Source organism: Salmonella sp. SG203, assembly GCF_013350575.1.
Lineage (GTDB): Bacteria > Pseudomonadota > Gammaproteobacteria > Enterobacterales > Enterobacteriaceae > Salmonella > Salmonella enterica.
In genome coordinates, this window is record NZ_SNMT01000011.1 from 57,672 (window position 1) to 115,342 (window position 57,671).

General features: G+C 50.6%; 56 protein-coding genes and 1 pseudogene (1 of these 57 only partly in view). 14 read left to right on the forward strand and 43 right to left on the reverse strand.

The genetic code is table 11. The features are described from left to right. On the forward strand, positions 1–121 hold the end of the coding sequence (locus tag HV477_RS16450) for a DUF3800 domain-containing protein (RefSeq protein ID WP_079970343.1). Its footprint begins 650 nt before the window's first position; 121 of the gene's 771 nt are visible here — the last part of the coding sequence; the start codon falls outside the window, past its left edge; its stop codon occupies positions 119–121. A gap of 299 nt (positions 122–420) precedes the next feature. On the opposite strand, the gene HV477_RS16455 is transcribed toward HV477_RS16450, so the two are convergent. The 13 genes and pseudogenes from HV477_RS16455 to ripC form a co-directional block, all read right to left on the reverse strand. Next, complete coding sequence (locus tag HV477_RS16455; protein WP_175065179.1) at positions 421–1,767, reverse strand: STY4528 family pathogenicity island replication protein; 1,347 nt, start codon at positions 1,765–1,767, stop codon at positions 421–423. Between the two features lie 212 nt (positions 1,768–1,979). After that, a complete protein-coding gene (locus tag HV477_RS16460) occupies positions 1,980–2,234 on the reverse strand; it encodes a hypothetical protein (protein ID WP_001750515.1) in 255 nt (84 codons plus the stop codon). Continuing rightward, the gene (locus HV477_RS16465) at positions 2,231–2,797 is read right to left on the reverse strand and encodes a DUF2857 domain-containing protein (protein WP_023222643.1); all 567 of its coding nucleotides are present in this window, start codon (positions 2,795–2,797) and stop codon (positions 2,231–2,233) included. Before HV477_RS16465 ends, HV477_RS16460 begins: the two co-directional genes overlap by 4 nt. A gap of 136 nt (positions 2,798–2,933) precedes the next feature. Next, positions 2,934–3,461 (reverse strand): hypothetical protein, encoded by a 528-nt coding sequence (locus HV477_RS16470; RefSeq protein ID WP_080073618.1) that lies wholly within the window; start codon positions 3,459–3,461, stop codon positions 2,934–2,936. Next, the gene (locus HV477_RS16475) at positions 3,458–3,604 is read right to left on the reverse strand and encodes a hypothetical protein (protein ID WP_023222645.1); all 147 of its coding nucleotides are present in this window, start codon (positions 3,602–3,604) and stop codon (positions 3,458–3,460) included. The genes HV477_RS16470 and HV477_RS16475 overlap by 4 nt, the downstream gene beginning before the upstream one ends. Beyond that, complete coding sequence (locus tag HV477_RS16480; RefSeq protein ID WP_175065182.1) at positions 3,601–5,400, reverse strand: ParB family protein; 1,800 nt, start codon at positions 5,398–5,400, stop codon at positions 3,601–3,603. Before HV477_RS16480 ends, HV477_RS16475 begins: the two co-directional genes overlap by 4 nt. A 165-nt stretch (positions 5,401–5,565) precedes the next feature. Beyond that, positions 5,566–6,978: an SPI-7-type island replicative DNA helicase gene (gene dnaB-PI / locus HV477_RS16485; protein WP_175065180.1), complete on the reverse strand. Its 1,413-nt coding sequence runs from the start codon at positions 6,976–6,978 to the stop codon at positions 5,566–5,568. Continuing rightward, complete coding sequence (locus tag HV477_RS16490; RefSeq protein WP_154802353.1) at positions 6,971–7,174, reverse strand: hypothetical protein; 204 nt, start codon at positions 7,172–7,174, stop codon at positions 6,971–6,973. The genes dnaB-PI and HV477_RS16490 overlap by 8 nt, the downstream gene beginning before the upstream one ends. A 236-nt stretch (positions 7,175–7,410) precedes the next feature. Next, positions 7,411–8,370: pseudogene (locus tag HV477_RS16495) on the reverse strand (ParA family protein); the annotation flags it as partial. 301 nt (positions 8,371–8,671) lie between these two features. Beyond that, positions 8,672–9,052: a VOC family protein gene (locus HV477_RS16500; RefSeq protein WP_000582672.1), complete on the reverse strand. Its 381-nt coding sequence runs from the start codon at positions 9,050–9,052 to the stop codon at positions 8,672–8,674. 64 nt (positions 9,053–9,116) lie between these two features. Beyond that, positions 9,117–10,442, reverse strand: coding sequence for an itaconate CoA-transferase RipA/Ict (gene ripA, locus HV477_RS16505; RefSeq protein WP_000982337.1), 1,326 nt, complete (start codon positions 10,440–10,442; stop codon positions 9,117–9,119). Between the two features lie 24 nt (positions 10,443–10,466). Further along, the gene (gene ripB, locus HV477_RS16510) at positions 10,467–10,994 is read right to left on the reverse strand and encodes a (R)-specific enoyl-CoA hydratase RipB/Ich (RefSeq protein WP_001094307.1); all 528 of its coding nucleotides are present in this window, start codon (positions 10,992–10,994) and stop codon (positions 10,467–10,469) included. Between the two features lie 23 nt (positions 10,995–11,017). Continuing rightward, complete coding sequence (ripC, locus tag HV477_RS16515) at positions 11,018–11,860, reverse strand: itaconate degradation C-C-lyase RipC (protein ID WP_001112897.1); 843 nt, start codon at positions 11,858–11,860, stop codon at positions 11,018–11,020. Positions 11,861–11,951: 91 nt separating this feature from the next. On the opposite strand from ripC, the gene ripR reads away from it, so the two are divergent. Further along, positions 11,952–12,830, forward strand: a complete 879-nt coding sequence (ripR, locus tag HV477_RS16520; RefSeq protein ID WP_079898911.1) for an itaconate degradation transcriptional regulator RipR — start codon at positions 11,952–11,954, stop codon at positions 12,828–12,830. A 47-nt stretch (positions 12,831–12,877) separates the two neighbouring features. Here ripR and HV477_RS16525 read toward each other — a convergent pair whose 3' ends face one another. Next, complete coding sequence (locus HV477_RS16525) at positions 12,878–14,617, reverse strand: arylsulfatase (RefSeq protein WP_079898910.1); 1,740 nt, start codon at positions 14,615–14,617, stop codon at positions 12,878–12,880. A gap of 68 nt (positions 14,618–14,685) precedes the next feature. After that, positions 14,686–15,870, reverse strand: coding sequence for an anaerobic sulfatase maturase (locus HV477_RS16530; RefSeq protein WP_000933441.1), 1,185 nt, complete (start codon positions 15,868–15,870; stop codon positions 14,686–14,688). Positions 15,871–16,380: 510 nt separating this feature from the next. On the opposite strand from HV477_RS16530, the gene HV477_RS16535 reads away from it, so the two are divergent. Next, positions 16,381–17,064, forward strand: coding sequence for a LuxR family transcriptional regulator (locus HV477_RS16535; protein WP_001275357.1), 684 nt, complete (start codon positions 16,381–16,383; stop codon positions 17,062–17,064). 104 nt (positions 17,065–17,168) lie between these two features. On the opposite strand, the gene HV477_RS16540 is transcribed toward HV477_RS16535, so the two are convergent. From HV477_RS16540 to HV477_RS16555, 4 genes are all read right to left on the reverse strand, one after another. Then, on the reverse strand, positions 17,169–17,726 hold the full coding sequence (locus HV477_RS16540) for a DUF3156 family protein (protein ID WP_114063928.1): 558 nt from the start codon (positions 17,724–17,726) through the stop codon (positions 17,169–17,171). Further along, on the reverse strand, positions 17,704–19,203 hold the full coding sequence (locus HV477_RS16545) for an APC family permease (RefSeq protein ID WP_079898907.1): 1,500 nt from the start codon (positions 19,201–19,203) through the stop codon (positions 17,704–17,706). Before HV477_RS16545 ends, HV477_RS16540 begins: the two co-directional genes overlap by 23 nt. A 208-nt stretch (positions 19,204–19,411) precedes the next feature. Beyond that, the gene (locus tag HV477_RS16550) at positions 19,412–19,786 is read right to left on the reverse strand and encodes a cupin domain-containing protein (protein WP_000542979.1); all 375 of its coding nucleotides are present in this window, start codon (positions 19,784–19,786) and stop codon (positions 19,412–19,414) included. Positions 19,787–19,800: 14 nt separating this feature from the next. Next, a complete protein-coding gene (locus HV477_RS16555) occupies positions 19,801–21,102 on the reverse strand; it encodes an FAD-binding oxidoreductase (RefSeq protein ID WP_001092814.1) in 1,302 nt (433 codons plus the stop codon). A gap of 161 nt (positions 21,103–21,263) precedes the next feature. Here HV477_RS16555 and HV477_RS16560 point away from each other — a divergent pair, with 161 nt between their 5' ends. Next, positions 21,264–22,748, forward strand: coding sequence for an NAD-dependent phenylacetaldehyde dehydrogenase (locus tag HV477_RS16560; protein WP_023207099.1), 1,485 nt, complete (start codon positions 21,264–21,266; stop codon positions 22,746–22,748). Positions 22,749–22,883: 135 nt separating this feature from the next. Here HV477_RS16560 and iraD read toward each other — a convergent pair whose 3' ends face one another. From iraD to HV477_RS16585, 5 genes are all read right to left on the reverse strand, one after another. After that, the gene (iraD, locus tag HV477_RS16565) at positions 22,884–23,264 is read right to left on the reverse strand and encodes an anti-adapter protein IraD (protein ID WP_000988938.1); all 381 of its coding nucleotides are present in this window, start codon (positions 23,262–23,264) and stop codon (positions 22,884–22,886) included. After that, positions 23,264–23,749 (reverse strand): Hcp family type VI secretion system effector, encoded by a 486-nt coding sequence (locus HV477_RS16570; protein ID WP_000338753.1) that lies wholly within the window; start codon positions 23,747–23,749, stop codon positions 23,264–23,266. The genes iraD and HV477_RS16570 overlap by 1 nt, the downstream gene beginning before the upstream one ends. Positions 23,750–24,473: 724 nt before the next feature. Beyond that, the gene (locus HV477_RS16575) at positions 24,474–25,397 is read right to left on the reverse strand and encodes a polysaccharide deacetylase (protein ID WP_000540892.1); all 924 of its coding nucleotides are present in this window, start codon (positions 25,395–25,397) and stop codon (positions 24,474–24,476) included. A gap of 38 nt (positions 25,398–25,435) precedes the next feature. Then, positions 25,436–26,314, reverse strand: coding sequence for a carbon-nitrogen hydrolase family protein (locus tag HV477_RS16580; RefSeq protein WP_000089254.1), 879 nt, complete (start codon positions 26,312–26,314; stop codon positions 25,436–25,438). Positions 26,315–26,711: 397 nt separating this feature from the next. Next, positions 26,712–28,016 (reverse strand): MFS transporter, encoded by a 1,305-nt coding sequence (locus HV477_RS16585; protein WP_001582357.1) that lies wholly within the window; start codon positions 28,014–28,016, stop codon positions 26,712–26,714. A 404-nt stretch (positions 28,017–28,420) separates the two neighbouring features. On the opposite strand from HV477_RS16585, the gene uxuA reads away from it, so the two are divergent. The 3 genes from uxuA to uxaC all read left to right on the forward strand — a co-directional run bounded on the left by uxuA (position 28,421) and on the right by uxaC (position 32,612). Continuing rightward, positions 28,421–29,605 carry a mannonate dehydratase gene (gene uxuA, locus HV477_RS16590; RefSeq protein WP_000815487.1) on the forward strand — a complete coding sequence of 395 codons (1,185 nt, stop codon included), beginning with the start codon at positions 28,421–28,423 and terminating at the stop codon, positions 29,603–29,605. Positions 29,606–29,715: 110 nt separating this feature from the next. Beyond that, positions 29,716–31,188 carry a fructuronate reductase gene (locus tag HV477_RS16595; RefSeq protein ID WP_000437136.1) on the forward strand — a complete coding sequence of 491 codons (1,473 nt, stop codon included), beginning with the start codon at positions 29,716–29,718 and terminating at the stop codon, positions 31,186–31,188. An 11-nt stretch (positions 31,189–31,199) separates the two neighbouring features. Then, positions 31,200–32,612 (forward strand): glucuronate isomerase, encoded by a 1,413-nt coding sequence (gene uxaC, locus HV477_RS16600; RefSeq protein WP_000190182.1) that lies wholly within the window; start codon positions 31,200–31,202, stop codon positions 32,610–32,612. A 299-nt stretch (positions 32,613–32,911) separates the two neighbouring features. Here uxaC and HV477_RS16605 read toward each other — a convergent pair whose 3' ends face one another. Continuing rightward, the gene (locus HV477_RS16605; RefSeq protein WP_175065181.1) at positions 32,912–33,967 is read right to left on the reverse strand and encodes a methyl-accepting chemotaxis protein; all 1,056 of its coding nucleotides are present in this window, start codon (positions 33,965–33,967) and stop codon (positions 32,912–32,914) included. Positions 33,968–34,636: 669 nt separating this feature from the next. Next, positions 34,637–36,493 (reverse strand): bifunctional glutathionylspermidine amidase/synthase, encoded by a 1,857-nt coding sequence (gss, locus tag HV477_RS16610; RefSeq protein ID WP_001626692.1) that lies wholly within the window; start codon positions 36,491–36,493, stop codon positions 34,637–34,639. A 226-nt stretch (positions 36,494–36,719) separates the two neighbouring features. Here gss and yghU point away from each other — a divergent pair, with 226 nt between their 5' ends. Continuing rightward, complete coding sequence (gene yghU / locus HV477_RS16615) at positions 36,720–37,586, forward strand: glutathione-dependent disulfide-bond oxidoreductase (RefSeq protein ID WP_000774853.1); 867 nt, start codon at positions 36,720–36,722, stop codon at positions 37,584–37,586. Positions 37,587–37,653: 67 nt separating this feature from the next. Here the strand turns inward: yghU and HV477_RS16620 are convergent, their stop codons facing one another. The 14 genes from HV477_RS16620 to HV477_RS16685 all read right to left on the reverse strand — a co-directional run bounded on the left by HV477_RS16620 (position 37,654) and on the right by HV477_RS16685 (position 49,841). Continuing rightward, positions 37,654–38,364 (reverse strand): molybdate ABC transporter substrate-binding protein, encoded by a 711-nt coding sequence (locus HV477_RS16620; protein WP_001220944.1) that lies wholly within the window; start codon positions 38,362–38,364, stop codon positions 37,654–37,656. Next, positions 38,364–39,416 (reverse strand): ABC transporter substrate-binding protein, encoded by a 1,053-nt coding sequence (locus HV477_RS16625; RefSeq protein ID WP_079898905.1) that lies wholly within the window; start codon positions 39,414–39,416, stop codon positions 38,364–38,366. Before HV477_RS16625 ends, HV477_RS16620 begins: the two co-directional genes overlap by 1 nt. Positions 39,417–39,491: 75 nt before the next feature. Next, entirely contained in the window at positions 39,492–39,740 is a 249-nt protein-coding gene (gene hybG, locus HV477_RS16630; protein ID WP_000334887.1) for a hydrogenase maturation factor HybG, read from the reverse strand. Between the two features lie 27 nt (positions 39,741–39,767). Continuing rightward, positions 39,768–40,109, reverse strand: a complete 342-nt coding sequence (gene hypA / locus HV477_RS16635) for a hydrogenase maturation nickel metallochaperone HypA (protein WP_000544945.1) — start codon at positions 40,107–40,109, stop codon at positions 39,768–39,770. Then, a complete protein-coding gene (gene hybE, locus HV477_RS16640; RefSeq protein ID WP_000004951.1) occupies positions 40,102–40,590 on the reverse strand; it encodes a hydrogenase-2 assembly chaperone in 489 nt (162 codons plus the stop codon). The genes hypA and hybE overlap by 8 nt, the downstream gene beginning before the upstream one ends. Beyond that, complete coding sequence (locus HV477_RS16645; RefSeq protein ID WP_001221960.1) at positions 40,583–41,077, reverse strand: HyaD/HybD family hydrogenase maturation endopeptidase; 495 nt, start codon at positions 41,075–41,077, stop codon at positions 40,583–40,585. Before HV477_RS16645 ends, hybE begins: the two co-directional genes overlap by 8 nt. Further along, positions 41,077–42,780, reverse strand: coding sequence for a hydrogenase 2 large subunit (hybC, locus tag HV477_RS16650; protein WP_000083045.1), 1,704 nt, complete (start codon positions 42,778–42,780; stop codon positions 41,077–41,079). Before hybC ends, HV477_RS16645 begins: the two co-directional genes overlap by 1 nt. Then, on the reverse strand, positions 42,777–43,955 hold the full coding sequence (gene hybB, locus HV477_RS16655) for a Ni/Fe-hydrogenase cytochrome b subunit (protein WP_000017678.1): 1,179 nt from the start codon (positions 43,953–43,955) through the stop codon (positions 42,777–42,779). The genes hybC and hybB overlap by 4 nt, the downstream gene beginning before the upstream one ends. Then, positions 43,945–44,931 (reverse strand): hydrogenase 2 operon protein HybA, encoded by a 987-nt coding sequence (gene hybA / locus HV477_RS16660; RefSeq protein WP_001081721.1) that lies wholly within the window; start codon positions 44,929–44,931, stop codon positions 43,945–43,947. Before hybA ends, hybB begins: the two co-directional genes overlap by 11 nt. 2 nt (positions 44,932–44,933) lie before the next feature. Continuing rightward, positions 44,934–46,052 carry a hydrogenase 2 small subunit gene (gene hybO, locus HV477_RS16665; RefSeq protein ID WP_000145429.1) on the reverse strand — a complete coding sequence of 373 codons (1,119 nt, stop codon included), beginning with the start codon at positions 46,050–46,052 and terminating at the stop codon, positions 44,934–44,936. 189 nt (positions 46,053–46,241) lie between these two features. Beyond that, positions 46,242–46,529, reverse strand: a complete 288-nt coding sequence (locus HV477_RS16670; RefSeq protein WP_001059119.1) for a DUF2623 family protein — start codon at positions 46,527–46,529, stop codon at positions 46,242–46,244. 84 nt (positions 46,530–46,613) lie between these two features. Continuing rightward, positions 46,614–48,257 (reverse strand): methyl-accepting chemotaxis protein, encoded by a 1,644-nt coding sequence (locus HV477_RS16675; protein ID WP_021000782.1) that lies wholly within the window; start codon positions 48,255–48,257, stop codon positions 46,614–46,616. Between the two features lie 306 nt (positions 48,258–48,563). Continuing rightward, a complete protein-coding gene (locus HV477_RS16680) occupies positions 48,564–49,058 on the reverse strand; it encodes a TIGR00645 family protein (RefSeq protein WP_000439335.1) in 495 nt (164 codons plus the stop codon). 279 nt (positions 49,059–49,337) lie between these two features. After that, positions 49,338–49,841: an ESA_00282 family adhesion-associated protein gene (locus tag HV477_RS16685; RefSeq protein WP_001519110.1), complete on the reverse strand. Its 504-nt coding sequence runs from the start codon at positions 49,839–49,841 to the stop codon at positions 49,338–49,340. Between the two features lie 103 nt (positions 49,842–49,944). Here HV477_RS16685 and HV477_RS16690 point away from each other — a divergent pair, with 103 nt between their 5' ends. The 3 genes from HV477_RS16690 to HV477_RS16700 all read left to right on the forward strand — a co-directional run bounded on the left by HV477_RS16690 (position 49,945) and on the right by HV477_RS16700 (position 51,754). Beyond that, on the forward strand, positions 49,945–50,355 hold the full coding sequence (locus HV477_RS16690) for a hypothetical protein (RefSeq protein WP_079899315.1): 411 nt from the start codon (positions 49,945–49,947) through the stop codon (positions 50,353–50,355). Continuing rightward, a complete protein-coding gene (locus HV477_RS16695; protein ID WP_000665657.1) occupies positions 50,342–50,746 on the forward strand; it encodes a hypothetical protein in 405 nt (134 codons plus the stop codon). Before HV477_RS16690 ends, HV477_RS16695 begins: the two co-directional genes overlap by 14 nt. Positions 50,747–50,869: 123 nt before the next feature. Then, positions 50,870–51,754 carry an SDR family oxidoreductase gene (locus HV477_RS16700; protein ID WP_000019032.1) on the forward strand — a complete coding sequence of 295 codons (885 nt, stop codon included), beginning with the start codon at positions 50,870–50,872 and terminating at the stop codon, positions 51,752–51,754. Positions 51,755–51,866: 112 nt separating this feature from the next. On the opposite strand, the gene exbD is transcribed toward HV477_RS16700, so the two are convergent. Continuing rightward, positions 51,867–52,292 carry a TonB system transport protein ExbD gene (exbD, locus tag HV477_RS16705; protein ID WP_001251476.1) on the reverse strand — a complete coding sequence of 142 codons (426 nt, stop codon included), beginning with the start codon at positions 52,290–52,292 and terminating at the stop codon, positions 51,867–51,869. A 6-nt stretch (positions 52,293–52,298) separates the two neighbouring features. Further along, positions 52,299–53,033 carry a tol-pal system-associated acyl-CoA thioesterase gene (exbB, locus tag HV477_RS16710; RefSeq protein ID WP_000527859.1) on the reverse strand — a complete coding sequence of 245 codons (735 nt, stop codon included), beginning with the start codon at positions 53,031–53,033 and terminating at the stop codon, positions 52,299–52,301. A 251-nt stretch (positions 53,034–53,284) separates the two neighbouring features. Here exbB and metC point away from each other — a divergent pair, with 251 nt between their 5' ends. Further along, entirely contained in the window at positions 53,285–54,472 is a 1,188-nt protein-coding gene (gene metC / locus HV477_RS16715) for a cystathionine beta-lyase (protein ID WP_000130265.1), read from the forward strand. A 139-nt stretch (positions 54,473–54,611) separates the two neighbouring features. Next, positions 54,612–55,271, forward strand: a complete 660-nt coding sequence (yghB, locus tag HV477_RS16720) for a DedA family general envelope maintenance protein YghB (RefSeq protein ID WP_000268441.1) — start codon at positions 54,612–54,614, stop codon at positions 55,269–55,271. 63 nt (positions 55,272–55,334) lie between these two features. On the opposite strand, the gene HV477_RS16725 is transcribed toward yghB, so the two are convergent. Beyond that, positions 55,335–56,234, reverse strand: coding sequence for an AraC family transcriptional regulator (locus HV477_RS16725; protein ID WP_024133738.1), 900 nt, complete (start codon positions 56,232–56,234; stop codon positions 55,335–55,337). Between the two features lie 192 nt (positions 56,235–56,426). Between HV477_RS16725 and yqhD the strand changes: the two genes are divergently transcribed. Then, a complete protein-coding gene (gene yqhD / locus HV477_RS16730) occupies positions 56,427–57,590 on the forward strand; it encodes an alcohol dehydrogenase (protein ID WP_079899314.1) in 1,164 nt (387 codons plus the stop codon). Positions 57,591–57,671: the final 81 nt, after the last annotated feature.

The following is a 57,671-nucleotide window of genomic DNA, read 5'->3' on the forward strand; positions in this document are numbered from 1 at the left end:
ATTCCCGAATAAAGATTTCAATATCTGGCACTTTCCGCAAGAGATGCGAGCTATGCCGGGTTCAAAGAGTATTCGACCTGATTACAACGTTCCATTGGTTAAGCGGGAAGAGCTGTCCTAACCTTTACTGCAAAAATCGATTGTTTATGCATAGACCGAACAAATTTAAAGTACAGGTTGTAGTGGCGCGCTAAATTTAGCCATAGGAACAAATTATGAAAATGTCCGCTCCTCGCACAGACGTCATGTCTCTCAATCCTGTCCGCTTCGTACAAACATTAAGCTAATATAAATAAGGTATTGTAGACAAATATCACGCCTGAAGATTTGGTTATTTTTTGTACTTGCTGAGAGTCTCAGCAAGTACATTTTTTAACCAATCATTTTCAATAATGTTTCATCTGAAATATTCTGTTTCATTCAGCGCCGATTAATCTGCAACGCAGCTCGGACCTCAGCCAGTTTCGCCGCCAGCACTTCTTTCGGTGCCGGCACAAACACTTCTGCCGGGGCTCCTCCCTGCTGATCATTCAAGCCCATACTCTGTGCCGGGCTGGGAACGGCCATTGATGGGGGGGATGGCGGCGCAGTAGCGGATTTCATGCCCCCCTCAGACAGACGGAACCGGCCTTCACGCGCCTGACGTAAAAGGGTCAGCAGATAAGCTACCGGGTTATAGATCTTCCTCTCCCGGACACCGCAGACCACCGTTAGAGCAACGCTCTCAGCCAGCTCAGCATTTTTCTGATACAGGTGGTTCAACTGTCCCGCCAGCATCGCCTGCTCGTTTACTGGCAAAAGACTCTGCAGACCATCAGGCCAGACAAACCCATCCGGGATAGCCCCACCAGATGGCGTTGTCGAACCCGCGGAGTCCACGTACGTTTTTTTAATCACTTCCTGTGTAAAAGAACGTACGTTATTGCAGTCCGCTTGACGGACTCTGTCATAAGTGTCTGATTTATTACTGGGTCTGTTATCCGGACCCGGTGTTTCATCCCCACTTTCACTACTGAGTCTTTTATCCGGATTCAGTGATTTTTGCGCATTTTTCGCTTCACCATGATTCAGTCCGTTTGCCGGACTCTGCTGAATACGGGCAACATCACGGGCCGTCGACGGACGGGTCAGCCGCTCCGCTATTTCCATCAGACGCGAATGCCGGTGCCGCATCATCGGGTCATCCAGTATCCCCTCCAGAACCCGCCAGGCGGTTTCACTGACCTCACGATATTTGTGCCGGCAAGCCTTACCCAGCATTTCCAACCAGCCGGGGTCAAATACCTCCGCGTCCTTCGCGCTCAGCGGTTCATCATGCTGGGCATAAATATTCCCCCGGACACGTCCTCCCGTATCGCGTACCCGCTTACACAGACTCAGCCAGCCCGTCAGACGCAGCATTGTCAGCGCCCGACTCACCGTATCCCGGGAGGCCAGTCCTGAACCGGGGGAAGAAAGTAATTTCTGAAGTTCATCATAGGAAGGGAAAATGGCACCATCGTTCTGAAGGGCATACTGCCTTATCATTATCCAGCACATTTTATCCAGAGGGGAAAGCCGCATATCCAGTATCAGCGCCCGGGGATACGCGTCGTGAATGTTACCTGTGAACAGCAGCCCGTTACGCTCCTGACCCGACTGGCTGGCGGTGCCGTAAAGCCGCGACTGCATCTTCGACAGCGTGTAGTCAATAATGTCATCTGCAGGTAAACGGTGACCGACCCCCGCTGGGTCTGCCTGCAACCTGGCCTGAGATTCCGTTTGCATCGTTCTTCTCATTGTTATTTATGTTACGGCTCTAAAACCACCGTCTGCGGGACTCTTTACCGCCCCGCCCCCGCAGACTCTTTCCGCCGGCATCCCGGTTCCCGGCAAACCGTCGGAGAGAGTGACAGGTACTGATATAACAGCAGTGGATGTCCTCTGAAAATGTCACAGCGCTACCAACAGAACATCCACCCTACCAGTTGCCGTACACATCATCTCTTCAACTCGCGGTCATAAGACTGATGGGACATAAATAGCCAGTCATCACCCCGATTTTTACTCAACAGTCGCCAGCGGATACCCACATCGATCTTCAGATAGCCGCTACATCCCACTTCGCTGTAAACCTTTTTCCCCCTACGATATTGCGACAAAAGGTGACGGGCTTTTCTGACTGCAGCCGGCCCCACCCTGCGCGGATCAGTCCGCCAGTAACGAAACGACACATCTTCGTCATTACTCTTCATGTAACCTCCCGTTTTTCAGCGGCACACCAGGCTTTCACCAGCGTCCATATCGTGGTCAGGTTTACACCGTGGGTTTCCGCCATCAGCATCATCACATCCAGTGACTCCGCGCTATCCGGGGTTCCAGCCCCGGATTTCTGCCACTGTGACCAAAGCACCGACTCCAGTTCAGCATCCGCAGCACTGCTGCGGCCCTTGCGCGTACGAATCCCCCCCAGCCGACGTCGCCCCGAGACCTCTGACGAGTCCAGGCCAAAGTACCGTTGCATCATCTCAATGGAGGCTCCCAACGCCAGTGCCCGGTCAATCCGCTCCATCCGCTTCTGCTCCCGCCTCGCCTGGGTCAGCATTAGCCCCAGATTTTCATGATGAATACGCAAATCCAGCAGACTCACCCGGCTTTCAGACAAATACAACAGGTCATCCGCCGACAATTCCCGCAGCATACGCATTTCTTCAGCGGTGAGCCCCAGCGCTTCGCAGCGCCGAAGATTCCCGGATTTCAGCTCCATCACCAGGGTGAGCAGCAACTGATTGGTGGACTGTGACAGTGAATAACTCATTGCTCCTCCTTTACATGCACATATTGCTGGTCACTTACGAGAATTCTCCCGAAAGCAGACCACCATGTTCTTGAGTAACGCCACCGGACAGTCCGGGAACCCGCCTGCAGAATGCGCACTGAGGCTGATAACGGTCCTACCGGATGTCAGATATTTTTTGTTTACCAGGTAAAGTGTCTTGTTCAGACAGGGCGGACCAGAGATCAGCAGTCCAGCTGATGCGCCATTTATCCTCCCTTGTACGGGTCTGAACCGTTTTCAGACGTTCCCTGCAACAGACCTTTTGCCATGTTTCCATGTCCCGCTCCATTTGGCTGTACAGCAGGGCTAACAGACTCCCGGCCACTTCAGGCCGTTCGCCGATACCACAGAATGTCACGCTGCGACGAAACTTCAGTCCCGGCAGACGACCGAAATACCACCGGCAACCGACAGCCTGACACACTACAGCAGTCAGTGCGCTGAACCAGGCCGGGACAATCCGTACATTGCAGAAGCTCCGTGCACAGGTATACTCCCGCTCAGCCGCAGGGACACCTTCATCCACCGTTTGTGCTTTTATCAGGCAATAAGTCCGGCATAGTACAGATGTAACGTCAGCCAGCTCTCCTCTGCGGTCTGCAGACTTCACCATGCGCCTGATGATAAATAAAAGCCCGCTCATCCCTTTTTATCCCGTACTTCACGCCAGTGCTGGCGCGATACAGGCGCCCCCGCCTTCAGCGCATGACGAATCTCAGCCATATGCAAGTCGGTATGCAAAATGGCATCCCACTGCGCCATCGCATCATCAATATCCACACTCATTGCAGTCCAGCCTCTTCTCTACCCGTGGTCGCCTGGCGCTGCTGCTCCCTCAAACGACGAATAACCCGAATAAGTCGCATGATTTTCACAACATGAATATCGTCAAACACAGGTACATCGCCGGAGGACTGTGAGCCAAAGAAATTCAGGCAGAACATAAACATATTGAACTGCTGATTAGGTAACTGGCCTGACAACCCTGCCAGAAAAAGAACAAACTCATTGCCGTGGGGAGAAACAGCGAAACCGGCGGAGTCCGGACTATTATCCTCCTGGATACTGTCTTCGCACCCTATTGCCTCCGCGGTCTCGAAAACCAACCGGTATGCCATATCCTGAAGATGTTCGATATCATCCTGCAGAGCGGATATTGCCCAGATATCGCTGACCGGCTCCAGACCAGTGTTCGCGAATGCGACAGAAGAAGGCGGAATGGCTGACAGCATCGTGGATGTCGGAGGGTTAAGATCGTTATTTTCCCGAAATTCGAATAAATTACTGTCGGTGAACAAATCAATACCAGCCCCGGTAACAGCAGCACTACCAACCACCGAACCGGCGGCCTGTGAGAATGCATTAACAACGCCTCCCGTTGCTGCAGTTGTCGTGGTATCTCCGCACGCATATGAAGATAAAAATGGCGTATTATCCATTTCATCATCCCCCAGCATGACCTTGCCCGACGGTACATCCGGCCCCCCCGACATACCAGAGTGGATTTCATTCCTGACGGAGGGAAGAATTGAGGACAATAAAACAGCCCCGTCCCGCCCTGGGAGTTCAGCACCATCGTCGTTACCTTGCCCACGTATTAGTGTCTGTTCCCGGGAAACAGCTTCCTTATTCCGTATATCCCCGGTCTGCCAGGCTTGATGGTCTGCCAGAATCAGATGTTCAGGCACTGGCTCCGGAGCACCAAACAATGCAAGCTGGTTTTGTGTTTTTGGATCCAGCTCAATTAACCAGCGGTCATAGTTCAGTGAAGGATGGGGCAACGTCTGAATCATATTGCCGATCAATTCATCCCGAAACAGGTCCAGGGAATACAGTTCCGGATCGTCAAACTGCCGACAGACATCTCCAAAAACAGATGCCATCATATCTACACTTTCATTGCTGTATTGTTTCCAGACTTTCTCACATGCAGTACGCAACGACAGCAGTTGAACCACCTGAGGATATCCCAACCCTGATGCCAGTAGTTCAGGCATATATGGATAGAGGTACTCCACCGTGTGCTCCATACGGCTGATCAGGGAATTGTGTATCGGATATCCCTGCTTTCGCAGCAAATCAGACAATTCGCGCAACGTCACCGACCTTCCCAGTGTTTCTTCATGAATAGAGCGGGCTTTACGAATCCCCAGCGCCTTATCAATAAAGGTCAGATCCCCACGGACATCGTTCTCAGCCAGATGCCCCACGAGACATTCCAGCCGTCCCGGCCATGGCTTAAACAGTACATGGAAACGATAAAAACGTTCATCCTGAGTTTCGGCAAACAGTTCCCGCAGAATTTCATAACGGGTATTCCCCCCGTCACTGAAAATATAGGGAGAGCCCGGTAATTCCGGATTTCGGGTGACCTTTGGCACCGTATCCAGTCCACGTGCACGAATGGAATCTTTTATCTCATCGTACTTCGGATTACGCGTGGTACGAGGGTTATCGGGGTTAGGCGCCACTTCATCCAGGGTAAGTATCATTGGCATTTCACTGGTCGGCATTATCGGCGTTGATGATGTCGTCAGCGGCTCACGAGCGCCCTGCAACATGGCGTCCCCAAGATTCAACATGTTCACTTTAGCTTTAGCCACAAAATATCTCCCCACGCTGGTCTGCCAGAACTGCGTATCTGGCGAAACTGATATTGAAGATGAACTCCCTTACTCCACCGATATGTCTACCAGGCAGAACCACCGGAACCAGACTGATGACGCTGTTTCGCTCTTTTTTCAGATTCACGTTGTTGTCGCTCCGTACCCCAGGTAATATTCAGAAAAACGGGTGTACTCTCCTTCATAGCGGGCTTTCACCGTTCCTAAAGGTCCCTGGCGTTGTTTGCCCAGAATGAGTTCAGCCACACCCCGCTCTGGTGTGTTCTCGTGGTAAACTTCATCGCGATACAGAAAGAGAATGACGTCAGCGTCCTGCTCCAGGGAGCCGGAGTCACGGAGATCACCGTTGTTGGGACGTTTGTCAGCCCTCTGCTCAAGTGACCGGTTTAACTGGGAAAGCGCAATCACTGGACATGTCATCTCTTTGGCCAGCGCCTTGAGAGAGCGGGAAATATCCTGGATTTCCTGAGTACGGTTCTCCTTTTTCTCCGGACAGACCATCAGTTGCAGGTAGTCCACAAGAATCAGGGCAGGCTTACCATATTTACGGGCATTGCGCCGGACAGAGGTTCGCAGTGTTGCCGGAGTCTGATAAGTGGAGTCATCTATAAGGAAGCGGTTTTCCCACTGCGACAACGTTCCCGCCGCACTACAGACAAGCTCGAGATCATAACTGGTCAGATTACCGCTGCGCAGACGGGTGAGTGGAACCCTCGCCAGAATGGAAATCAGACGCAACATCAGTTGTTGAGCAGGCATTTCAATACTGTAGAACTGGACTGTTTTCTCCGCCGGCCCCCCCTCCAGCGCAGCCAGCGCATGTGTAATCGCCTGGGCGGTTTTCCCCATAGACGGACGAGCCCCGATAAGTATCAGGTCACCGTCCTGCCAGCCGCAGGTTTTTGCATCCAGCTCCGCAAATCCCGTGGGAACCCCCGTCACGCCGGTTCCTCCGGATACAGACTCCAGCCAGGTCAGCACGTCTGATACCTGTGCGGTGATGCTAAGGAAAGCCTGCGAGATATTCTGCTGCGCCAGTTCAAACAGTTCTTTTTCACTCTGTTCAACCAGCGCGTCAGTCACCTGACGAAGCGTGGAAATACCCTTACCATCTGACGGCTGCAGTAGGGCGGCCTGCTGATAAATTCCGCTTCCCAGCCTCATCAGTTTACGGGCCCGGCTACATTCGCGGACTATTTCAGCGTAGGCCACGATATTGGCGGCACTGGGCGTATTTTTGGACAGTTCAGCCAGATAGGCAAAACCGCCACATCGCTCCAGCATGCCTCTTCGCTCCAGTGACTCCGAAAGTGTAATCAGGTCAATGGGCATCCCGGCACTGACCAGACGTTCTGTTTCACGAAAAATTGCCTGATTGACCGAAAGATAAAAATCAGTCGATTTCAGGAGAGGAGCAATCTCATCCCAGCGGTCGTTGTCCAGCATAAGTCCGCCGAGGACGCTAGTTTCAGCAGCCGGGTGATACGGCACATCACGACGCGTCTCACGCGTCCCTGATTTTTTGATGTCACCCATTAACCACCTCCGCGTTCACTCCCCGGAGGCAGGCGAAGAAGGCATCCAGCAGACACCGGGGTATTCGGGGATAAACAATAAACAGGGGCAAATCAGACAAAAGGGAGCCAACAAAGTCGTTATCACGAACAGAAGCCAGCCTTTGCAGACCACGGCCCAATGAACATGCCTGAGTTAACATGAATTTTTTCATCATATCGTTCCTCACTCAGCATCATCAGTCAGCGGATGATTCAGAAAGGACGGGCATGACGAACATACGCCCAGCCCGGTTTCATGGTTTACCTTCAACCAGTGGCAGGGTTCAAAAAACTCATTCACGTAAGCGTTATTATCGGTATATCCACATCCGACACAGACGACTTCCGAACCCTCAGGCTCCGCATACACAGCATCAGTTCCGACAATAGCGTCAGCAGAATCATTCACACCTGGTCTTCGGTGTAGCACATCATCAAACTGTGTTTTCCACTGCGGGAACAGTTCGCAGGCCAGATGGTGAATCGTCTCTGCCGCTGGCAGAGACTTACGGTCAGTTGTGTACTCCAGCCGGTGAACGGGCTGACCTGTGGCGTGACCACGCTTGTAAACTTCCAGCTTTTCAATCGTGGTATTTAGCATCGATATTTTTATTTCAGAAGAACCGATATATTTCTTTTGCTCAACTATACTAGTCAGTTCATGCAGGGTTTGGCGGTCCAGAACGGTGTTTTCAAAATGGTTAATCAGAATATGAATATCAGGGATTTTGATGCCATACATTCTGAGAGGTAGCAGACGGTTCACCAGTCTGACCGTTCCGCGAAGAAATTCACGAACGTCAGGCAGAATGGGTTTTATCACCCCAACCACACTGTCGGCGGCCAGAACGACAATCTCAGTCATAACTCCGGCAGCCCCTTTTGAATCAATAATGATGACGTCATACAGGCGAAATAACGGATGCTGCAACACATTGCGCAAACGCATGCGGCCATCCGCAATGTGTAGTATCTCGCCCGGGAGCCTTTCATCAGGATCATTGGATACAATTACATCCAGATTAGGAATACAGGTACGGGAAATGATTTTATCAGGACTGTTGAGGTCGACCGTCTGTGTCAGCAGTTCATACAGACCGCAGGGGGCCTCGTAATCCAGATGGTAGATACTGCAGGAAGTCGGCTGGGAATAGTCGCCATCAATCAGAAGGGTTTTCAGACCTGCATCGGCAGTGAAACCGGCAAGGTAGGCACCCTGGGTGCTTTTTCCCTCGCCGCCCTTGGTGGAGATAATAGAAAGGATTTGTGTCGCTACTTTTGACTGCGGAAACTCGTTTGCCAGTGGAGAAAAAGAAGCAGCATCCGCAGTTGTTGCGACGTCTACGGGGTTAACTCTGGGTAGATTGTGCATTCTGTATACCTGAACAGTTTCAGGCAGCGCAGAAATGTGAAAAGTCAGAAAAAAAGAGACCTTGCTTTAAAAAAGTCCGCAATTTTTCGGCGATCTGATTGAAAATCCCCGTGTCCTTGGTTCGATTCCGAGTCCGGGCACCACCTTTCCTTTTTTATGCTTTCTTATGAATACCTCGATGTCTTCAAGTCAATAAGTCTGAACATAGACTCTTTCCAGAAATTATTGCCATATGATCTCCATTAGACCAATATAAACGGATGCGTGATCATAATAAAGGCAGTAATAGTAAGTTTTAACATTAAACATACTGCGAAATTTCAATTAAGTTTCCATCAGGGTCCCTGATGTAGATAGACATTATCTCGCCTGTGGCTCCAGTTCTCTCAACCGGGCCTTCAACAATGGGAATGCCTGCCTGTAAGATCTCAGACACAACATCATTTATCGGTGTCGATGTAATAAAACATAAATCGGCAGATCCCGGCGTTGGTCTACTCGCTTTTGGTTCGAACTCCATTTCTTGCTGATGGAGGTTAATTTTTTGCGCTCCAAATATTAACGCTTTTCTGTTTTGTTTAAATGTTACCGCAGAAAAACCAAGTACCTCTTCGTAGAATCTTATTGTGGTTGATATATCAGATACCGTTAATACAAGGTGATCAATTCTGTCAATTATCATTTGAATAGACTCATGATGTTTATATTTTAGGGATGCTACATTAAAAAATAGCATTAACCTACTTTTAAATCAGATGCATTTTTTTTGCATCTACTCTAAGTTGCTGCCGAAAATTGGGATGTGCCAATTCAATGATGCTGAGCGCACGCTCGGTTGAAGAGAGCCCCTTCAGGTTTACGGAGCCAAATTCAGTGACTATCCAGTGCGTATCCGTTCGTGGGGTTGTTACAGGCCCCTCAAGGCGGGGAACAATACGAGAAATCGTATCATTCGCGGCCGTTGAGCGGGTCGTAATAATGGAACGACCTCCTTTAGATGCATATGCGCCTCTGACAAAATCCAATTGCCCTCCTGAAGCGCTGTACTGGTGTCCAAGCAAATATTCAGAGTTACAGGCACCAGTGAGATCGATTTGTAAGGTAGCGTTAATGGAGACAACATTCTCATTTTGCGCAATGATCCCCGGATCGTTAACATAATCGACAGGCCGACTAAAAAAAGAGGGGTTGTCGTTGAGATAGTCATACATATCCTTTTGTCCCATAGCAAAAGTAAATACAGACATTCCCCGGTCGATATTTTTACGCTGATTGGTAACGACGCCTTGTTGAATCAAACTTACCAACCCCGGATTCAGCGCCTCTGTATGGACTCCCAGATCATTATGTTCCTTGAGCGCATTACAGATGAGCTCCGGTAATGCGCCGACCCCCATCTGGAGACAAGCGCCATCTGGCACAAGAGAAGCGATAATCTGACTGATAGCAATATCTTCGGCTACGGCAGTACGTATTGGTAGTTCAATTAAAGGGACATGGTTTTCAACAATGGCGTCAATTTCTGAAATATGGATTGCAGCACCTTCTCCATGAACGCGCGGCATATATTTGTTAACTTCGACAATAAGCTTTTTAGCTGTCCTCGCAATCCGGGTGGAATAATCGTTTCCAGTTCCAAAATTAAAATAGCCATACTTATCCATAGGGGACACGGTGTGAATAAAGGTATCAATACCAATATCATCAGCTAGTAATCGCGTCGCCTGATGAAAATTTGAAGGTACATAGTTAACTATTTTTCGCCCGGAACTCTCAATCCCCTGACGTATTAAAGCCCGTTCAATACCGGTAATAAACATACTGTAGAGATGAATATAGTCACTTAGCTCATAACGGAAAATAGTGTTCCCGGCAATGCTGGCTGTTTCATAACAGTAAACCCGCAGATCGTTGATTTCTCCCCTTTTCGCTCGCTTTGCCAGCGCATTCAGCAAAGCTGGAGGCTCTGCTGCAAACATTCCCATAGAGAGGTGACTGCCGGAGGTAATTAAAGTAACCGCCTCGTCAGGCGTCACGCATTTTTCGGCATACACTGCATTAACATTCATCATGACTCTAAACCTCAGGGCGATTTCTCAATAAGCGGCGTCTTCTTCAGGCGAACATCCACAGCAATAAACTAACATTGTTCGTTCGAAGCGCATGACCTCTACACCATTCTGGTTAATACCACATGTCCGAACGGTAACGATGCCTTGTCCCGGGCGACTATTTGACAGGCGTTTGCTGAGTACAGTGCTTTCAGCATAAAGTGTATCCCCTGCGAAAACCGGATGGACGGCTTGTACCTTATCCCAGCCAAGATTGGCCACGACCTTGGCGCTGACAGTACGCACGCTCATACCGGTTAAAAGCGCCAGAGTGAACGTTGAATCAACCAGTAACTTTTTCCATTCCGTTTTGCTGGCGTAAGCCGCATCGAAATGGACCGGCTGCACATTGAGAGTGAGCAGGGTAAACCACACATTATCGGCGTCCAGAACCGTCCGACCGGGACGATGTTCAAAAACATCACCGGGATGAAAATCCTCCCAGTAAAGACCCGAAATTTCTCGGTAGCGCCCCTCGCTAATGGTTTTATAAGCGGGTAATAACGTGTTCATAATCAATTCCTCTGTTAATAAAATCAGGAAAAGATCCCTGCCCGGGCGAGTAATCTCCGGGCCTGACGGGCAACGGCTGCATCTATCATCATGCCGCTAACGATCCCGACGCCTTTGGCATTCTCTGTCAGTACTGCACGAGCATGATTAATTTCTGCCGTTGTAGGAGTAAATGCGGCGTTGATTACACTAATCTGAGCGGGGTGAATAGCCGATTTTGCAGAAAAACCAAAACTGAGCGCCTGCAGCGTTTCCTCTTTCAGACCTGAAAAATCGCCTATATCAAAGAAGGGAGCATCTATTGCAAGAAGCCCTTTCATAGCGCAGGCAGCCACTATTCTGGCCCGCGCCAGCGCAAGAGGCTCCCAGGCGGGTGTGGCGCCAATGTCAGCCGCCATATCTGCGGCGCCAAACATCAACCCGCAGAGTCTGGGGGTGGCGTCCGCAATAGACTCTACGGCATTAAGCCCAACAACTGACTCAATAATGCCAATAAGGCGAGTATCAGAACCAGCCATCATGATAAGACTATCCACGATTTGCAGGTGCGCGGCTGACTCTGTTTTTGGAAGAATAATGTAATCAGGAAAAAAACGGCATTCCAGTAACATATGCAGGTCTTCAATGCCAGCATGAGTATTCATTCCATTAATTCTTAATGCTATTTTCAGCGATGAGTTTGGTCGGGATGAAAGGAACTGCATCGCAATTTTCCGGGCCTGCGCCTTGTCATTCGGGGTGACGGAATCTTCAAGATCGATAATAGAAATATCCGCCGCACTTTCAACTGCTTTTATGAAACGTTCTGGTCGAATTGCTGGGGTAAAAAGCCAGCTACGTGTCGGTGTATGAGAAATATCGGGCATATAGCACCTCCTGTTAACCTCACTATGCGCTCGCTGGTTTCATTCTTCCAATATATGATGGTGCCATTCTTAATTGCTTTTGGAGATGAGGATGGAACTGCGCCATATTCGCTATTTTCTCGCCGTCGCTGAAGAGCGGCATTTCACGCGGGCTGCGACAAAATTAGGCATAGGTCAGCCGCCGCTAAGCCAACAGATTAAGGATCTGGAAAGAGAGCTGGGAGCGCAGCTATTCCGGAGAGTGCCTCATGGCGCGGAATTAACCGAGGCTGGAAAAGCATTTTATGATGTTGTTAAAGGGATGCCTGCTACCGCGACAAGAGCCGTGCTGGCGGCGCAGCGTGTCGCCAGGGGGGAGTCGGGCGTGTTAAGGGTGGGTTTTACTGCCTCTGCGGCATTTAACAGTGTGGTGCCCAGCGCAATCCGTACTTTCAAGCGGGCTTATCCTGACGTTCGTTTGCAGCTTGAGGAAGGAAATACAACCCAACTGGCTGATGAATTGAATGAAGGATCGCTGGATGTTGCCTTTCTGAGACCCGGTTTTACAGGCAATGAACGGTTCCAGCTCAGGTTACTGTCTGAAGAGCCAATGGTTATTGTGCTGGCAGAAACGCATCCTGCTGCGGCGTGTAAACAGATTGCACTCTCGATTCTCAAAGATGAGTTTTTTTTACTCTTCCCACGTGAAATCGGCCTGTCGCTTTATGACGCAGTGATCAAGGCCTGCGGTAAAGCGGGCTTTGAACCGAAAATTGGTCAACTCGTGCCGCAAATTTCGTCAGTCATTAACCTTGTGTCGGCAGAGATGGGCGTGTCGATGGTTCCAGATTCAATGAGACAGGTTAATGTCAAGGGAGTAGTATACCGCCCCGTTGCAGACCAGATGCCCGTCGCAAAGCTGGCTCTGGCATACCGGCGCGGCGATACATCGCCAACGCTGAGAAACTTCATCCTGAAAGTCACTGACTGAATGCGGTTATGTGAGCGTTGAATAATCATTTGAAACGTAACCAATAATTATTGGTCCGATTTTGTGTCTAAAGGAATCGCTAACGGAGCAGGAACTGGCTGCAATGTCTGTGGATCGACAGCCAGATAACGCCCGGTTTTACTGTCGATACCCACATAATCGATAAGCTTGCCTTTGGCATAAAGCACCATTGTCTGTTTTGCAAATGCCTCATATGCGCTGCTCAGTATTTTCACTTTATCCGCATAATTTGCTGCGAGATTATGCGTTTCCAGGGGGGCACGTTGCAGGTTGAATAATTCCCATGGCGCATTACCCGCCTGTGGGAATACTGTGACAAGACGACGCAATTTCCATTCCCCATCTATCCAGGCCGCCTGATTATGGAGTTCAACACCATATTGTGTGCGAGGCGCGTGCAGACTTTCACCGGTCAGATAGCGTTTAAAACTCACGCCGATCATTGGCAGTGTCGGTCTTTCAGATAATGATTTACTGGCATCAATACCTGCAAATTCATAGAGCGTGGGCGCAACATCATACGCCGCCATCGTGGCGTTATCTATGGCGCCATGATGGATGATACCAGGACCGGAAATCATAAAACTGGTATTAATTCCCCCCTGACCGCTGGTCGTTTTGTGATAGCGACCATAAGGCGCATTGCTGACATCAGCCCAGTGGGGGCCATAAGAGATAAATGAATTTTTACGACCAATATTTTCGTAACGATTATCGAATTGCTTCCAAAAATCCGGTTCAGATTCATAGTGAAAGCCCTCCGCCGGATTCACACCATTATCACTTAAGAAGACCAGAATCGTGTTTTTATCGCGCCCGGTCTTTTTTAACGTCTCAATAACGGTGCCGATCTGTGCATCCATATTGGCGATCATAGCAGCGTAAACCTGCATCACCTTCGCCATATATTTCTGCTGTTCCGGGGTCATCGCCTGCCATTCTTTATCAAGTTCCAGTCCTGGCAGAGGTATGTCATCACGCAGGAAACCCAGTTTCTTCAAACGAGCAATACGCTGACGATAGACGTTTGCATAGCCCTGTTCATACTGACTTTTAAAACGACTAATCCATTCATCCGGCGCCTGCAGAGGATCATGTGGCGCAGTAAAGGCCAACCACGCGAAGATAGGTTGTTCCCGTGGCGTCTCGCTGATCCAGCGATTAATCTGGCTGGCATAGGCTTCGCTGGAGTAAAAACTGGAGGGCAGTGAAATGCGCTGATTGTCACGGGTATAATAGGTATGAAATATCTCCACGGTTCCCAGCGGCACGGCATCATCAAAGTGACTGGCGCCTCCCCCCATCAAGGCGAAAGAATGACGAAAGCCCCGATCTTTTGGCGTCGAGCCTGGCGTAAAACCAAGATGCCATTTACCCGCCATCAGCGTATTGTAACCAGCATCTTTAAAGCGTTCAGCCATGGTCGTCACCCGATCAGCCAGGCGCAATTCATAGCCTTCCTTACCTATGGTATTTTCATACCACCACATACCGCCTATACCCGCTTGCTGACTGGTGTTCCCGGTTAATAGCATCGCACGGGCGGGAGCAGACATGGGAGACGTGTAATATTGACTCATCCGCACGCCGTTCTCAGCCATCGCCTGCAAATTAGGCGTTGGGATTTCCCCACCGAAGGGAGTGATATCAGAATATCCCATATCATCAGCGATAATCACGATAATATCAGGACGTTCGTTTTGCGTACTGTGTGCCGTACCGGAGAAGATAATACTGAGTGTGGCAAGTGTTACTTCTTTTTTCACGGCTTATTCTCCATTTCAGACTACGGGTGTTGTACAAGAGCGGCAGGCAAATGCGGCAAGAGGGACCATCAGCCCGAAAATCTGCCCATAACGTCAGCACGCCAGGCCTTCAGTCCATTCAGATTCCGGGGCCAGGCGCGTAGCGGAGCCAGAATCTCCGTGAAAAAAGAGTAATAGCCGCTACAAAGTCGGTTGTAGCCGGCACTGTTGATATGTGCGGGGCAGCCTCCCTGGCAGACTATTTTCACAGAACACCGTTGACACTCCCGGCGCTGGCTTTTCTTGATACCAAAGGGAAGCCGGGTTGCGGAATCTACGGCTGGCGCTAACGTATTATTAGCAAGCTGTCCCAGGTAATGCTGGCTATTAATCAGATGATCGCAGGCATAGAGTTTGCCGTCCGGCTCCATGACCAGATTCGTTCCGCAGCGGGCGGAATGGACACAGGTGGCGCTGATATGCGTAAAATATTGTGCCCATGCCTGTTCAATGTTGATCACAAAAACCCGTCCCATATCACCGCGTTTGCGCCATTGACGCCAGATATCAATCATGAAACGTCCCCAGTTATCCGCACTCAATTGGTAACGTTGCTGTAGGGCGTTGCCTTCGTTCATCAGTGGCTGAAATTGCAGATAACGAGCGCCAAGGCTAACAACATGATCGTAGATGGCTGCCGCATGGCGAGCCATGTCATCATGCACGACAATCAGTACATTAAAATCGACTCGATAGTGTTGTAACAATGTGATTCCCCGCAACACCGCCGGATAGCTGGCCTCGCCGCGTTTGCCCGGACGATGATGATTTTGCAAGTCTTCACTGCCCTCAAGACTGATGCCAATAGTAAAATTATTGTCGCGAAACAGACGGCACCAGGCATCGTTTAACAACGTCGCATTCGTTTGCAGACTATTACTGATCGTCACGCCGTCAGGCGCATATCGTTGTTGAAGCGCTATTACCTTTTTATAAAAACCGATTCCGGCTAAAAGCGGTTCACCGCCTTGCCAGACAAAATTAATTTCACGCGCACTGGCAGGTTGCGCCGCAATATAGCGACAAATAAAAACCTCCAGCGTTGATTCATTCATTTTTTCTACGGGCGTTTCGCCCTGTGGGTAATAACAATAGCGGCAGGCCAGATTACATGCAGGGCCTATGGGTTTTGCCAATATATGAAAGGGTATCTGCGCGCGATATTCCGTCATTACGGGGATTTGTTGTTGCCGTAATGTGTTGAGATTCAACATTATTCTGTCCTGTAATTATCATTTCTGATGCGGAGACATGACTCACATTTCGCAATAGCGTTCGTCTGGCGCTGCGGGCAGAATGCCGAGAGCAGGCTGTATCTATTGATACGCCGGTTTTCTGCATAGCGCATGACGCTATTGAAATGTTATTTAGCAAATCCTGTCTGAGCCAGAAATTAAGTCTCTGTTAACCTGCGCTATTACAGAAAATCATAGAACAGGCGTCTCAAAAGAATATCGTCCTGAAGGACGAGAACTCACGGCATTTTCAGGAGATGAGTCAACCGCGACAGAAAAAATTATATTAATAATTTTTAATTATTTTTAAAAAATCCAGACAAGATTTAAATTAAAATCGTTTATTTTCAATCTGTTATAAAAAATATCGCAACACGCGTCACATTATTAACATGTGAATGATTGTGTTAATCGAATGTAAATTGTATGTTTCAACATACCACTATTTTACTGCGTCCCGGCGCGCTCATCCGGATGGAAGGAGATAACATGTCAGCCTTATCAACTACTGGCCATAATGACGGGATCACTCTCCATTGCTTACAGAGCATTGCGCAACTCATTCCTCTGTCGTCGGCGGTTTTTTATCGTGTTAATGCTTATTTAAAGCCGGAAGCCTATGTTTTACATAATATTTCTAATAGCACACACCAACAATATCTGGAGCATTTTCAACCATTAGACCCGCTATCGCCTTCCCGATTCGGCCAACAGGTTATTACCGTAGCGACGATGACGCCCGGCATCTGTGCTCGTCATCGCCATTATTATCATGAATTTATGCTACCTAATCATGTGTGCGACATGATTGAGATCTTTATTCGTCGGGGCCATCGTATTATCGCGGGCATTTCATTAATGCGCGATATACCTTTTTCCAGCGAAGAGCGTTTGCGAGCCCAGGCAGTACAACCATTACTGGGACTGGCAATTCATGATTCTCTTCAGGAAGACAACAATCTGACGTCAATATTGACTGCAAAAGAGCGTGAAATTGTGGGAATGGTCTGCGAAGGGGCCAGCAACAAATTGATTGCCCGTCAGTTGAATATTTCCCTCTCAACAGTGAAAACGCATTTACGTAATATTTTTGCTAAAACAGAAGTGATAAATCGCACGGAACTGGTTTCCCGAACCAGAATGTCCTCGGTACAACATTCACTGAATATGTGAAAGCGTTCTTTTTAACCCGCGTCAATTGCGGGTCTTTTCCCCATATGTCATATATGCCTGAATTAATACCACCCTCTGAGCTGATGCCGCAATAAAATGTCATATTATCTGGCGTCGGTATCCTGTTGCAGCCATTGATTCATGGCCTGATTGATCATATTTATCACACTAAGCAGAAGAACACGCTGGTGCCGCTCAAGCCGCAGATAACGGCGCAGCGGCGGCATTTTACAAACCACTTCGCTCGCAGCCCATAGCTCAATGCCGCAATACCATTCCTTATGATGTAAAACCAGAGTAAACCGACGATAATCCAGTTCACTCAGAGCCTGTTGTAAATTGGGGAAACGATTAAGATAGCTAATCAGCCCGGCGGTACTTTTACTGCCAGTAAAAATGACGGGATAACGTTTCAGCCATCCGGGCTGATGAGCGCGAATTTTGCCCTGCAAAGGATAATTGATTGTGCCTTTCACCCTGAATTCACAACTGTGAATACTGGCCATGAATAACCGTTTTTGCTGAACATGGCAGATAACCTGGGTAAATGCATTCAGATGCAGCACGGCGCTATGTTCGGTCAATTTTTCACAACGCCAGCCGCTCAAATCACGTAACACCATATTCATTAATGCGTTCTTAAACCAGGGGGCGGAGGACATCTGGCGTCATCTCTTCATTGCTTCGCTTTTCATAATTGCCCATCGCCCGTTCCACGACCTCTTCTACCGGAAGCGGGAGGAAAGGATTAACCCGTTGCACACATAATGTCCAGAATAAGGCATAGGCGGCAGTCAATCCAAGCATAATACCGAATGGTATAAGTACATCCCGACTGTTCATTCCTGGAGGCGCGATATTAATAATGGCGATAATAATACCCACGCTCGAAATAATCTGAGGTAAGGGAAACCAGGGGGCCCGGTAAGCGCGTGGTAAATCGGGGCGCCGAATACGTAAGATAACGACCGATAACGTTACCAGCAGATAAGCTACTCCCCAGGCGCAGACCGCAGCGAGGATCAGCGGAACAATGTGGTCGATATCACCGTTCAGATACCAGGCATGTAAACAGGGAATCGCAACACCGAATGCGATGGCGATGACCGGTGTTTTAAAGCGGGGGTGCAACCAGGTCAGAAACCGCGGCAAAGCGCCGTCCAGCGCCATGCCGTATATAATACGCGGTACTGCCGCCATTAGCGTATTAATCGTCGCACATCCCGCTAACAACAACCCCACGCCCAGCCAGTATTGCCCGACATGTCCCATGACACGATTGGCAAAGGCGGGAATAGCCATCGGCGTATCCAGTAAAAAGATATGGTTTGCCGCATCGACAACCACATTATTTACTTGCCGGTTAATCGCAGCGCCATAGAGGAACATACAACCTGCCACCGCTAAAAGGCCAAGCGCCATCGCTCTGGGAATCGTACGATGCGCTTTTTTAATTTCCGGCGCCATTGGCGTGACCAGTTCACAACCGACGAACATAAACATCGCCATGCCAATATAACCAAACAGACCAGAAAGATTACTGACATCAAGCGGTGCGCCAAACCACCCGGAATGATGAGTGACCGGGGATAACAGGATCCCGCATAAACCGAAGATGGTCAGGGTAGTCCACATACCGAATGTAAGAAACACTTCCACCTTGCCAAATACTTCAACACCAATGGCATTCAGTAACCCGAAAACCACTACCATGCCGACGCCAACCATCCAGGTATTGTGCTGCATGGCCACGTGTTCGCTAACAGACTCAAAGTTCACCAGCGCCATGACGCCAGCGAGAATCGTTTCTGCCGTGCCGGCAAAAATGTGTACGATCAGGTAAGCGCAAAGCGCACCGGTGATAGCGAAAAAACGCCCCATCCCGCAGGAAATATAGTCGTAGACGGAGCCAGTCGTGGGAATAAGCGTTGCCGCTTCGGCAAAGGTGGTAATCTGCGCTTGCATCATAATAAATGCCAGTAATACCGCAAGAGCAAAGGTATCTCCCCCTGAGCCAAAACCACTGGTCACGGTCAGGATCACCGGGCTTGCCATAATCAGCCCGACGGAGCTGGCAAGCGTCGTGGGGAAACCAATAACGCCACGTTCAAGATGGCTGGCAAGTCTGTTTTTAAACATGGTCAACCTCTTCACTATTATTACAACAATAAATTACCGCTCCGGAATAACGCTTATTTATGGCAGGCACCGTATCTAACAGGTATCGTCCTGAAGAGGGATAACGGTAAATAACGTTGTGACGCCGTCCCCGCATGCGCTAATAGCAAGTGGGGAGCGCGTTATTCTCCCCAGTGATGCCAACGCTACTGACGAACAATTAAAGGATTCAACCCTGCTTATGGCTTTCAACTTTTGCCAGATAATGTTTTACAAAACGGGGCGTTAAAACTTTCCATGCCACTTCGGTTCCCTGTTCAACAAACCAACTATCGCCTGGTGAAAAACGTATCGGTTCCTGACCCGCAACAGTGAGTTCCACTTCCCCTTCCAGCACGGTTGCGTGCTCGGTAAAGGGATAAATCATAGTGAAACCGCCGCGGGTCGATGAAAACAGTCCACAGGTAAATACGTCCTCAGGTTTACCGTAAATCATCGCAACGGCGACCTGGGGATCGCCTTCTGTTGGCAACGCCCCCAACAGGCTGACACTCCCGATTGGCTGTAATTCAGGAACAGGTTGATTGAGTTTAAAAGCGTGCATTAATGTTCTCCTGGTTAATTCCGGCCTTTCCAGAAACCGGCTGTTTGATGTATCAGTTTTCCCGCACTGACCAGCAATAGACGTAGACTGTCGCGACCATAAATTGTCGCGTGGGGAATGCTACTCATCAGACGATACCGCTCGGAACCGCCATTTATTCCTTCGGCCAGGATTTTGCATACAATATGGGAAGGCGTGACGCCAAATCCGGAATAACCCTGAACATAAAAAACATTATTGTGCTCACGAAGCGTGCCAATCTGCGGAAACAGATTCGCGCTACAGGCCATCGGTCCGCCCCAGGCAAAATCGATTTTAACGTCTTTCAAATAAGGAAAGACCTCCGTCAACAGAGTGCGGTTCCAGGCAGCAAAATCGTGCGGGGTATATTCAAGAAACCTTGTGGCGCTGCCAAACAGCAGACGGTTTTCTTTTGTGAGACGGTAGTAATTTATCACCGGGCGGATATCACTAAAAGCCCCGCGCAAGGGACTGATCCGCTCAACAAGCTCGCTGGAGAGAGGTTCTGTAGAGACCTGATAAGAATAAGTAACCAGCGTTTTCTTATAAATTTCTGGTTCCAGATTATTGAGAAAACTATCACAGGCCCACAGCAATTTGGCCGCTTTTACGCTGCCCATCGCAGTACGTACCCGCACAGTTTTACCGTAACTGACCTCAACCACAGGTGAATATTCGAATATCTTCACCCCCAGCGAATTCGCAGCCTGAGCGGAGCCCAGCAATAAATTCAGCGAGTGGACATGCCCTCCCCCCATATGCTTGAGAACACCGCAGTAGACGTCGGAACCAATAACCTGCTGCACGTCTTTACCGGTATAGAGTTCAATATCATCTTCCGGCGTAGCAGCTTTGAATTCTTTTTCCCATTGTTGCAGCGTTTTTAACTGCCGCTGGTTGTAGGCCAGATAACCATATCCGGGGACAAAATCAGCATCAATATGGTATTTACGAATTCGCTCCCGAATAATACCTGCGCCGAGGTTCGAGATTTTAAACAGCGTCTCCATTCCCGCTGCGCCTACATATTTTTTAACGGCTTCGATGTCGTGACCTATACCGGCCATCACCTGACCGCCGTTTCGCCCGGTGCCGCCATACCCAAGATGGCGGGCTTCCAGAACGACAACATTAGTGATCCCCTGCTCCGCCAGTTCCAGCGCGGTATTGATGCCTGAAAAGCCACCGCCAATGATCACCACATCGGCATCAATATCGTCTTGCAGAGCAGGAAAATGCAACGGGTATTTTTTCGTCGCGCCGTAGTAATTCAACGCATCGATTTTTGTATTCATCGCGTTACCTTGTCATCACGCTTGACTAAGACCGCTATCACAGCACGGTAACGTTTTACAAAATATCGTCCGGAAGAATGACGTTCTTTGGAACGATATTCAGTTCCAGGCAAGTATGTTGAGATGGAAAAACGTACATTCCTGACCTACAGGCACTTCTGATGAGCGACGTGACATTACTTGCCGAAGTAACGACTTTTTTACGCCAACGACACGGACAATTTATTGCAGGTGAACGTCAGGCCGGAAACGGCACGAACTTCTCGGTCACTAACCCAGCCACCGGCAAAATCATCGCCGACGTTGTGTCGGCAACCCCTGCGCAGGCAGAAGAGGCCATGCAGAGCGCCAGACGGGCGTTTGATGTCTGGCGTAAAATGCCAACGTTACAACGCGGCGCATTACTGCTGAAACTGGCTGATACTCTTGCCGCTCATCGTGAAGAGTTAGCTCAACTGGAAAGCGTCTGTTCAGGTAAAACGATTATGCTGTCGCGCGGTCTTGAACTCGATCAGTCAGTGGCCTTCCTGCGTTACTTTGCCGGTTGGGCAGGAAAAATAACCGGTGAAACGCTGAATGTCTCCCTGCCATCAATGGGAGAAGAGAGATACACAGCGTTTACCCAACGCCAACCCATTGGGGTGGTCGTCGGTATTGTGCCGTGGAATTTCTCAATTATGATTGCTATCTGGAAGCTGGCCGCAGCGCTGGTATGTGGCTGCACCATCGTCATTAAACCAAGTGAATATACCCCGCTGACACTGCTGCGAGTCGCTGAACTGGCTAAAGAGGCTGGTTTCCCTGATGGCGTAATTAACGTGGTAAACGGTGCTGGCGGTGAGATAGCGCAACAGCTGATCGCGCATCCAGATTGCGCCAAAGTGAGTTTCACCGGGTCAGTCGCGACAGGTGAGAAAGTCCGGCGTTCGGCAACATCGTCAGGAAAACGCGTTACCCTCGAACTGGGAGGGAAAAATGCGGCGCTGTTTCTCAATGATCTCACGGCACAAGCCATGGTCAACGGTATTCTTGAAGCCGGTTATCTGAATCAAGGACAGATTTGTGCTGCCGCAGAGCGTTTTTATCTGCCCCAGGAAAAACTGGATACGGTCATGACGCTCCTCAGGCAACGGTTATCGGAGATCGTGCCCGGCTCGCCTTTAGATGAAAAAACGGTGATGGGCCCGCTGGCGAATCAGGTTCAGCTTGAAAAAGTGCTGCATCTGATTCAACGCGCACGGGAAGAAGGGGATACTATTGTTTACGGCGGTGAAACTTTACCCGGCGAAGGGTACTTTTTACAGCCGACAGCGGTAAAAGTGCGTAGTAAAAACAGTACGCTGATGCACGAGGAGACCTTTGGCCCTGTCTGTAGCTTTATCGGTTATCAGAATGAAAAAGAGGCCCTTTCGCATATCAACGATTCGCCATTCGGCCTTGCTGCAAGTGTGTGGTCGGAAAATATATCTAAGGCATTACGCTACGCTGAAGATATTGATGCTGGCATGGTGTGGGTCAATATGCATACCTTCCTCGATCCCGCGGTACCCTTTGGAGGGATGAAAGGATCGGGCATTGGTCGTGAATTTGGCAGCGCGTTTATTGATGACTATACCGAACTTAAATCGGTCATGGTCCGTTATTAACCATCCTGAAAATGATGCAGGCAGATCAACCATACCGAAAGGAGGACTGTCTGCCTGATTATCAGGTTCGCTCGCTGCGTTTTTTTGCTTTTGGGATAATGTTAAACGCCCGGCCCGGCGTTCCTTCCTGCATTACTAGCGCCATCTACCGTTAGAGTAGGCTATCTCCAGCCTTAACGGTTCAGACTCATCCTGTAACATCGCTTCCAAAGACAACGCCAGCGTCTGATGATGGGCATCTTTTACACTAACTTTCAGCATGTTGATGCTCGGTTCATAACGTAAAATAGCAGCGCGAAGCTCACGGCAAAACCAGTTGAGAACCCGTTTGTCACCCACATTCACCTCGTGCCATTCCGGCATACCCCGAGTGAGCAGCGGCGGTAATGTCTCGCCACCTGGCACGGCGCAAGAGTTGAATAAACACATTAACTTGCGTCGTACCAATTCATGTGGGCTTATCCCCTCAACCAAGAGCCTGTCGAATAGCGCGACCGGAATGGTTGGTGTCATCATCATTTCCCTATCTGGTCCATCGCCAGATCCCATACTGACGTTCTGGACTCCTGTTGAGCGCCGTCTGATTTCTCAGCAGTGATTTGCCATTCGATTTTCGTGAAGTTCAGCGACATCGTTTCCACCGGCTTACCGCCGGCGCCACCGCTAACACTGAGTTGTGATATCAGCACGTTTGTCAGGGTATAAACGATAAGCGACCGCATTTTGCCGTCGTCATTGCGGCACAACGTCAGCACCGCGGTTCTAATTAGCCTCCCGCTACAGCAGTACTCATTGAGCACAGGCGTGGCGAGGTCGACAAATTTGGTGAGCGACATTTCACCAACATGCGCGCGCCCGGAAGTTCGCTCGGTGAGGCTAACATCGTTATTTACCTGCATTGCCACATTGTGGCTATAAGACATGATCTCTATCTGATCTTCAAAGCCTTCAACCTGGCTTTCGCCTTTGATATTGTCGAGCTTTAAAAAAATCGCATCCATGATTTATCTCCTTGTTGATCAGGTGGCAGTTCAGCAGCCAGACGAATACCGGCGGCCAACGCTTGTGACTCTTATTAAAAGCGCAACTACCAAAAAACACAGCGTGAAAAGCGCCAGGTTTGCAGGGATTTTGCCAACGTTTACCCACGTCTGATAAACGTTATTCCGCTGGTTGCAATGCAATAGAGGTTTTTGGCCCGCTGTGGCCAAATACAATTGAGGTTATACTGAACGCTCTCTGCCATATTCAATCCCTTTTATCGCAAAGTATCCCTGGTGCCGGTATCACAGCGTCGTTATTCAAAAATTGACATTTCAGAATAATAATCAGCTATATATAAAAAACACATCAAAAAGCAAATATCAACTTAATTTTTACTTATTTAATAAAAAAACCCAAATTGATTTACATCAATTAACACACATAAAACATTAAAAATCAAAGCGTTAAATAAAAATTAATCACTATGGAAATTTTATTTTTCTTAATACTCACATTACAAATGTTATTTGATTATTTTCCTGTGAACACTAAAAAATGATTTAAATCAAAAAACAAACTATTCTCGTTGATTAACGTTTTGACCGAAATAAAAAAGATTTTATACGTCCCGGGATAGTCTCCCTTTCTGATGGACAATATGCATTAACGAGCGGGCAAACAGGTAACTTCTGCCCGGGTAATCCGTTACCCGACTGATATTAACATTGTCATGAGGTGATATCATTTGCCTGGCCAGCCATAATCATCCGGAACCGGCGCTACGCCACGAACATCAGGACGGAGCATTTTTTGTCGATCCTCTTCGTCATCCACCCAGACACTGGCTATCTCTTCACAGGTTGCAAACCATACGCCATCATGCCCTTTAATATGTTCAATCAAACGTGACAACATCATCATATGATGCCCATGACCGATTATCTGCGGATGAAGAGCCATCGCATATAAGCCGTTTTCCTGATGGTTATAAGCATAGGTAAAAATATCCTTCCAGCGTCGCAGAACACCGTCAGTATCGCTCATCCCCTCCTGGTTGCCGGTATACGCCAGTGCGGGAAAATCATCCAGATACCAGCTAACAGGAATTTCCAGAATCGCGCTGGCCGGGCCTGCGATATTTCCCGTCTCCCAATTCACCTGCCAACGTTGAGGATGGTAAGGCACAAGATCTCTCGCCATCAGGCTACTGTCATAGAGAAAACCGGCTTCCTCCAGAAGATCCAGCGTATTCTCGCTATAATCCCAATAGGGAGAACGGTATCCCACAGGACGTATGCCGAAATGTCTTTTATAACAGGCGAACGCCAGATCCATAAGTCGGCGTTCTGTATCACGATTCACCAGAGTCGGATTTTCATGATAGTAGCCATGGTGAGCGATTTCATGCCCGGCATCAAAAATCGCTTTACTGATTTCCGGGAAGGTGTCTACAGTGTGTCCGGGAATAAAAAAGGTGGTTTTGATATTATTTTCTTTAAACAATTTCAGAAGCCTTGGTACACCAACTTGAGCACCAAACTCTCCTCGTGACATAAAGGATGGCGACGGTCGATTAAATCCGCCCAGCCATAAAGACTGAGCATCTACATCAACACCAAGATTGACCGCAATCCTTTTACCCTCAGGTAATTTTAAATATCCCATAACGACCTCCAGCTAATACATAGAAGGGACACATTCTGTTATTTAATGTGTGATGGCCAGATATTATATATGCCTGCTTTTCTGCGTCTGTCCTTGAACGTTGTTGCTGCCCCCCCAAGTCTATTTTCATATAGAACATCGAGGTTAATTTCTCCTGAAATGACATCCTCTTGATTGACGTGCGCCTCTGCGATAATACCTTGTGGATTTTTCCACACGACATCACAGGGGCTTAAAATTGAACTTCGGGCCCAGCAGCCTGGCAGTGGCCCGCCCGGGTTTCCGCCCAGGCAACAGTGAACAAGATAAATTTGATTTTCAATACAACGTGCGTGGCAACAATGCCTGACTCGCCAAAATCCCTGTTCAGTAAACGTAGCGGAAGGCGTTAAAATTAACTCCGCACCCTGTTCCGCCAGCGTCGCAGCACACTCCGGTATTTCTGCTTCATAACAAATATTAAAACCCACCTTAGCAAATGGCAGTTGAAAAACAGCCATTTTATCGCCTTCCTGAGTATACCAACCCCGTTCAGCCGGGAAGATATGCGTCTTACTGTGAGCATAATGTTCGCCATCGGGTCCCCATATATGCGCAACATTCTCATAGCGATCTGCTCCAGTCTGCTCCAGATGAGAGCCAGCAATAATGAACTGTCCTCTTTCTTTCGCTTCCTGTTGAAAAAGCTGCTTATAGGCATCCGTAAACTGATCAATTAAAGTAAGGTGTGAAATGGGTCTTTCTTGCCATTTTTTCAATAATGTAAATAACTCAATGGTAAATAGCTCCGGGAAGATAACGACATCAGCCCCCTGACTTTTATTAAGAAGTATCCTTACCTTTGTTATGAAATCTTCAAAAGTGTTTATTTCAGTAACAATATACTGACAGGCTGAAACAGTAAAATTACGTGACATCGTGATATCCCCCGCATGAAATTTAAACTTAAATTAACGTATAACGCATGGAGAATATTAGGGAGTGGGGGCATTACGACATCAGGTTATTTTTTGTGAAGCTGCGCAAAATATATGGAGAAAAGAGTAGAAGCATTGAACCTTTATTTACATAAAGGGGACTTTATCGATGATCGCAGCGAGACAGAGAGTCGATAAAAATCCAGGCGAAAAACAATAACCCTTACCACAATATTATTTTCAGCATCTGAAAATAATCAGGCAAACTAAATGATAACGCGCTGGTATAAAACCAACGCGTATTTTTACCGATAAGGGTAATGAAGACGGCCACCCGAAGGTGGCCGTTAGAACCCGGTAGCGCTTCGCTTATCAGGCCAGTGAAACCGAGACAGCTTTAGCGGTGAGACGCCAGCGGCTGTTCCGTCATTGACGGGTGGTGCTTTTCTGGATCTTTAATCAGTACCCACAGGATGATGGCGCCGATAATATCGAACAGACTGAGCGCAATGAAGAACGGGCCATAACCGATAATAGCGACCAACGCCCCCATAAACAGGTTGAAGCTTAACTGTCCCATCCATGCCGCAGATCCTGCCAGACCGGCAACCGTCGCGACCTCATTTTTCTTGAACAGGTCAGCGCTCATGGTAATCACAACGGTAGACAGCGTCTGGTGCGCAAAACCGCCAATACTCATCAATGCAATGGCGACATACGGGTTAGTCGTAATGCTGACAAAACCGATCGAAATCATCAAAACAGCGCCGATGGTAAAGCTACAACGACGCGCATTGATCGTGGTCATGTGCATCTTTTCCATGAAGAACTTCGCCAGGAAACCGCCTGCAACGCAGCCGAAGTCCGCCGCCAGGAACGGCAGCCAGGCAAACATGGCGATCTCTTTTAACGGCAGATGCATCACGTTAATCAGATACAGCGGCATCCAGAAACTCAGCGTTCCCCATGCCGGGTCAGCCAGAAAACGGGTAATCGCCAACGCCCAGAAGTTACGCTTTTTAACGATCTCTTTAACGGCCGGTTTTTTATTATCGTCCTGGAGATAGCTTTCCTGGCCGTCTTCGATATAACGCAGCTCTTTGTGGGTGATCCACGGGTGTTTATTTGGCGAGTTATAAATCAGGAACCAGGTGATGGCGAACAGCACGCCGATCCCACCGGTAATCACAAACGCCATTTCAGTACCGATGCCGCTATCAGCAAAGGTCAGCATCGCCCAGACCACCAGCGGCGGCGCCAGCATCGCGCCAATTGAAGTACCGATATTAAACAGGCCCCCCGCAATACCGCGTTCTTTCGTCGGGAACCATTCGGCGCTGGCTTTAATCCCGGCCGGAATCGCTGACGCTTCGGTTAGCCCCATCAGACCACGCAGAAATGCCAGACTTATCCAGCCGCCGGCCAGCGCGTGCGCCATGTTGATCAGCGACCACAACAAGGCAAAGATAAAGAAGCCGATTTTCAGTCCGATGACATCCATCAAATAGCCGGTGATCGGCTGCGCAATGGTGTAACAAAGCTGGAAGGCGCTCACCACCCAGGAATATTGTTGCTCATCAAAATGGAGTTCTTTCATCATCGCTGGCGCCGCAACGCTAAGCGAGCTACGGGACAGGTAGTTTACGATGGTCCCTACGCAGACCAGGCCGATAATCCACCATCTTAATTTTGTCATCTTCATGATAAAGCCTCGTTAAAAAACATTAGCTCCGCGCCGTCTGACCTGTAGCGGGAAAACTGAAATCACAAAAATTGGTTGACCAATCAATATTTTCTCATCCGGACCGGTCAAAATCTGGCGGCAACTCCCGCACTTAATATTCTTGAAATAAATACATCAACTCATTTCAAGTTGAATGGTGAATGCTTTTCACCCAGCAAAAATTGACACAGATCAAATAAATAAAATTGGCAGACCGTGAATGATGATATTTGTGATTTGGTTAGCCAATTTAGACAATAAGGTTGACATGAGAAAAATTTTGGTTGAATTTAGGGGTCAGAACGGGTTTACAAAGCACGTTTCGATGTTGGCTGGCAATGGGTCAACCACGAAGACGTTATCGCAAGAAGAGGAAACGAGATATGAAACAAACCTGGCGCTGGTACGGACCTAACGACCCGGTAACGCTGTCAGATGTACGCCAGGCTGGCGCAACCGGCGTGGTAACGGCGTTACACCATATCCCGAATGGAGAAATTTGGTCGGTAGACGAGATCCAGAAACGTAAAGCTATCGTTGAAGAGGCGGGTCTGGAGTGGTCTGTGGTAGAGAGCGTACCTATCCACGAAGACATCAAAACCCACACCGGTCAGTACGATTTATGGATCAAAAACTACCAGCAAACGCTGCGTAACCTGGCGCAATGCGGTATCTATACGGTTTGCTATAACTTTATGCCGGTGCTGGACTGGACACGTACGGATCTGGAATACGTATTACCGGATGGTTCCAAAGCGTTGCGTTTTGACCAGATTGAATTCGCCGCGTTCGAACTGCACATCCTGAAGCGTCCGGGAGCAGAAGCCGACTATACGGCAGAAGAGATTGCTCAGGCAGAGCGGCGTTTCGCCACCATGAGCGAGGAAGACAAAGCACGTCTGACCCGCAACATTATTGCCGGTTTACCTGGCGCGGAAGAAGGCTATACGCTGGATCAGTTCCGTCAACACCTGGCGACGTATAAAGATATCGATAAAGCAAAACTGCGTGAACATTTTGCCTATTTCCTGAAAGCCATTATTCCGGTTGCCGACGAGGTTGGCGTGCGTATGGCCGTTCACCCTGACGATCCGCCGCGCCCTATTCTCGGCCTGCCGCGCATTGTTTCTACCATTGAAGACATGCAATGGATGGTGGAAACCGTTAATAGCATGGCGAACGGCTTCACCATGTGTACCGGATCTTACGGCGTGCGCGCCGACAACGATCTGGTTGATATGATCAAGCAATTTGGTCCGCGCATCTACTTTACGCATTTGCGTTCTACGCTGCGCGAAGAGAATCCGAAGACCTTCCACGAGGCCGCCCATTTGCACGGCGATGTGGATATGTATGAAGTCGTTAAAGCGATTGTGGAAGAAGAGCACCGTCGTAAAGCCGAAGGTAGCGACGATCTGATCCCGATGCGCCCGGACCACGGTCATCAGATGCTGGACGATCTGAAGAAGAAAACGAATCCGGGTTATTCCGCCATTGGCCGTCTGAAAGGGCTTGCGGAAGTCCGCGGCGTCGAACTGGCTATCCAGCGCGCTTTCTTTAGCAAATAACCTTCTTTCGCATGGCGCGACGCGTCATGCGATTTCCCCTACTCAATGCAATAGCAACATGCCTCGCCCCGGAGATCGCGGGCGAAGACGTCGAATGACAGGAGTTTGCAATGGAACAGAATATCGCCACCGCCCAGGTTTCCGTCGCCCGCCCAAACTGGGACAAATCACGTCTGGTATCCCGTATTGTGCATCTGGGCTGCGGGGCGTTTCACCGCGCGCACCAGGCGCTCTTTACCCATCATCTACTGGAAAAGAGCGACAGCGACTGGGGCATTTGTGAAGTGAACCTGATGCCGGGTAACGACGCGCGGCTGATCGCGAACCTGAAAGCGCAAAATCTGCTGTACACCGTTGCAGAACGCGGCGCAGAAAGCACCGAACTGAAAATTATCGGTTCAATGAAAGAAGCGCTACACCCTGAATTCGACGGCCATGCAGGGATTCTGGCGGCAATGGCGCGCCCGGAAACCGCCATCGTCTCCTTAACCGTGACCGAAAAAGGCTACTGCACCGACCCCGCCAGCGGCGAGCTTGATGTCAATAACCCGCTGATCCAAAACGATCTTGCCCATCCACAGCAGCCTAAATCCGCCATTGGCTATATTGTCGAAGCGCTAAACATGCGCCGGGAGCAAGGACTGAAAGCTTTTACCGTGCTGTCGTGCGATAACGTACGCGAGAATGGTCACGTCGCGAAGGCTGCCGTCCTCGGCCTGGCAAAAGCTCGCGATGCCGCCCTCGCCGCATGGATTGCCGACAATGTGACCTTCCCCTGCACCATGGTTGACCGCATTGTTCCGGCGGCGACCGAAGAGACGCTACAACTGGTTGCCGACCAGTTAGGGGTTTATGATCCCTGCGCTATCGCCTGCGAACCCTTCCGCCAGTGGGTCATCGAAGATAACTTTGTGAATGGTCGCCCGGACTGGGACACCGTCGGCGCGCAATTCGTTGCAGATGTCGTACCGTTTGAAATGATGAAGCTGCGTATGCTTAACGGCAGTCACTCTTTCCTCGCCTATCTGGGTTATCTCGGCGGGTATGACACTATCGCCGATACCATGACCAACCCGGCTTACCGTCGCGCGGCGCTGGCGCTGATGCTTGATGAACAAGCGCCGACGTTATCAATGCCGAAAGGCACCGATCTGGAAGGGTATGCGAATTTGTTGATCGCGCGTTTCACTAACCCCTCGTTGAAACACCGCACCTGGCAGATCGCGATGGATGGCAGTCAGAAACTGCCGCAGCGTTTGTTGGACCCGGTACGTCTGCACTTGCAACAGGGCGATGACTATCGCCGCCTGACGCTGGGCGTCGCCGGATGGATGCGTTACGTCGGCGGTGTCGATGAACAAGGTAAAACCATTGATGTCGTCGATCCGCTGCTTGCACAGTATCAGGCGATTCATCAGCAATATCAGACGCCGGAAGAACGCGTTCGCGGGCTACTGGCCATCGAGTCTATCTTTGGCAACGACCTGCCGAAGAACCACGAATTTGTGCAAGCCGTTACCGACGCTTACCAACAGCTATTGCAGAATGGCGCGAAAGCCACGGTAGAAGCGCTGGCTAAGTAAGGAGATAAATCATGGCTACGTTTATGACTGAAGATTTTCTACTTAAAAACGACATTGCCCGCACGCTGTACCATAAATACGCCGCGCCCATGCCGATTTATGACTTCCACTGCCATTTAAGTCCGCAGGAAATCGCCGACGATCGCCGTTTCGATAACCTCGGTCAGATCTGGCTGGAAGGCGACCACTATAAATGGCGAGCGCTACGAAGCGCAGGCGTGGATGAGTCGCTGATCACCGGCAAAGAGACCAGCGATTATGAAAAATATATGGCCTGGGCCAATACCGTTCCAAAAACGCTGGGCAATCCGCTGTATCACTGGACGCACCTTGAACTACGCCGTCCATTTGGCATTACAGGTACGCTGTTCGGACCGGATACCGCAGAAAGTATCTGGACGCAGTGTAATGAGAAACTGGCGACGCCGGCCTTTTCCGCGCGCGGTATTATGCAGCAGATGAATGTGCGGATGGTCGGAACCACCGACGACCCGATAGATTCTCTGGAATATCACCGCCAGATAGCCGCCGACGACAGCATTGATATTGAAGTCGCGCCAAGCTGGCGCCCCGACAAAGTTTTCAAAATCGAACTGGACGGCTTTGTCGATTACCTGAGGAAACTGGAAGCGGCGGCAGATGTCAGCATTACCCGTTTCGACGATTTACGTCAGGCGCTCACTCGCCGCCTCGACCATTTCGCCGCCTGCGGCTGCCGCGCGTCGGATCATGGCATTGAAACGCTGCGATTTGCGCCGGTGCCCGACGACGCGCAGCTTGACGCCATTCTGGGCAAACGTCTGGCTGGCGAAACGCTGAGCGAACTTGAGATCGCCCAGTTTACCACGGCGGTGCTGGTCTGGCTGGGCCGCCAGTACGCCGCGCGCGGCTGGGTGATGCAGCTACATATTGGCGCGATCCGTAACAATAATACCCGGATGTTCCGCCTGCTGGGGCCGGATACCGGCTTTGACTCCATTGGCGATAATAACATTAGCTGGGCGCTCTCCCGTTTGCTCGACAGTATGGATGTGACCAATGAACTGCCCAAGACTATCCTCTATTGCCTGAACCCACGTGATAACGAAGTCCTGGCGACCATGATCGGTAACTTCCAGGGGCCGGGAATTGCCGGAAAAGTGCAGTTTGGTTCCGGCTGGTGGTTTAACGATCAGAAAGACGGTATGCTGCGCCAACTGGAGCAACTGTCGCAAATGGGACTGTTAAGTCAGTTTGTCGGGATGCTGACCGACTCCCGCAGTTTCCTTTCTTATACGCGACATGAATATTTCCGTCGTATTCTCTGTAACCTGCTGGGACAGTGGGCGCAGGACGGAGAGATTCCTGATGATGAAGCGATGCTAAGCCGTATGGTTCAGGATATCTGCTTCAATAATGCCCAGCGTTATTTCACGATTAAATAATCGCTATTAATCTGTGAGCACAGGTTTCAGGTATTTCGAGGAGCAGGAAGGCGGTAAGAGAGTGAGAAATTTAGCAGTAACGCACTTTTCCAGCCAAAGTCTGGCCGCCGATAAAAAGCAAAGAGGTTGCTGATTAATCCCGAATCACTTACTAAAGTAAGTGATTCGGGTAAACAAACACAGCCATCTTCTGCGTCATGCTTTTTTTCTCTGTCCGGAATAACTCCAGTGCAGAAAGTGTGATACATCAGTCCTGTTGATGATGGCTCCTGTTGGTTATACGGTAATAACTCATGACTTCACAGTGTGGTTTCTTTTAATAAATCGACAGCCAGCATTTCCAGCTGGTTAACCACCTCATTACTGGAACGCTCCATTCTGTCGAGTTCTTGCGACATCGCATTCATATCGCCTGCGGCAAAATAGTTCAGCGCAGAGTGACCAGCGCTATGCACCTCTTTATGCGGCGCTTCCAGACTACGGAAACTGTAGTAATTGCTAAACTGCTGCCCTTCAAAACCGTAGTACCATTTCCCCAGCCGACACTGATCGTGCATCGTTATTTTGCTGTTTATGTCTTTATTTAAGAGTAATTTGTAGACTTCCATTTTCCAGATAACATGGTCAACTTTGACAATATTCAAAAACTGCACCGTAGAGATGTACTGCATGACCGATTTCATGCTCAGCGATTTATCGATGACGATGCCAATAGACTCCACAATTTGATTTATGTTAGTCGTAATATTATCAATAACCGGCTGTTGGTTATCCAGCACCTCACTCACTCTGGCCGTATTATCTTTGATTACAGAGGTTAACGTACTGACGCTTTTCGAACTGTGTTTAACATCTTCGGACAGGTTTTTCACCTCTTTCGAAATAACGCTAAAACCACGCCCGGCATCCCCTACGCGCGCGGCCTCGATCGCGGAGTTAATCGCAATCAAATTGGTCTGGTTAGCGATCTTCTGTATCTCTTTAATACACGCATTAATTTGCGTTAAGGAGGTATTTAAGTCGCCCATACGACAGCCAATATCCGATGAAGTCGTGCCAATTTCGGTGATAAATTCCACGAGCGATTTTAATGAACTTCTGGCTTTATCATTCTGTTCGTTAAGTTCATTAATGCGTTCTTTTTCAATGTTGAGCTGCTCACAGGACTTAATGATGGCATTATGAATGATATCGATCGTCGAGATCCCCATCAGAATTTTTTGACACAGTATCCGCTCATAAGGCTCAGGAGTATCCACCACCACGTCAGACGCATTAGCGTCAGATTCTGCTGGCGGCGGTATTTTTACAACATTATTATTCCAGTGGCGCAAGCCTAATACTTTTTTAAACATATACCATTCTCCTTATTATATGTGGACATCCTGATCTATGCCTGGATAAAGTATTATCAACTCATGCTAACATAATGAAAAATCGGCTGTCATCTGCCATAACCATACGCTCACCAGAATAAGACAAAACGTCCACCAAACTTAAATAATTACAAGGTAAACTATTCAACAATACCATTAATAGTCATGATGGAAGTCACTTCGCTTTATACGGAAATATTATTTACAAGGCTGACAATAATAGCTGAATAATAATTAACTGCATTTACTTAGGTGTATCTATATCTCTGCCCGAAGATTGCAGACAGGGTTTAAACGCAAACTTTTGCAATAGAAAAATAACCTAACGTAAACTTTTTATATGACTAATAATGTCATTTGAACTCGTCAATATATTATGCTGTCCGTTTACCAACCAAACAGGCATGACCTAAATCCAAAGGGATAGGGGCGGCGTAACCAGCCGCAAAAAGTATCGAGTAGTCGAAAATCAGGAAACGGATGCGCCAACGCGGCGAGCGTCACCGCCTGCGTCAGAAAAGTTAAGAATAATTTGTGATATTATTTCTCATATGTTACCAGTAAATGGCAGGCTGACAGCCGTTCGTTGGTAAACACAACAGGCGGGATATCGGCGCCCACGCCGATATCCCGACGAGAATGACCCCGTTACGCTTTGATGACGATTAACGGTTCAATATCGCTCTCTTTTTTAATGACTAATGAATCATCGCCGCGCAGGCACGTACCGCCGTAGTTACCGCCCACGGTAAACGTACAGACCTGAATATACTTTCCGGCGACCTTCGGCAGGCACCACAACTGCTGATAGATATTTTTCTGCGTGGCGAACTTGCCGCTGGTTTTATCCAGGAGCTCTTCCTGATGGCTCACCAAATCAATATTACTACCGCAACGTCCGGCGATCGGTTTTACCGCATAGCCGGTCTGCACCAGCTCATCGTTAACGGTAAAATCCGTGTCGAGCAAATAGCGATGATGCGGGAACAGCGACCACAGGATGGGCAGGATCGCTTTGTTACCCGGGATCACCGTCCACAGCGGTTCAAACACCAACACTTCCGGGCGCAGTAATACATCAATCAGCCGGACTTCATTTTCCGGGTGCCCGGTACGAATAGGCACTGCGGCATACTCCGTCTCGCTGACTTCGCGTATCTGCTCCATCGCCGTTTCCCACGCCCAGGTTTTCCAGACACAATTCACCAGCCGTCCGTCGCCATCAATCAACTGCCCGGCGTCATCCCAGCGCAACTCGCCCAGCCCGCGGAGGATTTTGCTCGCGAAGCCGGCCTGATGCAGCGCCTGCTGCATAAACTGCGCGTGATAGTCCTCCTCGACATCATCATCCTGCATGATATGGACGAAAGGACGCGCTTTACTGTGTTTCCAGGCGCCTGCCAGCTCGTTAATTAAGCCCTCTGCCGGGTTATGCCCTTTACCGGTATAGCCCTGCTCAGCCCATTTTTCGAGAATTAATCCCGCTTCGGTATGGCATGATGCGGAATCGGCATTGTATTCATAGACTTTCAGCCCGCGTTCATCCATGCAGAAATCCATACGACCGGTGATCATATGGTGACGACGGCGCTGCCAGGAGAGACGCAGGCGCGGCCAAAGAATTTTGGGGATATCGAATAGCGCCAGCAGATTATCGTCTTTTAAAACTTTGTCCGTGGCGTGCAGGTACATCAAATGCAACTCATTGGTCGCTTTGATAAGCTCCTGTTCAGCGCTCTCGGTGATGGTAAAATACTGGTACGGGTCCTGATTGATAACGTGTCCGTTCGCCTGTACATAGGCTTTTTGTAACGGATCGCGCTCATCCAGCCACTGACCGTCAAACTGACCTTTCTCTGGCAGTCTTGCGCCGCGAATCGCCAGCGACTGATTCGCGATGTCAGGCTGTGACAAACTGTATTGCGTGTCGTCGGTCTGGATCATCCAGCCTAAAATCGTCGTGTCATCAAAGGTGTCGCGCAGGGTGTAACACCCGTTTTCTACGACCATTTCCAGTTCGCGAGTCCACTGCTGCCCTGGCGGCAATGGCGTGTGGATAACGTTTTGCTCAGCAATACGAATTTTGTTATCCAGGAGTTGGGTGATAATCGCAACGTGCCCGGTTTCGTTAAACTCGCCGCCCTTTTGCCAGATGAGCAACGCCCCGGCCTCCGGCGCGCGCGGCGAACCGTTCGGGAAGGCCTGCAAAGGCAAAATATTGTCATTCACGACCTCGCGCAGAAAACGCAGCGAGAAAATTTCCCAGGCCATGCCGACGTCAGTAAAAACAACGCCATAATTCAGAAAGAGAAAACGGCGGGCAAATTCCACGCACTGCCATTTATGCCCCATGTATTCATCGTCGATGTAGCTACGAAAAGCTGCGTCGTCGTCGTCCCACGGATCGAGGGAATTGTAATCTGAAGAGTAGATCGCTACGCCGCCGGGGGCGTAACCCAATAATGTCCCGAAGGGGGCATCCTGACTGGTGGTTCCTTTGCTCATGCACTTACCTCAAAACAAGACCGCCTGAGCAGCCTGGCGTGATTTCGCTCTGATTGTCTGCTCTGTGACACTAACCGGACAGAGGTCGACATAATCATACACCTCAATAAGGCACACTGAGGCCAGAAGGTTAAAATTTCACTCGCCGGAATGTCCCAATAGGTTAAATGTCCGGTTAGCAAGCTGCTACACTGCTTCAACACCACCACTGTGAAGGCAGGTCAATATGGCAGATAATACTTATCAACCCGCAAAAGTCTGGACGTGGGATAAATCCGGCGGCGGCGCGTTCGCTAACATTAATCGCCCGGTTTCCGGCCCGACGCACGACAAAACGCTGCCCGTCGGCAAACATCCGTTACAGCTTTATTCGCTGGGGACGCCTAACGGCCAGAAAGTGACCATTATGCTGGAAGAGCTCCTGGCGCTGGGCGTGACCGGCGCCGAATATGACGCCTGGTTGATTCGCATCGGCGAGGGCGATCAGTTCTCCAGCGGCTTTGTTGACATCAATCCGAACTCAAAAATTCCGGCGCTGCGCGATAACTCACACAACCCGCCGATTCGGGTTTTTGAGTCGGGCGCAATTCTTGTTTATCTGGCGGATAAGTTTGGCCATTTCCTGCCGCAGGATCTGGCTAAGCGCACAGAAACCCTTAACTGGTTGTTCTGGCTACAGGGCGCGGCGCCGTTCCTCGGCGGCGGTTTCGGTCACTTCTATCATTATGCGCCGGTAAAAATTGAGTACGCCATTAATCGCTTCACCATGGAAGCCAAGCGTCTGCTGGACGTGCTGGATAAGCAGTTAGCTCACCACCCGTATGTCGCGGGAGAAGAGTACACTATTGCCGATATGGCCATCTGGCCGTGGTTCGGCAACGTGGTGCTGGGGAATGTCTATGATGCAGCGGAGTTTCTGGATGCCGGAAGTTATCAAAACGTACAACGCTGGGCGAAGCAGGTAGCCGAACGTCCGGCGGTAAAGCGGGGGCGCATTGTCAACCGGACCAACGGCCCATTGAACGAACAGCTTCACGAACGCCATGACGCCAGCGACTTCGAAAACAATACCGAAGATAAACGTCAAAGTTAAACCATGATGCCGGATGAGGTAGTAATGTCGTCATCCGGCATGGTATTCCCTGCTGACGCTTCGCTTATCAGTTCTGCGAGTGTGTCATATTCGGCGCTTCACTAAACCCATGTTGCATGAGAATCAACCTCGCCCGTGCTGACAGTAAAAAGTCGGCAAGCGTTTTTCCCTGCTCGCTCAGGCAGGCAAAGCCATATTCAGCCACGGGATTATAAGGTTCCGGGATATCAACCACTCGCAGCGAATTAACCTGCCGTAGCCAGGGAGCATAGCTGGCATAGCCGATAAAGATATCGGTGTAATCATGATTGATGAGCCATTCCGCAGCCAGCCGGCCCGCCGGTAACGGCAAAGTCTGCCTGCCGCCAACCAGCGCTACCGCGCGTTTTCGGACCGCTTCGCCCTCCTTGCCCATCCGCGAAAAAAGCTGCTGCGTATAATCGCCGGAAGGATCGCAACCTGCTGTTGAGGTGCCGATCCGCAGATCCCGCCGGGTTAATAGCGACAGCCAGTCCTCGCCTTCACGCATCGCCTGTGCCCGCACGCTCAGACACAAACGGTTCGTCGTAAAAGGCGCGACCCGCAGTGCCCGCCCGCTTTCCAGCAGCGCCTGCGGATGCGCCAGGTTCGCCGAAGCAAAAAAGTCGCATGCTTCGCCCGCTTCGATGCGTTCACGTAACAGCCCCGCCGGACCGAAATCACATACCGCATCCGCCTGAAACGCCGCCATTAGCTGCGGCCAGACGACGCGCAAGCTCCCCGCAGCCAGTATTCGCATTACTGTACGCCCTGATAGTCAGTACGGTAAAAACGTTGATACCAGTCGTTAGCGGCCTTTTGCATGTCAATATCGTGGAATTTTTCCGGATAGAGTTTTTTCGCCATCCACAGTTCGCCGATTCCCACCGCCTCCGGCATCGGATATCCCCAGGCTTTGGCATAATCTGGCATCAGGTAAACCCGATGATGCTTCACCGCGTCAATGACCTGCCACTGGGGATTGTGCAGGATCTCATTGACGACCTTTGGATAGCGATTCTGGACAAAGATTACCTGTGGATCCCAGGCGATCACCTGCTCCATTGTCACCTGCTTAAAGCCTTTCACCGAGGATGCCGCTACATTCAGCGCCCCCGCATGGGCCATCATCAGACCGGTGTATTTACCGGAACCGTAGGTGGTCAGCTCCGGATTCGCCATATAGGCGCGAACTCGCTCATTTTCAGGAACCGACTGCAAACGGTCGCTGACCATCTTGCGACCTTTATCCATCGCCTCAATCAGCGCTTTCGCCTCCTGCGGTTTATTGACGATATCGCCAATCAGCGTTATTCCTTCACGCAGCCCGCGGTTGTAAGCCCGCTCTTCATCGGCCAGGGTCGGGTTCATTTTAGCCTGCTCGCCAGCAACATCATGGCGCAGCGAAATCGCCACCACCGGAATGCCAAGACGGCTGATCTTGTCGATCATCTCCTGCGGAGCGTAATTCGTGACAAACACCACCTGCGGGCGCAGCGCCACCAGTTTTTCAGGATCAACGTGCGTTAGATCGCCCAGCGAGGCTTTTTGCGCCAGTTCCGGCGCCAGACGCGCATAGCCGTCGCCTAATTGCTGTTTCCAATTCGCCATGACCCCAACGATTTTGTCAGTGGCATTCATCTGTACAAGGAGATTGAGCGTTTGATGCTGGAGCACCACCACTCTGTCGAGGGTATCGGGAACCGTGACCTGGCGGCCAAGTTGATCGGTAAAAGTACGCGCCGCCTGTGACATTAACGGCCAGCAAAAAAGCAACGCCAGCAGAGAGAGCTGGCGCAAAAATTTATTCATAGGTTTCGCCCCACAATCGATATATAAATAATTATACAACGATTATAGAGCGATATAATAGAGGTGATTAAGGGATCACGCGCTGGTGATGTCGTACTCCATGCGGCGCAGCGCATCTAACGTGGCTTTCGCTTCGTCTTCGTCAATGATGCTCATCGCAAAACCAACGTGTACCAATACCCATTGCCCTATCAGATCGGCTGGCTTACCTTCACAAATCAGAGCAATATTGACATCACGTTTGATGCCACACACTTCCACCTGCGCAAGCTGGTGAATATCATCTCCGACGGCCAGCACCTGACCGGGGACGCCAATACACATAATTAACCACCTGAAATAAAATGCGGGTTATTCGACCTCAATACTTTTTACTTTCAACGAATCGCCGGTATCCACCCGCAGGCGATCGCCATGACAATGCGGACATTGCGCGTCATGCCTGAGAATTTCCACCACCTGACTGCAATCCCAGCACCAGGCCTGGGCCGGTCTGTAGTCGATGTGCAATTCGCACCCTTGCGCTAAAGTCCCCTGGCAGGCGATGTCAAAGCTGAAACGGACCGCGCGCTCTTCAACGCACGAAAGCGCGCCTATCTCCAGCCATACGCCGGTGACGCGCGCCACGCCGTGCTGTTCTGCCTGCTGCTGAATAATTTCAACGGCGCTTTGGCAAAGAGACAGCTCATGCATTCTCACAGCTCCGACGGCCAAACAGCAACGCACGCCGGCTTGTCTGCGGCGCATCAGGATTGCTTACCGGCAGGGATAACAGCATCCGCGCGCAGTCATCCGCCAGCCGGACGCCCTCTTCCGGCGACAGGCTACGGGAAAGCGGCGACATCAACGAGCAGGCAAGATATTGCGAAACGCCTTCCAGTTCGCCAACGGTAAAGGTCATCGTGCCATAAGGCAGTTGCAGACCGAGTTTTTCACCGACGGTACGCCCGGGCCAGATCTGGTCCGGGCCAGGGAAGATTAATGCGCTTAACATCCACGGCGTAATTACCGTGCCCGTCCATTGTCCTTCAAACAACGTAAAATCAGAGACATGCACAGGCATAGTCGGATGCAGAAACGAAAGATCGTGCATCGAACGATGGGCTATCTCTTCAAACGCCGCCTGAACCCGGGCGACGGGCGCCGTGTCGAATCCGGAAAACGTTTCAGACATGCGCCGTCTCCTTAGGAATTGCTTCGACGCCGGATTCACGCAGCGCAGCAAGAACCTGCTCAAGCGCAGGTTCAATCATCGCCTCGACGGTTGGCGTTAAGCCGATGTGCGGTTCCAGCGACTGTGGAATAACGCCGACCAGGGTCAGTTTCTTCGGAAACTCGCCGGTAAAGCGGAGGGCCGACAATACGTCGGCCAGTCCAAGCTGATGGGGGGAGATTTTGTTGGTGAACAGCGCCGGAACTTCATCGTCGCGCAGTACCATAATGGTTCCCGGCGCGTTCTTTTTCGACACGATGGCGTCGGCAATGATCAAATGATCACGATTCGCCATATCGCCAAGAAGTTCCATTCCCGCCGTACCGCCATCCAGAATCTCAACGAAATCCGGCAGGGTGTATCGTTGCTCTAACGCTTCAACAATACGCACCCCGATGGCTTCATCGGTCAGCAAAATATTGCCGACCCCTAAGACTAATATCCGCATTACAAAACCTTCACCGAGACCACTTCATTGCCATCGGCGTCCACCACGTGTACCGCGCACGCCATGCAAGGGTCGAAGGAGTGGATAGTACGTACCACTTCCAGCGGCTTCGCCGGATCGGCGATCGGCGTACCGACCAGCGACTGTTCGTACGGCCCCACGTCATCGTTGAAGTTACGCGGACCTGAGTTCCAGGTCGATGGCACCACTGCCTGATAGTTACTGATAATACCGTCTTTAATCACCATCCAGTGAGACAGCATACCGCGCGGCGCCTCCAGGAAGCCCACGCCCTTGAACTCGCCCGTCGCCGGAATGTTCGGCTTCACAAACGTGGTGTAATCACCTTTGCCGATATTTACAATCAGCGCGTTGTATTGATCCTGCAATACGTTTTGCAGTTCACAACAGTGAACGGTACGCCCGATGATACGACCCAGCGTAGAGTGAAGTTGCGCCATTTCCAGCGTTTTGCCGGTCAGCTTCTGATAAAGCGCAATGATTTCATTGAGCTTGGTCTGCGTGGATTCACGACCTGCGGCCAGTTTACATAGCATGTTCGCCAGCGGCCCGACTTCGACGGTTTTGCCGTAGAATGTCGGCGACTTGACCCATGAGTATTTACCGTCATCCGACCAACCGTCGTAAGCCGGAATCGTGGTGCCTTCCCACGGCGCCTGCGGCGCTTCATCTTTATACCAGGCGTGCTTCGCGCTCTCCTGAATACCTTTAATCAGGAATTCATCGGAGTGAGAGGTGATCGGACGGTATGTCGACAGATCGGCATTGGTAATGTAACCGCCCGGGAACAGGAAACTGCCGTTTTTACCGTCGGTCGGGAATTCCGGCGCGCTCAGGTAGTTCACCGCGCCTTTGCCGCGCTCCAGCCATTCCGGATAGTAGGCCGCGATGACTGCGGTATCCACTTTATACACCTGCTCGACAAAATCGCTCAGCTTATCGATAAACGATTTGATGTACATCAGGCGTTCAAGGTTCAACGTACCGATGCTGTCGAGATTGATCGGGTTCGCCACCCCACCGACCGCCAGGTTCTGGATATGCGGCGATTTACCGCCCAGCAACGCCACCACGCGGTTAGCGTCACGCTGACATTCCAGCGCCTGCAGATAGTGGGCGACCGCAATCAGGTTGACCTCCGGCGGTAACTGCATTGCCGGGTGCCCCCAGTAGCCATTGGCGAAAATACCTAACTGACCGCTGGCGACAAGATCCTTGATCTTGTTCTGAACTTTCGTGAACTCTTGCGCGCTGTTCAGGTGCCAGCTCGACACGCCATCCAGCATCGCAGAAGCTTTTTCCGGATCGGCTTTCAGCGCAGAGGTAATGTCCACCCAGTCCAGCGCAGAGAGCTGGTAGAAATGGACAATGTGGTCATGGGTGGTATGCGCCGCCAGAATAATATTACGGATATACTGCGCGTTGACGGGAACATCAATATTCAGCGCGCTTTCTGCCGCACGAACGGAAGAGATCGCGTGAGTTGTCGTACAAACGCCGCAAATACGCTGCACAATCATCCACGCATCGCGCGGATCGCGGTTCTTCACGATCTCTTCCATACCACGCCACATGGTGCCGGACGCCCATGCTTTGGATACGACGCCGTTCTCAATTTCGCAGTCAATGCGTAAATGACCCTCAATACGGGTTACCGGATCAATAGTAATTCTCTGGCTCATGCTTTGCTCGCCTCATGACGATTATGATCGTTTTGTTTTAAAGGAGGAAGTATCGGCAGTAGACGAATGAGTACGATGTATGCACAAATCTCAATGGCCACAAAACCAATAGAAATCAACAATTCTTCCCAGGTTGGGAAGTAGTGGTAGCCGCCACCCGGGTTGAATGCCACCAGCGAATAGGTCAGACGCCACGTCGCGCAGCCCAACAGCGCGCTCAGCGCCGACAGGTACAGCATACGAGAGTCATTACGCAGTTTCGCCACACGCAGCACCACTAACGGGAAGACCATCAGGACGACTTCAATCCAGAACATAGCGGAGTAAAAATCGCCGGCAAACGCATAGGACAGCTTGTCGCGATAAATCAGTTCGCCAAAGCGCAGGACGACGAAAATCGCCAGCAGCACGCTGATGGTATTCGTCAGCTTAACAAACAAATTTTTCTCATCCGGACCGTTTCCTTTCAGGCCTGCCTGAACCAGCGAACCCTCAAATATGACAATGGAGAAGCCCATGATAAACGCGGTCAGAACCGAGAACAGCGGTAGCATTTCATAGCTTTGCCATAGCGGATGCACTTTATAGCCCGCCGAGATCATCAATGACCCCATTGAGGACTGGTGCATCGTCGGCAACAGCGCGCCCAGCGCGATAATAAAGAACATCACCTTATTCAGACGCTTGAGCGACACTTTCCAGCCCAGACGTTCAAACAAGGCAGGCGCAAACTCCAGCGCCATCACGCCGATGTAGATGGTCATACAGACCGCCGTCTCAAACAGTACCGAGTTCACGTTGAAGTGACCTGGAATGTAGAAATACGGCAGGTTCCAGTAACGACCGACGTCGATAGTGATCGACAGGCCGCCCAGCGAGTAACCAAACAAGCTTGCCAGCAACGCCGGACGCACCAACGGATGGTATTGCCCACGGTTAAAGACATACACCGCCCATGCCAACGCCCAACCGCCACAGGCAAAGCCGGTGCCGATCAACAGGTCAAAGGCAATCCAGACGCCCCACGGGAAACCGCCGTTCAGGTCGGAAACGGAGCCCAACCCGAAGACCAGACGCTTCACGATAAGGAGCATACACAGGACGATTAACGGTCCAAAAATAATGACCGGTTTACTGATGATTTTTCCGCCCAGCGGTTTTGGATCATGACTCATGATCGTCTCCTCCATCGTGATGGTCGTTTTTGCTATTACGACGAACCAGCACGGTTAAGCCCGCCAGCGCAGCCAGGGGTAGTATCATGCCTTTATAAAGCGTGTGTTGAACATGCTCGGAGCGCGCTCCGGTTGAAAGGTCATCCAGCTTCGGCAGATCCAAATCTTCATAAGGAACGCCTGTCAGCACCAGCACCTGAGTACCACCGCCCTCTTTTTCACCGTAGAGGTGTGGGTAGTATTTAGGCACCGTATGCAGATAGGTGTCGTCCGTTTTCAACGTCTGGCGCGGATAGTGATATTCACTGCCTGGTTTGAGGGCCAGACGTTTTTTCGCTTCCGCCATCAGCTCTTCACGAGTACCGAAAATGACGGCCCCTGCCGGACAAACTTCCACACACCCAGGCAAACCGCCTTTATCCAGACGCTCAACGCCTTTCTGGTTACACAGCTCACATTTGTGAAGCGCGCCAAACGGGTTGTTGTAGTCGTACTTAGGTACGTTGTACGGACAGGCGACCATACAGTAACGGCAGCCGGTGCAGACATCTTTGTCATAGTGGACGATGCCGGTTTTCGGATCTTTTTTCAGCGCCGACACCGGGCAAACGGAAACGCAGTTAGGATCGACGCAGTGCATACACTGTTTCTTGATGTAGGCATAGCCGTTCTCTTCCTGATCTTTGTTCACGCCCGTACCGCTACGCCATACCTGAATAATGTTATTGGTATACGGCGACAGTTTGTCGTTGTTCGACCAGGTCTGCTCCCCTTCCGGGTTACGCGCCGGGAAGTTGATATCCTGACACTTTGTGACGCAGGCCTGACAGCCCACGCACAGAGTGGAGTCATACAGCATACCCAGCGAACCTGGAATCGGCGGACGGTTTTCTGCAGCCGCATGGCTGACAGACGGCGCGGCGCCCAACAGCAATGCTCCACCGGAGGCTGCTTTAATAAAGTCACGTCTGTTCACGGTTATTCTCCCCGTGAGTCAGCGTTATCTTTCTTTTGCTGACGCCCCAGTTCACGTACCGCCATCACGCTGACGCCGGCAACCAGACCGACTACGCCGCCAAGCAGACCGACAGCGCCCGCAGAGATATTGCCGCCTTCTTTCATATTGACGTCAGGTTTCTCTGAACGCGGAGTTTGGTTTTCGACATGAGCAAGCTGGTGAATGCCCTTATGGAAGCCGATACCTTCTTCGTTACAGCCATAGCAAGGATGACCGATCGCCACTGGCCAGACGCCGCCAACGTCACAGAACTGTAACGTAGAACAGTTGCCCCAGGTTTCCGGCCCTTTACAGCCAAGATGGTAGAGACACCAGCCCTGACGGTGGCCTTCGTCGCCAAATTCTTTGGCAAAACGGCCTGCGTCGAAGTGTGGACGACGTTCGCAATGCTCATGAATCAGACGGCCATAGGCAAAGGTTGGACGATTTTTCGCATCCAGCTTCGGCGGCGTGCCGTAAGTGATGATATGCGCGACGGTCGCCAGGAAGTTATGCGGGTTTGGCGGACAACCTGGAATATTGATAACCGTTTTGCCCGGTAAGACTTCCTGCAGACTGACAGCGCCGGTTGGGTTTACGCCAGCCGCAGCAACGCCGCCCCATGCCGAGCAGGAACCGATAGCGATAATCGCGGCTGCGCCGTCAGCGGCTTTGCGGATGTGATCCACGATCGGCTCGCCGGCAACCATGCAGTAGATACCGTTATCTTTTAGTGGGATAGAACCATCCACCACCAGAACATATTGCCCTTTATACTTCTCCAGAGCGTTATGTTTGTTTTCTTCGACCTGGTGACCGAATGCGGCGGAAAGTACCTCGTGGTATTCCAGAGAGATAGTCTCCAGAACGAGGTTTTCAACGGTTGGGTGTGTAGCACGAAGCAGTGATTCGGTACAACCGGTACACTCCTGAGCGCCAATCCAGATAACGGGCGGACGCTGTGGATTGGATACCGATTCTGCCATTTCTGCGGCGGCTTTGCTACTGAGCCCCATAGTAGCGGCCAGTGCTGCACAAAGCTTCATGAAATCACGACGGTTAATGCCGTGAGAAGTGATGAGAGTATTATCTCCAGTCATTTTATAGTTATTCCGTTACGAAGACCTGGCTTTTATTTTGCACTGTTCGCGAAGAAGTTATTGCGATCGGTACGCCATTTACCACACTTTTTTTATGGTTATGTGCGCCATAATACTTCGACGGAACAGTAAAACGAAGGGAAGAGGCGATAGTGTAATTAATTAAAGCAAGATAATACCCCTGTTGGATCAACCTTCGAGTCGATAACCGGCCATAAAGAAGCGAACCGCCATCCCGGAATGATTCTCTTTAAAGAAATCCATCACCATTTCTTTATCCAGACCATAGCGACGCGTCAGAATTCCAGCCTCCCACGCGCTAAGTTGACGATCGCCGGTCTTTTCGAACATACGGTGTGTAAAACCCAATACAAAGCCACGTTTATACTCAGAACAGAAATTCACCGCATGATGCGCGCTATATGCATATGGCGCGTGCAACCCGGCCATTAACCCTTTCCCAAAATGATTATTCATCTGACCTCCTTAGTCGCTATATAATGAATTATATAGCGACTAATTAAATGAAGGCCAGCGCATTACGCGCTTTTTTGCTTCACATCAGAAGGCAACCCATTCATCAGTAGACTGTGCGGGAGTCGACGCCATTCTCTGAACGCCAGGCGCCGCTTTCGCCGTTACGCGTTGTTGCGGCTCACTAGCGGAAAGCCGGAACTGCTGTACGGAGCGTTGCAAATCCTCCGTCTGCCGTTCCAGCGCCGCCGCCGCCGCGGAAACCTGCTCAACCAGCGCGGCGTTTTGTTGCGTAACGCTATCCATTTGCGTGATCGCCACGCCAACCTGAGAAATACCTTTACTCTGTTCTTCGGAGGCGGACGCGATCTGTTTCATAATCGTCGTCACTTCCGTGACGCCGCGCAGGATGGCGTCCATCGTCGCGCCGGTCTCCTGGACCAACTGCGCGCCCTGCGCTACGCGACGTACCGATTCGCCAATTAAGGCTTCAATTTCTTTCGCCGCCCCCGCGCTGCGGCTGGCCAGGTTACGTACCTCACCGGCGACCACCGCGAAGCCGCGTCCCTGCTCGCCCGCTCTGGCCGCTTCTACCGCTGCGTTCAAGGCCAGAATATTGGTCTGGAAAGCAATACTATTAATCACGGTAGTAATTTCGGCGATCTGCTGCGAACTGGCGGAAATACCGTTCATTGTTTCTACCACATCGGAAACCAGTTCACCGCCTTTTCCTGCCGTTAGCGAGGCGGCATCCGCAAGCTGACTCGCCTGGCGGGCGTGTTCGGCGTTCATTTTCACCGTTGCGGTAAGCTGTTCCATGCTGGCGGCAGTTTCTTCCAGCGCGGCGGCCTGTTCTTCCGTTCGGGAAGAGAGATCGTTATTACCGGTAGAAATTTCCGTCGCGCCGCGCCAGATATTGTCGCTTCCGGCGCGGATCGTACTCACGGCTTCGCGTAAACTGTCCTGCATCGCGCGCAGTAGCGGCACCAACCGGCCTACGCAGTTACGCCCCAACGCTTCAATCGGCTGGCTAAGATCGCCTTGCGCGATGCGCTGAAATTGCTGACGGATGCGCTCCAGCGGTTTCACCATCATTGCAACCAGATAGCGATCGGTAAAAATCAGGATAGCAATGCCCAGAATCACCGCCGTGATAAGCAGGATGCGGATGGTATAGGTTTTACCATCGACCATCACGCGGGTGTTATCCAGCATGGCGCCAGCTTCATGACTAAACCGTTCCGCGCTGGCGCCGAACGCGCGACTGAGTGCGGGCGTGACCGTACTGGCATGTTCGCTCCAGGCGGTCAGCGATCCTTGCTGCGCCAGTTGCATTTGAGGAACGACGCCTTTCTCCAGCAAGGCCTGCCAGTTGGACAAGACCTCCCTTGAGATATCAGGGTTCATCGGCCCTGGCGATAGCGCTTTCATCTCCTCCAGCTTCTGACGCATATTCTCGAGCGACTGCCGGGCGGGCGCAAAATCGGGCGTGCCGCCGCCGATTTTTACATCCATCGCGCGGCTAAGGCGGGTAACAAAGCGGAAATATTGATCGTTACCCTGGCTTAGCACCGTCATTTGCCGCACAAGATGCCGGTCAATATCATTTCCTTCCGAAACTTCGGATAAAGCATGGACGCTGTATAACCCCACCCCCGACCAGAGTAGACAAAAAAGTCCCAGTATCGTCAGCATGACCATACGAATAGTAAAGTTTTGCAGCAAACGCATATGAATTTCCTTGCTGAATATAAGAGATTAGTCATCAGACGATGACGCACTCTCGTTATCGGCAAGGCGCGGAGAATATATAATGCATTCTCCATTTTTTTACAGTTATCGCCGTTTACGTACCCGTAGATGTTATATATCTGTGAACGCAGAGAAAATCTTTCAGTGTTATTACTGAGTAAATGAATAGATGTAGTAAAAATATTGCGTAAGGCTGCAGGGAGACGGTTATCCACCGTTAAAGAAGCGCTGTTTTACAGCCGGGCTCAGCATCCTTTGCCCGACTGCCCCGCCGTGGACGGCGGCTCAATGGTTATGTCGCGTCAATCTGTCCAGATAGCCCATCACGAACGCCGACAGGACAAAGGTCAGATGGATGATGACATACCACATTAATTTGTTATCCGGGACGTTTTTCGCATCCATAAACACGCGTAACAGGTGAATGGAAGAGATAGCGACTATCGATGCCGCCACCTTATTTTTTAGCGACGTCGCATCCATTTTCCCCAGCCAGTTCAGCTTCTCCTTGCCCGCAGAGATATCCAGCTGAGAGACAAAGTTTTCATACCCGGAGAACATGACCATTACCAGCAATCCGCCAACCAGCGTCATATCAACCAGCGATAACAGCACCAGAATCAGATCGGCCTCCGCCAGGGCAAAAACGTTCGGCAGAACGTGTAGAATTTCCTGGAAAAATTTTAGCGCTAAAGCGATCAGCGCCAAAGAGAGGCCAAAATACACCGGCGCGAGCAGCCAGCGAGACGCATACATTACATTTTCAAGAAAGCGTTCCATAGGGACCTGTCAGGTAACTAAAACCAGCAACAGTATATCTCAACCATGCAACATCAGATCAACATGCCAGTTAAGAGCCTATCCCACCAGGCGTTATTGTCGCAGCCAGTTTGGACACGGACAGCGCGTAAAAACCGGAGCGTACACGTAGTACGTGAGGTTTGACTCGCTACGCTCGCCCTTCGGGCCGCCGCTAGCGGCGTTCAAAACGCTAACGCGTTTTGGCGAGCACTGCCCAGGTCCAAAATGGCAAGTAAAATAGCCCTAATGGGATAGGCTCTAAATCTCATCCGGGTTAACCTGCGGGCGCTGATATTCCGGCCATACCAGCGCGACCAATGCCGGGTAGGCTTCAAGACTGAACTCGCGAAAACACTGGCGTAAATTCAGGACGTCCAAATCCGAATACGGCACCTTTTCTCCGTTCAGACAACGCTTCTTAATATTGTCGTAATACTTATAAACGGCAGAGTTAAGGTCGCTGCAACGACGCTGTGCGTCAAATAATCCAGGCGTTTCATTCAACTCAGTCATTGTCATTCGTTTTATCGTTGCATGAAGGAAATCGATATATTCATGGTTAACGCGCCAGTACCATACCGGCGTTATCGAATTCATTAATACTGAGAAATGATCTTCGCCCTCTTCCTTTGTCATGGGTTCAGTTTGATTTAAATTTACGATTTTTCCACCAGGACGTTTTTTATTAACCTCCCACATCAGGAAGAGTATCGCGCCGGTCAGTAATAGCAATATAATAACAGAATAAAAAATACTGTTCATAGCAGGCTCCATTTTTTTTGATTTTAAAATTACGCCATGTTATTGTCAACGAAACCTACACTATTAAAAATAGCATACCACTGATCGTAAAGGATATTTAGTCATGCTTCCTGAGCATCTGGTTTCCTCTCATTTTCGCCTGTCATCGCCGCCCCCTGAAGCCACAGAAAACAGTAAAAATTTGCTTCAGGGAAAGACAAAACTCAGCGATTACGAGCCCGATATTTTAATTTGCGCTAACGCAACCGGGCAACACAGAAACGTATTATTTGAAGAACGCGACCGTCATATTAAAGAACGTCTGTATTGTGTGGCTAAAATTGAAACGTTTGCCCGCCTGATAAACGCACTACAGGCAGAAGGCGATATTGATGCCCAAATGCTAAGTAAAATACTGGCGGATAAAACCGCAATGATAAATGAAAAAGGCAATGCCATTTGGCTTAATTTAATCACTCGCGAAACCAATATGCCGCTATTTTATTCACTGGAAGATAAAGATGAAAGAAGTTGAAGACAATAACGTTTATTTGGCTTTAGACAACCATAAAAGTGATGAATTTATCTTAAAGCAAAATCTTGCAGCGCTAATCGCCAGCAAAAATGCCACCCTGGAAAAGGTAACGCAGGAGGTGGTATCCATACCGGCGGCGTTAGTGCGCCTGAAGTGGCAAAACCGACGAGAGATGTATGCGTTACAGGTCAAAGAGGAGATTTATGGCGCGACCATCAATGCCATTATCGAGCAGCATCCTGAATTACGAGACAAAATTATGTCTCGTCTTGAAAGTGACTGGCAGCATCTGCTGGCTCGCGAGACGGCAACCCTACGTCTGACGCGTAAGCTTTCCGATGGCGACTACCGGACGCGCAACGTCACCACCGTCGCACGGCAAGAAAAATAACCTTCATGGCTAGTTAACTCTGTTGTGAATACGGGCGAAGCATAAGGATCGTTCTGATTCTCCCTCTTACGGTAGTAAAAGTGTCTAAGCTTAAAGGGTGTTCAACCTGAAGGGAGAAGCTCAATGTCTCATCTATACGACCCTACCACGCAGTATTACACCGGCGAGTATCCTAAGCAAAAACAGCCGGCGCCCGGCGTCCAGGCGAAAATGACGCCTGTTCCTGACTGTGGTGAAAAAAGTTATGTCGGCAGTGGTCGCCTTAAAGATCGTAAGGCGCTGGTGACAGGGGGCGACTCCGGGATTGGGCGCGCTGCCGCTATCGCTTACGCGCGTGAAGGCGCAGATGTCGCGATCAACTACCTGCCAGCGGAAGAAGAGGACGCTCAGCAGGTTAAAGCGCTGATTGAGGAGTGCGGCCGTAAAGCGGTGTTATTGCCAGGCGATCTTAGCGACGAATCTTTCGCCCGTTCGCTGGTCCATAAGGCGCGTGAAGCGCTGGGCGGGCTGGACATTCTGGCGCTGGTAGCCGGTAAACAAACGGCAATCCCGGAGATAAAAGATCTGACCAGCGAGCAATTTCAGCAAACCTTCGCCGTTAACGTTTTTGCCCTGTTCTGGATAACCCAGGAAGCGATTCCGCTGCTGCCAAAAGGCGCCAGTATTATCACGACGTCGTCTATCCAGGCGTATCAGCCCAGTCCGCACCTGCTGGATTATGCGGCAACCAAGGCGGCAATCCTCAATTACAGCCGTGGCCTGGCGAAACAGGTGGCGGAAAAAGGAATTCGTGTGAATATTGTCGCGCCTGGCCCTATCTGGACAGCGCTGCAAATTTCCGGCGGTCAAACCCAGGATAAAATTCCGCAGTTTGGTCAGCAGACGCCAATGAAGCGGGCCGGCCAACCGGCAGAGCTGGCGCCGGTGTATGTCTATCTGGCAAGCCAGGAATCCAGTTACGTTACCGCAGAAGTGCACGGCGTGTGCGGCGGGGAACATTTAGGCTAACGCATGAAGTCGATTACGATGGCGCACTTCTGTTAAGCAAGGCGCCATCTTAGGCAATAAAAAAGCCGGGTGGCGACTTCGCCTTACCCGGCCTACAGCATCAGCAGAATACTTATTTCGCTTTCGCGGTCTCTTCGCCGACCAGACCAATCTTGAGATAGCCCGCCTGATGCAGCATATCCATCACTTTCATCAGGGTTTCATACTCTACGGTTTTATCCGCGCGGAAGAAAATCGTAGTATCCTTTTTCCCTTCCGTCAGGGCCGTTAGCTCGGCAATCATCGTATCATCCGTCACCGGATCGTTACCGATAAACATGGTGTTATCCGCTTTCACCGACAGATAAACCGGTTTTTCCGGACGCGGCTGTGGCGTACTGGTAGAAGCGGGCAGATTCACCTTGACGTCCACCGTCGCCAGCGGCGCAGCCACCATAAAGATAATCAGCAGAACCAACATGACATCGATAAACGGCGTCACGTTGATTTCATGCATTTCGCCGTTGTCATCCAGGTTCTCGTTAAGACGCATTGCCATGACGCATTACCCTACCCGTAATTTCTGCGCGGCGCGTACCGGCTGCGCACTGGCGCTCGCATTCAGATCAAGATCGCGGCTTTGCAGCAGCAATACCTGCGCCGCCACGTCGCCCAGCGTCGCTTTGTAACTGCCTATCTGACGTGCGAAGATGTTGTAAATGACGACCGCCGGGATCGCGGCTACCAGCCCAATCGCCGTCGCCAGCAGCGCTTCCGCAATACCAGGAGCAACCACCGCCAGGTTGGTGGTCTGCGTTTGCGCAATACCGATGAAACTATTCATAATGCCCCATACGGTGCCAAACAACCCGACGAAGGGGGAAATGGCGCCGATCGTCGCCAGATAACCGTTGCCTCGTCCCATGTAGCGGCCCACCGCTGCGACGCGACGTTCCAGACGGAAGCCGGTACGTTCTTTAATCCCTTCGTTATCTTCGCTGCCCTGAGAGAGTTCCAGTTCATTCTGCGCTTCATTGATGAGCTGTGCGCTGAGGCTTTTTGCGCTGAAACCTGCCGCAATGTCGGAAGCCTGATCTAAAGAGCGCGCATCGGCTAATTGCAGTTGTTCGCGCTTTAAGCGGCGCTTTTGCGTGAAAAATTCAACGCTTTTACTGAAGAAGATAGCCCAGGTGACGACTGACGCCAGAATCAAACCAATCATCACGCACTTCACGACAATATCGGCGTGCTGATACATGCCCCAGACGGAAAGATCCGTCTGCATCAAATTATTACCCACTCTGTATCTCCAGGACGCAAATCACAAAATCTGAGCATAATAATATCAAAACAACGTCGAATTGATAGTCGTTCTCATTACTATTTACATACTGCCGCACCTTTACTGCTTTTTCTTTGCGCTTACGCATTAAAAAAGCCACCTGTTTTTATTTTGGCAAAATTTTCATCTGTATCACACGTCGCCAGGGTGCAGATGGTTATATTCATGCTAGTTTAGACATCCAGACGGTTAAAATCAGGAAACGCAACATGACGGATAAACAGTTGGATACCAAACTGGTAAACGCAGGACGCAGCAAAAAATACACGCTTGGCTCAGTGAATAGTGTGATTCAACGCGCTTCTTCACTGGTGTTTGACACCGTCGAGGCCAAAAAACACGCTACCCGCAATCGCGCCAACGGCGAATTATTTTACGGACGCCGGGGAACGCTGACCCACTTTTCGCTCCAGGAAGCCATGTGTGAACTGGAAGGCGGCGCCGGATGCGCGCTCTTCCCGTGCGGCGCGGCGGCGGTCGCCAACACCATTCTGGCATTCGTTGAGCAGGGCGACCACATCCTGATGACCAACACAGCCTATGAACCCAGCCAGGATTTCTGCAGCAAAATTCTCGGCAAACTGGGCGTGACGACAAGCTGGTTCGACCCGCTCATCGGCGCTGATATCACGCAACATATTCAACCGAACACGAAAGTCGTATTTCTGGAATCCCCCGGTTCTATTACCATGGAAGTACATGATATTCCGAGCATTGTTAGTGCGGTCAGACGCGTCGCGCCAGAAGCCGTCATCATGATTGATAATACCTGGGCGGCTGGCGTTCTGTTCAAAGCTCTGGAATTCGATATTGATATCTCTATCCAGGCGGGCACTAAGTATCTGATTGGTCATTCTGATGCGATGGTCGGGACTGCCGTTGCAAATGCGCGCTGCTGGGAACAATTGCGGGAAAACGCCTATCTGATGGGGCAAATGCTCGACGCCGACACGGCTTATATGACCAGCCGCGGTCTGCGCACACTCGGTGTCCGACTGCGCCAGCATCAAGAAAGCAGCCTCAAAATCGCCGCATGGCTGGCGAACCATCCTCAGGTCGCGCGCGTTAATCATCCGGCCCTGCCGGGTAGCAAAGGTCATGCGTTCTGGAAACGAGACTTTACAGGCAGCAGCGGCCTGTTCTCCTTTGTGCTCAATAAAAAGCTGACCGAGGCAGAATTATCAGCCTATCTGGATAACTTTTCGCTGTTCAGTATGGCCTACTCCTGGGGAGGCTACGAATCGCTGATTATTGCTAATCAGCCGGAACAGATCGCCGCGATTCGTCCCGCAGGCGGCGTAGATTTTACCGGTACGCTGGTTCGGGTGCATATTGGTTTAGAGAGTGTTGATGATTTGATCGCTGATTTAGCCGCCGGCTTCGCCAGAATTGTGTAAAGTTGCCGTGGATGGACATATATGCAGACAATTTCCGTGGAAAAGTCTGCGTTTGTTGCGTCCGGGATCAAGGCATCCCGGACGATTCAGGAGTACAATAGGCAGATAAAAGCGTAAATGCTGTTCCACAGGAAAGTTCATGGCTGTCATTCAAGATATTATCGCTGCGCTCTGGCAACATGATTTTGCCGCGCTGGCGAATCCACACGTTGTTAGCGTCGTCTACTTTGTCATGTTCGCCACGCTATTTTTAGAAAACGGTCTGCTGCCAGCGTCATTCTTACCCGGCGATAGTCTGCTGCTACTGGCAGGCGCGTTGATCGCCCAGGATGTGATGCATTTTTTGCCGACGATTGGCATTCTCACCGCCGCGGCCAGTCTCGGCTGCTGGCTAAGTTATATCCAGGGACGCTGGCTCGGTAATACGCGTACCGTCAAAGGCTGGCTAGCGCAGCTTCCGGCAAAATATCATCAGCGCGCCACCTGCATGTTTGACCGTCACGGTTTGTTAGCGTTGCTTGCCGGGCGCTTTCTGGCGTTTGTCCGCACTCTGCTGCCAACAATGGCGGGTATTTCCGGCCTGTCCAACCGCCGGTTTCAGTTTTTTAACTGGTTAAGCGGCCTGCTGTGGGTGACTGTCGTGACCAGCTTCGGCTACGCGCTCAGTATGATCCCGTTTGTTAAGCGCCATGAAGACCAGGTAATGACATTTTTAATGATCCTTCCCGTCGCGCTACTGGTCGCCGGGCTGTTAGGTACGCTGGTCGTGGTGATTAAAAAGAAATACTGTAACGCCTGACGTATCCATAATCGGCCAGGATGGCCCGGTTACGCTTCGTTGACCCGTGGCGGGATGCCCCACTTAGCTCCCTTGCATTGTCCGCATTCTTGCCGCATCTTCGCCCGGCGTAACGCCAAAATAACGTTTAAACTCCCGGCTAAACTGCGATGCGCTCTCATAGCCGACCCGCATCGCCGCGGCGCTGGCCTTCATACCGTCGTGAATCATCATCATCCGCGCTTTATGCAGTCGGTAGCTTTTTAAATACTGCAACGGCGAGGTGCTGGTGACCGCCTTAAAATTATGGTGAAACGCCGACACGCTCATGTTCGCTTCTGCCGCCAGTTGCTCAACATTCAGGTTCTCGGTGTATTTCATTTCGATCTGTTTAAGTACGCGACTGATCAGGCTAAAGTGCGTCTGGCGACTAACCAGCGCAAGCAGCGCCCCGCCGCGCGGCCCCATCAGCACATGATAAAGAATTTCGCGAATAATCTGTTTTCCCAGAATCCGCGCATCCAGCGGGCGTTCCATCACATCCAGCAATCTTTCCACCGCGCATAAAATCTCGTCCGACAACGTGGCGGAGTTAATCCCGCTGGCCGCCATCGGCAACTGGAAACGCTCATCTTCGCCAATGTCCATGAGCAACTCTTGCAGTTGCAGCACATCAATGTCGAGCCGAATACCGGCCAGCGGTACCTCCGGCGTCGCCCAGGTCTCGCATTCAAAAGGGAGCGGCACGGTCAGTAAAAGATATTCATTAGCGTCATAACGAAACTTGCGCTTGTTAATATAGCCAATTTTATGGCCGGAAAAGAGAAATATGATGCCAGGCTGATACATGACCGGCGTGCGCGGCCCCGGTTCAACACCATACAACAGACGAATGCCCGCCAGCTGCTCGCTGATTATTTTATCATTATTTTTTAAATGATTAATTTTATCCGCCAACTGTAAGCAAATTGCTTCACGATTCATAACGCGCCATTTTTTCATCAAATCCACTCCGCTGGATTGTGCGCATTTTTAGCGATTTTCTCCAGCATTCTGGAGAAATAGGCAAAACATTGGCAGAAATGTGCATTGAGAGACATCCCTCACAAGACCACAATGATGACCATCAGGCAGACAGCCGCCTGCCCTCTTTTTACCCACATAAGGGAATGAGCAATGAACAATTTCAAATTACATACCCCTACCCGCATTCTGTTTGGTAAAGGCGCTATCGTCGATCTTCGCGATCAAATCCCGCAGGACGCCCGCGTGCTGATTACCTATGGCGGCGGTAGCGTGAAAAAGACCGGCGTACTGGCGCAAGTTCAGGAAGCGTTAAAAGGACTGGATGTTCGGGAGTTTGGCGGTATTGAACCGAACCCGTCCTATGAAACGCTGATGAAGGCCGTGCAGCTTGTGCGCGACGAAAATATTACCTTCCTGCTGGCCGTTGGCGGCGGTTCCGTACTGGACGGCACCAAATTTATCGCCGCAGCGGCGCAGTATACGGACGGCGTCGATCCGTGGCACATTCTGGAAACCGGCGGTACTGAGATTCGTAGCGCAATCCCGATGGGGTCTGTGCTGACCCTACCGGCAACCGGCTCAGAATCGAACGCCGGCGCAGTCATTTCCCGTAAAACCACTGGCGACAAACAGGCCTTCCACTCCTCGTTCGTGCAACCGGTGTTTGCCGTACTGGACCCGGTCTACACCTATACATTGCCGCCGCGCCAGGTTGCGAACGGCGTCGTGGATGCTTTCGTCCATACCGTTGAGCAGTACGTCACTTACCCGGTTAACGGCAAAATTCAGGATCGTTTCGCCGAAGGTATTTTACTCACACTGATCGAAGAAGGTCCCAAAGCGCTGCAAGAGCCTGAAAATTATGACGTCCGCGCCAACGTGATGTGGGCCGCTACTCAGGCGTTGAATGGCCTGATTGGCGCTGGTGTTCCGCAGGACTGGGCGACGCATATGCTGGGCCATGAGCTTACCGCGATGCACGGTCTCGATCATGCCCAGACGCTGGCTATCATTCTGCCTGCGCTATGGAACGAAAAACGAGACGTTAAACGTGCAAAACTCCTGCAATATGCTGAACGTGTATGGAATATCACCGACGGTTCCGACGACGAGAGTATTGATGCCGCCATTGCCGCCACCCGCCGTTTCTTTGAACAGATGGGCGTGCCTACCCGTCTGTCCGATTACGGTCTGGATGGCAGCACTATTCCGGCGCTACTGGCTAAACTTGAGGCGCATGGATGCACAAATTTAGGTGAAAATCAGGATATTACGCTGGATGTCAGCCGTCGGATTTATGAAGCGGCGCGCTAAGGTTTTTTCGCCTCTGACTTTCGTTTTTGGCCATTTCGTCCAGACTTAAGTCACTTAGTCTCGCCGGACCCGACTCCGGCG

Excerpts from the sequence above, each read along its gene's own strand:
- HV477_RS16455 (WP_175065179.1), bottom strand. The coding sequence starts at position 1,767 with ATGCAAACGGAATCTCAGGCCAGGTTGCAGGCAGACCCAGCGGGGGTC.
- HV477_RS16460 (WP_001750515.1), bottom strand. The coding sequence starts at position 2,234 with ATGAAGAGTAATGACGAAGATGTGTCGTTTCGTTACTGGCGGACTGAT.
- HV477_RS16465 (WP_023222643.1), bottom strand. The coding sequence starts at position 2,797 with ATGAGTTATTCACTGTCACAGTCCACCAATCAGTTGCTGCTCACCCTG.
- HV477_RS16470 (WP_080073618.1), bottom strand. The coding sequence starts at position 3,461 with ATGAGCGGGCTTTTATTTATCATCAGGCGCATGGTGAAGTCTGCAGAC.
- HV477_RS16475 (WP_023222645.1), bottom strand. The coding sequence starts at position 3,604 with ATGAGTGTGGATATTGATGATGCGATGGCGCAGTGGGATGCCATTTTG.
- HV477_RS16480 (WP_175065182.1), bottom strand. The coding sequence starts at position 5,400 with ATGTTGAATCTTGGGGACGCCATGTTGCAGGGCGCTCGTGAGCCGCTG.
- dnaB-PI (WP_175065180.1), bottom strand. The coding sequence starts at position 6,978 with ATGGGTGACATCAAAAAATCAGGGACGCGTGAGACGCGTCGTGATGTG.
- HV477_RS16490 (WP_154802353.1), bottom strand. The coding sequence starts at position 7,174 with ATGATGAAAAAATTCATGTTAACTCAGGCATGTTCATTGGGCCGTGGT.
- HV477_RS16500 (WP_000582672.1), bottom strand. The coding sequence starts at position 9,052 with ATGATAATTGACAGAATTGATCACCTTGTATTAACGGTATCTGATATA.
- ripA (WP_000982337.1), bottom strand. The coding sequence starts at position 10,442 with ATGATGAATGTTAATGCAGTGTATGCCGAAAAATGCGTGACGCCTGAC.
- ripB (WP_001094307.1), bottom strand. The coding sequence starts at position 10,994 with ATGAACACGTTATTACCCGCTTATAAAACCATTAGCGAGGGGCGCTAC.
- ripC (WP_001112897.1), bottom strand. The coding sequence starts at position 11,860 with ATGCCCGATATTTCTCATACACCGACACGTAGCTGGCTTTTTACCCCA.
- ripR (WP_079898911.1), top strand. The coding sequence starts at position 11,952 with ATGGAACTGCGCCATATTCGCTATTTTCTCGCCGTCGCTGAAGAGCGG.
- HV477_RS16530 (WP_000933441.1), bottom strand. The coding sequence starts at position 15,870 with ATGTTGAATCTCAACACATTACGGCAACAACAAATCCCCGTAATGACG.
- HV477_RS16535 (WP_001275357.1), top strand. The coding sequence starts at position 16,381 with ATGTCAGCCTTATCAACTACTGGCCATAATGACGGGATCACTCTCCAT.
- HV477_RS16540 (WP_114063928.1), bottom strand. The coding sequence starts at position 17,726 with ATGTCCTCCGCCCCCTGGTTTAAGAACGCATTAATGAATATGGTGTTA.
- HV477_RS16545 (WP_079898907.1), bottom strand. The coding sequence starts at position 19,203 with ATGTTTAAAAACAGACTTGCCAGCCATCTTGAACGTGGCGTTATTGGT.
- HV477_RS16550 (WP_000542979.1), bottom strand. The coding sequence starts at position 19,786 with ATGCACGCTTTTAAACTCAATCAACCTGTTCCTGAATTACAGCCAATC.
- HV477_RS16555 (WP_001092814.1), bottom strand. The coding sequence starts at position 21,102 with ATGAATACAAAAATCGATGCGTTGAATTACTACGGCGCGACGAAAAAA.
- HV477_RS16560 (WP_023207099.1), top strand. The coding sequence starts at position 21,264 with ATGAGCGACGTGACATTACTTGCCGAAGTAACGACTTTTTTACGCCAA.
- iraD (WP_000988938.1), bottom strand. The coding sequence starts at position 23,264 with ATGATGACACCAACCATTCCGGTCGCGCTATTCGACAGGCTCTTGGTT.
- HV477_RS16570 (WP_000338753.1), bottom strand. The coding sequence starts at position 23,749 with ATGGATGCGATTTTTTTAAAGCTCGACAATATCAAAGGCGAAAGCCAG.
- HV477_RS16575 (WP_000540892.1), bottom strand. The coding sequence starts at position 25,397 with ATGGGATATTTAAAATTACCTGAGGGTAAAAGGATTGCGGTCAATCTT.
- HV477_RS16580 (WP_000089254.1), bottom strand. The coding sequence starts at position 26,314 with ATGTCACGTAATTTTACTGTTTCAGCCTGTCAGTATATTGTTACTGAA.
- HV477_RS16585 (WP_001582357.1), bottom strand. The coding sequence starts at position 28,016 with ATGAAGATGACAAAATTAAGATGGTGGATTATCGGCCTGGTCTGCGTA.
- uxuA (WP_000815487.1), top strand. The coding sequence starts at position 28,421 with ATGAAACAAACCTGGCGCTGGTACGGACCTAACGACCCGGTAACGCTG.
- HV477_RS16595 (WP_000437136.1), top strand. The coding sequence starts at position 29,716 with ATGGAACAGAATATCGCCACCGCCCAGGTTTCCGTCGCCCGCCCAAAC.
- uxaC (WP_000190182.1), top strand. The coding sequence starts at position 31,200 with ATGGCTACGTTTATGACTGAAGATTTTCTACTTAAAAACGACATTGCC.
- HV477_RS16605 (WP_175065181.1), bottom strand. The coding sequence starts at position 33,967 with ATGTTTAAAAAAGTATTAGGCTTGCGCCACTGGAATAATAATGTTGTA.
- gss (WP_001626692.1), bottom strand. The coding sequence starts at position 36,493 with ATGAGCAAAGGAACCACCAGTCAGGATGCCCCCTTCGGGACATTATTG.
- yghU (WP_000774853.1), top strand. The coding sequence starts at position 36,720 with ATGGCAGATAATACTTATCAACCCGCAAAAGTCTGGACGTGGGATAAA.
- HV477_RS16620 (WP_001220944.1), bottom strand. The coding sequence starts at position 38,364 with ATGCGAATACTGGCTGCGGGGAGCTTGCGCGTCGTCTGGCCGCAGCTA.
- HV477_RS16625 (WP_079898905.1), bottom strand. The coding sequence starts at position 39,416 with ATGAATAAATTTTTGCGCCAGCTCTCTCTGCTGGCGTTGCTTTTTTGC.
- hybG (WP_000334887.1), bottom strand. The coding sequence starts at position 39,740 with ATGTGTATTGGCGTCCCCGGTCAGGTGCTGGCCGTCGGAGATGATATT.
- hypA (WP_000544945.1), bottom strand. The coding sequence starts at position 40,109 with ATGCATGAGCTGTCTCTTTGCCAAAGCGCCGTTGAAATTATTCAGCAG.
- hybE (WP_000004951.1), bottom strand. The coding sequence starts at position 40,590 with ATGTCTGAAACGTTTTCCGGATTCGACACGGCGCCCGTCGCCCGGGTT.
- HV477_RS16645 (WP_001221960.1), bottom strand. The coding sequence starts at position 41,077 with ATGCGGATATTAGTCTTAGGGGTCGGCAATATTTTGCTGACCGATGAA.
- hybC (WP_000083045.1), bottom strand. The coding sequence starts at position 42,780 with ATGAGCCAGAGAATTACTATTGATCCGGTAACCCGTATTGAGGGTCAT.
- hybB (WP_000017678.1), bottom strand. The coding sequence starts at position 43,955 with ATGAGTCATGATCCAAAACCGCTGGGCGGAAAAATCATCAGTAAACCG.
- hybO (WP_000145429.1), bottom strand. The coding sequence starts at position 46,052 with ATGACTGGAGATAATACTCTCATCACTTCTCACGGCATTAACCGTCGT.
- HV477_RS16670 (WP_001059119.1), bottom strand. The coding sequence starts at position 46,529 with ATGAATAATCATTTTGGGAAAGGGTTAATGGCCGGGTTGCACGCGCCA.
- HV477_RS16675 (WP_021000782.1), bottom strand. The coding sequence starts at position 48,257 with ATGCGTTTGCTGCAAAACTTTACTATTCGTATGGTCATGCTGACGATA.
- HV477_RS16680 (WP_000439335.1), bottom strand. The coding sequence starts at position 49,058 with ATGGAACGCTTTCTTGAAAATGTAATGTATGCGTCTCGCTGGCTGCTC.
- HV477_RS16685 (WP_001519110.1), bottom strand. The coding sequence starts at position 49,841 with ATGAACAGTATTTTTTATTCTGTTATTATATTGCTATTACTGACCGGC.
- HV477_RS16690 (WP_079899315.1), top strand. The coding sequence starts at position 49,945 with ATGCTTCCTGAGCATCTGGTTTCCTCTCATTTTCGCCTGTCATCGCCG.
- HV477_RS16695 (WP_000665657.1), top strand. The coding sequence starts at position 50,342 with ATGAAAGAAGTTGAAGACAATAACGTTTATTTGGCTTTAGACAACCAT.
- HV477_RS16700 (WP_000019032.1), top strand. The coding sequence starts at position 50,870 with ATGTCTCATCTATACGACCCTACCACGCAGTATTACACCGGCGAGTAT.
- exbD (WP_001251476.1), bottom strand. The coding sequence starts at position 52,292 with ATGGCAATGCGTCTTAACGAGAACCTGGATGACAACGGCGAAATGCAT.
- metC (WP_000130265.1), top strand. The coding sequence starts at position 53,285 with ATGACGGATAAACAGTTGGATACCAAACTGGTAAACGCAGGACGCAGC.
- yghB (WP_000268441.1), top strand. The coding sequence starts at position 54,612 with ATGGCTGTCATTCAAGATATTATCGCTGCGCTCTGGCAACATGATTTT.
- HV477_RS16725 (WP_024133738.1), bottom strand. The coding sequence starts at position 56,234 with ATGAATCGTGAAGCAATTTGCTTACAGTTGGCGGATAAAATTAATCAT.
- yqhD (WP_079899314.1), top strand. The coding sequence starts at position 56,427 with ATGAACAATTTCAAATTACATACCCCTACCCGCATTCTGTTTGGTAAA.